We start from the raw sequence: 54,233 nt of genomic DNA, 5'->3' as shown, positions 1-54,233 counted from the left end.
GGGCGGCGGGGAAGCGGTTCAGGCAGGCGGGCGTGGAAAACACATGAGCGTTGTCAGTGGTGAACCGTAGGCTCGCCCCTGATGACCGATACATCCGCAGCCACCGACGCTGCCTCCCGCAACCGGTCCGCCGTGCGCTCGCTGCTGCGGCTGTGGCCGTACGTACGACCGGTGCGCGCGCGCCTGTTCAGCGCGGCGTTCGTCGCGATCGTCGCGTCCTGTCTCGGCCTGGTGATCCCGCTCGTCCTCAAGTGGATGGTGGACGGTCCGGTCACCGACCGGGACCCCGGGGGCGTGTGGCTGGGCGCGCTGGCGCTGCTGGCGCTCGGGATCGTGGAGGCCGTGCTCTTCGGCTTCCGGCGCTGGCTGGTGGCCAGGCCGCTGGCCGGGGTGGAGGCGGCGATGCGGGCCGATCTCTACCGCCATCTGCAACGGCTGCCGGTCGCCTTCCACGACCGGTGGCCCTCGGGCCAGCTGCTGTCGCGCGGGACGACGGATCTGATGCTGCTGCGGATGTTCCTGGCCTTCCCGCTGACCTTTCTGCTGGTCAACGCCACCACGATTCTGGTCGGCTGCGCCATCCTGCTGATACAGGAGTGGACACTGGGGCTGGTGCTGCTGGCTCCGGTGCTGCCGCTGGTCGCCCTCTGCTCGGTCTTCGAGGCGCGGTACGCGCTGGTCGCGCGGCGGGCGCAGGACCAGGTGGGCGATCTGACGACGGTGGTCGAGGAGGGGGTCCTCGGGATCCGGATCGTCAAGGGGTTCGGGCGCCACCAGAGCCAGTCCCTGGCCTTCCGCGCGCTCACCGGGCGGCTGCGCGGCACGGAGCTGGACAAGGCGCGGCTGCTGGCGGGCATCTGGGGTCTGATCATGACCATCCCGGAGCTGGCGATCGGCGCGGCGCTGGTGCTGGGCACGATCCAGGTGGCGGACGGCGGGCTCTCGGCGGGCACGCTGGTGGCGTTCTTGTCGACCGCGCTCGCGCTGCGGTGGCCGGTGGAGTCGATCGGCTTCATTCTGGCGCTGTGTCAGGAGGCGGGGACCGCGAGCGAGCGGTACTTCGAGGTGATGGACGAGCCGGAGGAGACGGAGGTGACGGCGGAGACGGCGCGGCCGGAGCGGCCGGAGCGCGTTGCGGCCCGGGACAGGGACGGGGACGAGGACGAGGGCGGGGACGAGGGCGGGCTGCGCTTCGAGGGCGTCTCGTTCCGCTATCCGAGTGGGGAGGACGGCGCGGCGTCCGTGCCCGTACTGGCCTCGATCGATCTGCACATCAGACCGGGCGAGACCATGGCCCTGGTCGGCGCCACCGGATCCGGCAAGACCACGCTGACCGCGCTCGTCCCCCGGCTGCACGAGGTGACCTCGGGGCGGATCACCCTGGACGGCGAGGACATCGCCCTGATGGAGCGGCGGCGGCTGCGCGAGCTGGTGTCGGTGGCGTTCGAGGAGCCGACGCTGTTCTCCGCGAGCGTCGGGGAGAACGTGCTGATGGGCCGCCCCGACGCCGACGCGGAAGCGCTCGACCGCGCCCTGGACGTGGCGCAGGCCGGGTTCGTCAGGGATCTGCCCGACGGGATCCGCACGGAGGTGGGCGAGCAGGGCCACAGCCTCTCCGGCGGCCAGCGCCAGCGGCTGGCGCTGGCCCGCGCGGTGGTGGGCCGGCCGCGCTTCCTGGTGCTGGACGACCCGCTCTCCGCGCTGGACGTGCACACGGAGGCGCTGGTGGAGGCGGCGCTGCGGTGCGTCCTGCGGGAGACCACGGCGCTGGTGGTGGCGCACCGGCCGTCGACCGTGCTGCTCGCGGACCGGGTGGCGCTGCTGTCGGAAGGGCGGATCGCCGCGGTGGGCACCCATCAGGAGCTTCTGCGGAGCAGCGGGGAGTACGCGTGGCTGATGGCCGGAGCCGAGGCCGACGCCGGGTTCGGGGCCCTTGAGGGGAGCGAGCGATGACGACATCGACCGGTACGGGGTCGGACGACACCACGGCGCCCGCGAGACCGCCCGCCGCCACCGCCTCCGGCACCGCGCCCGTACCCGTGGCCGCGCCCGCGCCCGTCGTGGAGCCCGCCGCGCCGGACGAGTTCGCGCGCGACGATCTGCCGACGGCCGACGGGGCGACCGGCGCGCTGCTGCGGTCGCTGCTGGCCACGCGCCGTACGAGAGTGGCCGTGGCCGCGCTGCTCCTGCTGCTCCAGCAGGCCGCCGCCCAGAGCGGGCCGCTGCTCGTCGCGTACGCCATCGACCGGGGCGTGCCCGCTTTCCGGGGCGGCGACCTCGGCCCGCTGTACGCGGTGGGCGCGGGCTATCTGATCTGCGCGCTCGGTTCCGGCGCGTTCCAGTACGCGTTCGTCCGGGCCGCCGCCCGGATCAACCAGGACGTGCTGCTGGATCTGCGCGGCCGGATCTTCCGCCACGCGCAGCTGCTCAGCGTGGACTTCCACGAGCGCTACACCTCCGGTCGGCTGATCTCCCGGTCCACCACCGATGTGGAGTCCCTGCGCGAGCTGCTGAGCGAGGGCCTGCAGGAACTCATCGGGGTGGTGATGTCGTTCGCCTACATCTCGGCGATGCTGCTCTATCTGGACCTGGGCCTCGGCGCGACGGCCATGCTCTCCTTCATCCCGCTGTATCTGCTGGTCCGGCTCTACCAGCGCCGTTCCGCGCTGGTCTTCGGTAGGCGCTCCACCGCGATCGCCGCCGTCATCGTCACGTTCGCGGAGACGATGAACGGCATCCGGCCGGTCCAGGCGTTCCGGCGCGAGCGCGCCAACGACGCGGCGTTCCTGACGCTGAACCGGAGCCATGAGCGGACCAACGGGGACGCGCTGCTGGAGATGGCCCGCTATGTGGTCGGCTCGCGGCTCGTCGCCAACGTCACCGTCGCCGGGCTGGTCCTGTGGGGCGCCTACCGGGTGGCGGGCGGCACGCTGGCGCTCGGGGTGCTGGCGGCGTCGGTGCTGTATCTGCGGCGGCTCTACGAGCCGATCGACCGCCTGGCGATGTTCCTCAACTCGTACCAGTCGGCCGGCGCCTCGCTGAAGAAGATCGCCGGTCTGCTGGCGCAGACGCCGTCCGTGCCCGAGCCCGCCGAGCCCCGGGCGCTGCCGCCGCTCGCCGGTGAACTGCCGGGACGCGAGGCCGTCTTCGAGTCGGTGGCGTTCTCGTACCGTACGGGCGGGGAGGTCCTGCCCCGGTTCGATCTGACGGTCCCGGCCGGGCAGACGGTCGCGGTGGTCGGCTCGACGGGCGCGGGAAAGTCGACGCTCGCCAAGCTGCTGGCCCGGTTCTACGATCCGACGGAGGGCCGGGTGCTGCTCGACGGGGTCGATCTGCGCGAGCTGGAGATGCCCGAACTGCGGCGCGGCGTGGTGATGGTGACGCAGGAGGCGTTCCTGTTCTCCGGGACGGTCGCCGAGAACATCGCCGTCGGCCGCCCCGACGCCTCGCGGACCGACATCGAAGGCGCGGCGAAGGCCATCGGCGCCCACGACTTCATCAGCGGCCTGCCCGACGGCTACGACACGGACGTACGCAAGCGGGGCGGCCGTATCTCGGCCGGGCAGCGCCAACTGGTCGGCTTCGCACGGGCATTGCTGGCAGATCCGGCCGTCCTCATCCTCGACGAGGCCACCAGCTCGCTCGACATACCCGGCGAGCGCGCGGTCCAGCGCGCGATGGACACCGTCCTGCACGGGCGTACGGCGGTGCTGATCGCGCACCGGCTCTCCACGGTCGAGATCGCCGACCGGGTGCTGGTCATGGAGCACGGCCGCGTCGTGGAGGACGGCGCCCCGGCCGATCTCATCGCGGGCACGGGCCGCTTCGCGGGCCTGCACCGCGCCTGGCGGGACAGTCTGGTCTGACGCCGGGCGGCGCGTGTGCGTGCCGGACGGCGCGAGCCGGGCGGGACATGTCGGGCAGGGATGTGTCGGGCGGGACGTGCCAGGCAGGACGTGCCGGGCAGGACGGGCCGGGCAGGGACCGGCGCGCGCCGCCCGTGACCGCGCGCCCCACCGCGGCCCGGTGGCCGGTCACCGGGTCACCGGGCGACCAGGTCGCCGGGCCTGCGGGGCCGTTCCGTAGGATCGGGCCGTGACGAAGGGGACCAGCACGGGGACGACGAAAACGGCGGGCGCGCGGACGGACTCCGGGAACCTCCCGTGGTCATGAACCGGCAGCCGCCCCGGGCGCTCCCCCGGCCGTTGCCCCGGCCGCGCCCGCACCACCCCGGGTACGCGGCCCCGTGGGTGCCGCCGTCCGAGACCGAGCAACTGCTGTACGAGGCGGGCGCGCGCGGCGACGTGGAGGCACAACTGCGGGTGCTGGCCGGGGCCGAGCTGTACATCGGCGCGCCGAAGGCCGAGGTCGACGCCGAGCCCGGCCTGGTCACCTGGCGTACGCACCGGGACACGACGGGGCTGGTCGGCAAGCCGGTGCTCACCCGGGGCATGCTGCCGCCGTGGCATCCGGAGTGGGTGTTCCACGGGGTCTCCCTCAAGTGGATCGCCACGTTCGAGTGGCGCGACCCGCGCCATCCGCTGATCGTCAACGGCGGCACCCCGGGCCAGATCCTGCTGCCCGCCACGCCCCGGCACCGCGAGGTGTGGCTGCGCCATGCCGCGGAACACGACCGCACCGACGGGGACCGGCTGATCGCGCTGCGACACGGCGCGCTGCACGGGCCGCTCGCCTACGGTCTGGCCTGCGGCGTGCATCTGGCCATCGCCAACGAGGTGCCGTGGAACGAGGTGGGCACGGTCTGCCGGGAGTACACCACGGAGCGCGAGCTGCTCCGTGACTTCTGGAGCATCACCGAACGCGACGGCTGGCAGAAGCAGTTGAACTTCCTGCTGGACGGGCGCAACAGCCCGGCGGAGACCGATTTCGTACTGCGCGTGCGCGAGGAGCTGCGGACCGGCCTCGGCGAGGCGCCGCCCGCCGAGCTGTGGCGCGAGACGGCGGCTGGCCACGCGCAGGACCTGGGGCTCGGGCAGGACGAGGTCCTGGGCATCGAGGAGCTGGTGCGGCGCGTCATCCGGTACGAGGCCCGGTTCCGGGCGGACGGGCTGCTGCCGCCGGACGGCAGGGTCATCACCGCCGTCGCCTACGACTACGGGCGTGCGGTGAATCTGGCGCGCTGGGGGCTGTCCGCCAGATTCTGCGATCCGCACGAGGCGGAGCAGGCGATCGTGTACGCGGGGGCGCTCAGCAAGTCGGCCTACCGCTCGTGGGAGGAGTTCTCGGCGGCGTACGCGCTGGGCCGGGTGCTGCGCTTCGACGGCGAGGAGTACGGGCCGTACTACGAGCAGACGGTCGTGGCGCACCGGCTGCTGACGGAGCACCAGGGCAGCCCGTGGCGGAACATTCCCTGGCGCTGACCGAGACACCGGCCAAGGCCAGGTCCGGGGCGCCGCCCCGGCCGCCGGGCCCGCCAGGGCTCCCCTGCCACACGTATCCCTTCATGACTTGCGCAAATAGCGATATATACGCGAATTTTGCCAAACAGAGGGAGGGTCCGGTGTGTCGCATTACCGATTCTTGGTTCTCTTGCGAATCTTTTGACCCGTCAGCACAGGTCCCGAACTCGCGACGGTCGAGTTCTGTCATCAGGGAGAGCCATGCGCTACGGCACCGCCTTGCGTGAAGCGGTCGCAACACCCCGCACCACTCCGCTCATCGGTATCTACGACATGTATTCGGCCTCCATCGCGGCCCAGCACTACAACGGCTTCTTCGTCTCGGGATTCGGATTCGCCGCGTCGCACTACGGACTTCCGGACATCGGTTACATCTCCTGGCCCGACATGGTCGCCTTCGCGAGCCGCCTCCGGATGGCCTTCCCGCACCACCACATGCTCGTGGACATCGACGACGGCTATGTGGACCCCGAGGTCGCCTGTCATGTGGTGCGGCAGCTGGAGAGCATCGGGGCGTCCGGGGTGATCCTGGAGGACCAGAAGCGTCCCCGGCGCTGCGGGCACGCGGACGGCAAGCTGATCCTGCCTCTTGAGGAGTACCTGGAGAAGCTCGATCTGGTGCTGCGCAGCCGGGAGGACCTGCTGGTGGTGGCCCGCACGGACGCCACGGAGGAGGCGGAGATCGAACGGCGCGCCGAGGCCCTGGCGCGGACCGACGCCGATGTGATCCTCGTCGACGGCGTGCGCAGCGTCGAGTGGATCCGCCGGATCCGCGCGGTGGTCGGTGACAAGCCCCTGCTGTTCAACCAGATCGCGGGCGGCAAGTCACCGCGGCTCTCGCTCTCGGAACTCTCCGAACTGGGCGTCGATGTCGCCATCTACAGCACCCCGTGTCTTTTCGCCGCGCACGGAGCGATCGACGGCGCGCTCATCGATCTGAAAATGTCCGACGGGCGGCTCCCGGATTCCCGGGAGACCGGCGCCATCGGGGTGAAGGGCTCCACGGAGCTGCTGGAGAAGAACATCAGCAGGCACCACCTCGGGCGGCAGCCGGACCCGGAATCCGTGCCGGTCCCGGTATCGGTCTGATACGGAATTGCCTCTCATGCCGACGAATCCCTTCCGGCCGGGCAGCGGCCGGCATCGCCTGACGGAGAAGGGGCCGCGGCCGGGGCGCGCGTCCACCACGGGCGCCGCCGTCGCGGCGGGCCTCCTGTGCGGCGCCGCCGGTGCCGGTGTCGCGCGGGCCGACGAGCCCGCCCCGCCGACGGCGCTGATCGCCGGCCGGAACGTCGGCCTTCTGGTGATCGACAACTCCCACGCGGACTCCTGGCTGGAGGTCGACCGGACGCTCAACTTCCTGATCGGGAGCAAGGGGACGGCGGGCAGCGACCACGACGGGGGCGGCGGCGCCATCGACGTGCGGGCCGAGGAGGGCCAGGCCCCGGCCTCCGGCGGGCCGGGCGGCTGGATCCCGCTGATCGGCCATCCGCCCTGGCAGGGGGAGAGCGGCGGCTGACCCGGCGTCACGGACCGCGGGGAAGGCGGTGCGCGCGGTCATCGCGTCCCGCCGGGCGCGCCCGTCCTCCCCGCCGTGGCCCCCGGCCGCCCCTCGGGGGCCCCGGCACGCGGCTCGGCGGTCTCCTCCCCCGTCCGCGCGTGCCGCAGCACCGTGCCGGAGAGGACCGCCGCCCCCACCATCGTCACGGCGGCGCCGACCCCGGCGTAGCCCATGCCGTGGGTGAACGCCTCACGCGCGGAGACCAGCAGGGAGTCACCGGCGGCACCGCCGAGCCGCTGGGCCACCGCGAGCGCACCGCCGAGCGTCTCGCGCGCGGCGTCCGGCGCGTCGGGAGCGGCGGAGTCCATGTCGGCGCTGTACACGGCGGCGCCGATCGATCCGAGGATCGCCATGCCCAGCGCGCCGCCCAGCTCCTGGCCGGATTCCAGGACGGCCGCCGCCGAGCCCGCGCGCTCGGGCGGGGCGGCGCCGAGGGCGAGTTCGTTGGCCAGGGTCATCGCGGTGACCAGTCCGGCCGCGTACATCGCGGAGCCGACGAGTACGGTCCACAGCGCCGAGTCCGTACGGACCTGGCTGAGCCAGCCGAACCCGGCGGCCGACAGGAGCAGCCCGCCGCACATCACACGGGCGCGGTCGAGGCGGGTGGCGAGCGCGGCGCCTGCCGGGGCGGCGACCACGATGCCGAGCGAGGGGACCAGGCTCCACAGCGCGGCCTCGAACGGGCTCTTGCCGAGCACCGACTGGAGGTACTGGGTGAGGAAGACCGCGTAGCCGACGGTCGCGGCCATCGCGAGGAGGTTGACGAGCACCGAGCCGCCGTACGCCGCGCGTCGCAGCAGCGCGGGGTCGGCCATCGGCTGGTCGAGGCGGGGCTGGCGGACCAGGAAGACGGCGCCGAACGCCAGCCCGACGACGATCGCGAGCACGGACAGCGGTTCGTAGCCGTTCTTGGCCAGCTCCTTGATGCCCTGGATGAGCGGCAGCAGCGCGGCGAGCGACAGCACCGCGCTCAGGATGTCGAACCTGCCGGTGGCCGGTGCCCGGAACTCCGGGAGCAGCAGCGGCGCGAGCACCAGCAGCAGGGCCATCGCCGGAAGGTTGATCAGGAAGACCGCGCCCCACCAGAAGTGCTCCAGCAGCGCGCCGCTGACCACGGGGCCGAAGGCGACCCCGCCGGCCATCACGGTCGTCCACAGGGTGATGGCCTTGGCGCGCTGCGCGGCGTCCAGGAAGAGACCGCGGATCAGGGCGAGTGTCGAGGGCATCAGGCAGGCGCCGCCGACGCCGAGCAGGGCCCGCGCGGCGATGAGCGCGCCGGGGGTGTGCGCGTATCCGGCGGCGACCGAGGCGACGCCGAAGACCGCCGCGCCGATGAGCAGCAGTCGGCGGCGCCCGATCCGGTCGCCGAGTGCGCCCATGGTGATCAGGAGCCCGGCGAGCACGAATCCGTAGATGTCGAGGATCCACAGCTGCTGGGTGGATCCGGGCCGCAGGTCCGCGCTGATGGCGGGGATCGCGAAGTAGAGGACGGAGACGTCCATCGAGACGAGCAGCAGCGGCAGCATCAGCACGCCCAGCGCGGTCCACTCCCGGCGTCCGGCGCGCGCGGCGCCCGGCGCTCCGGATGTCCCGTACTGCTCGTACCGCCCGTGCTGCTCGTACCGCCCGTGCTGCCCGTGCTGCCCGTGCCGCCCGTGCCGCCCGTGCTGCTCGTGCTGCTCGTGCTGCCCGTGCGATGCGTTGTCGGGTGAGTCAGGTGTCGTTCCGGTGGTCATACGGGGAGCACAGCAGTGCGAGGTGTACACCGCAAGCACCTGCCTAGTGCACCGCCGCATGCCGTGCCCAGCACCCCAGTTCACCGGTGGTTGCCCCTGTCCACCGCACTAGTACACTCGGCCGCGTGACGACCGACCCGCCGCGCCCGCCGCCCTATCTCAGGATCGCCGCCGAGATCCGCGACCGCGTCGAGTCGGGCGCGCTGCGCCCCGGCGACCGAGTGCCCTCCACCCGCGCGATCACCCAGGAGTGGGGGGTGGCGATGGCGACCGCGACGAAGGCTCTGGCGACACTGCGTCAGGAGGGCCTGGTACGGGCCGTTCCCGGCGTCGGCACGGTGGTCGTCGAGCGGGAGCGGGTCCGTTCGCCCCGCGCGCCGGGCGACCCGATGCGCGGCGAACCCGCCCTGAGCCGACGGCGGATCATCGGGACCGCGATCGAACTGGCCGACTCCGAGGGGCTGGGCGCGCTCTCGATGCGCCGGGTCGCGACCGCGCTCTCCACCTCGACCATGGCGCTCTACCGCCATGTCCCCGGCAAGGCCGAACTGGTGCGGCTGATGTCGGACGCGGTCTCGGGCGAGGAGCCGATGGGCGCCGTACCGGCCGACTGGCGCGCGGGTCTGGAGCACGCGGCGCGCTGGATGTGGCGGGCGAACGGGCGCCACCCCTGGCTGGCCACCGCGATGGCCTCCTTCACCCGCCCCGCCCCCGCGCCCGACGCCATGGCGTACACCGAATGGGTGCTCCACGCGCTGAGGCGGACCGGGCTCTCGCCGTTCGCGATGATGCACTGTCACCTGACGCTCTTCGCCTACGTCCAGGGGCTGGCCGTGGCGGCGGACCTGGAGAGCCAGGCCAGGCAGGACACCGGGCTCTCCGACGAGGAGTGGCTGGCACGGAACGAGCCACAATTCGGCGCCATCGTGGCGGGCGGCGCGTATCCGCTGCTCAACACGCTCTTCACACAGGACGAGTTCGACCTGGACCTCGATACCCTCTTCGAGTTCGGGCTGCGGCTGACTCTCGACGGCATCGCCGCGATGATCGACGAAACGTCCGCTTAACGAACAGGAAATTTCGGGCAGCGGACGATTTCCGGCCAACTTGTTGACGCGCTCCTGACAGCAAGGGCGCCCGGCTGGGACTCTTCCCCCGTTCTGCGCACCACTCCCGCACCACCTCCCGCACCACTCCCGCACCACCGCTCCGCTCGCTCTGCACGCACGGCTGATCCGAGCCGTCCCGTACTCCCCCCTCGCAGAAGGAGTTCGTGTGAGACCCGTCAGACCCCTGAGCGCAACGTCCCGCCGCCGCGCCACCGCCACCGGCGCCCTCATCGCCGCAGCGGCGCTGCTCGGCGTCGGCGTCCAGACCACGGCCGCCACCGCACAGCCCGGCAGCGCGCCCGCGACCCCCGTCGCGGGCAAGGCCGACCCCGGCGCGCTGCCGCGTTCGCTCTCCCCTGCCGCACGCACCGCGCTGATACGCGAGGCCGACGCCGCCAAGGCGGAGACCGCGCGGGACCTCGGCCTCGGGGCGCGGGAGAAGCTCGTCGTCCGCGATGTCGTGCAGGACGTCGACGGCACCACGCACACCCGGTACGAGCGCACCTACCAGGGGCTGCCCGTACTCGGCGGCGACCTCGTCGTCTCGGCCTCGAAGTCGGGCGCCACCGAGACGGTCAGCAAGGCGTCCACCGCCACGCTGAAGGACGTCTCCACCACCGCCGCCCTCACGCCCGCCAAGGCCGAGAAGCAGGCGCTGAGCATCGCCCGCGAGGCCGACTCCAAGGCGAACGGCGCGGAGAAGATCGCGACCGAGAGCGCGCCGCGCAAGGTCGTCTGGATGGCGAAGGGCACGCCGACCCTCGCGTACGAGACCGTCGTCGGCGGGTTCCAGCACGACGGCACCCCCAACGAGCTGCACGTCGTCACCGACGCCGCCACGGGCGCGAAGCTCTACGAGTGGCAGGCCGTCGAGAACGGCGTGGGCAACACCCAGTACAGCGGCCAGGTCACCCTGGGCTCCACCGCGTCGGGCTCGACGTACAACCTCACCGACGGCGGCCGGGGCAACCACCGGACGTACAACCTGAACCGCTCCACCTCCGGCACCGGCACGCTCTTCTCGAACTCCACCGACACCTGGGGCAACAGCCTCCCGGCCAACCTGGAGACAGCGGGCGCGGACGCGGCCTACGGCGCCGGGCTCACCTGGGACTACTACAAGAACGTGCACGGCCGCACCGGCATCCGCGGCGACGGCGTCGGCGCGTACTCCCGCGTGCACTACAGCAGCGGCTACGTCAACGCCTTCTGGCAGGACAGCTGCTTCTGCATGACGTACGGGGACGGCTCGGGCAACGCCCGGCCGCTGACGTCCATCGACGTCGCCGCCCACGAGATGACCCACGGCGTCACCTCCGTCACGGCCGGCCTCAACTACAGCGGTGAGTCGGGCGGTCTCAACGAGGCCACCTCCGACATCTTCGCCGCGGCCGTCGAGTTCTACGCCGACAACCCGAACGACCCGGGTGACTACCTGGTCGGCGAGAAGATCAACATCAACGGCAACGGCACCCCGCTGCGCTACATGGACAAGCCCAGCAAGGACGGCGCGTCGCGCGACTACTGGTCCTCCACGCTCGGCAACGTGGACGTCCACTACTCCTCGGGCCCGGCCAACCACTGGTTCTACCTGATCTCCGAGGGCAGCGGCGCCAAGACCGTCAACGGAGTCGCCTACGACTCGCCGACCTACGACGGTCTGCCCGTGACGGGCATCGGCCGCGACAAGGCCGCGCAGATCTGGTTCAAGGCGCTCACCACGAAGTTCACCTCCACGACCAACTACGCGGCGGCGCGCACCGGCACGCTCGCCGTGACGGCCGACCTGTACGGAGCCGACAGCGCCGAGTACAAGTCCGTCACGGACGCCTGGGCGGCCATCAACGTCGGGCCCCGGCCCGGCAGCGGCGGCAACACGGGCACGGTCTTCTCCAGCAACACCGTCGTCGCCATCCCGGACAACGGCCCGGCGGTCACCTCGCCGCTGGCGGTCTCGGGCATCACGGGCAACGCCCCGTCCGCGCTCCAGGTCGACGTGGACATCACCCACACCTGGCGCGGTGACCTGGTCGTCGACCTGGTGGGACCGAGCGGCACGTCCTACCGGCTGAAGGGTTCCAGCGGCGGCGACTCCGCGCAGAACGTGGTGGAGACGTACTTCGTGAACGCGTCGTCGGAGACGGCGAACGGCACCTGGCAGCTGAAGGTCCAGGACGTCGCGGCCCGGGACACGGGCCAGATCAACGGCTTCAAGCTCACCTTCTGAGCACCTTCTGAGCACCTTCCGAGCCTTACCGCTCGTACGAGCCGTCCGGGGTGTCACGCCCCGGGCGGCTCCGCCGCGTGGATGAGCGCGCGCAGCGCGGCGTAGTACACCTCGTGGTCCACGGTGACGGGCAGCACCGCGGCGAGGTGCCCGGTCAGGAGGGGGAACTCCGCCGGATCCAGCGCCGCCAGGGCGGTACGGGTCAGCGCGACGGCCCCCTCGGGGTCCCGGTGGTCGACGAAGGTCGCGCTGCCGAGCGTGAGCAGATACAGCTGGCGGTAGGTGACGAAGGCCGCCTCGGGCGTCATCCCCGCCGCGACGCTGTCCGCGAGCTGCGGCTCCACCAGCTTCCCCAGCAGCCGGGGCCCCAGCCACGGCCGTCCGCCGCGCAGCGCGAGCAGTCCTGGGCGGGCGGTCAGCGCCGCGTACAGCCCTCGGAAGCGCGTCTCGGTCGCCGTGGCCCAGTCGCTCCCGGGCGGGATGTCGGGCAGCTCGGCGGCGAGCTGGTCGGCGCAGAGGTCCAGCAGCCCCGCGAGATCGCCGCAGCGGCGCTGCACCGTGGCGTGCGCGACCCCGAGCCGGGCGGCGACCGTGCGGAAGCTGAGCGCGCCGGGGCCGTCCTCGGCGAGGAGCGCGAACGCGGCGGCGGCGATGCGTCCGGGAGCGGCGGCGTCGGCGGGAGCGGCGGCGTCGGCGGGAGCGGCGGCATCGGCGGGGGAAACGGCGTCGGGGGAAACGGCTGGCCCGGTCATGCGAGCCATCGTACGATACAACGTATCGGAGCGGGGGAATCGGGACCGGGGAGAGCGAGCGCGCATATGTCGGAACTGACTTACGGAGACATCAAGCGGGCGGTGGACCGCACGGCGGGCCGGGTGCGCCCGGTGACGGTGACACCGGCGGACCCGGCCGACGGCGGGAGCGGCCCGCGCGTCCACCTGGCGCTGGAGTTCCTCCAGCACACCGGCTGCTTCAAGGCGCGCGGCGCGGTGAACTTCCTGCTCGCGCACCTGGAGTCGGGCACCCTGCCGGACGCCGGGGTCACCATCGCCTCGGGCGGCAACGCCGGGCTGGCCTGCGCCTGGGCCGCGCGCGGGCAGGGCGTGCGCGCGACGGTGTTCCTGCCGGAGACGGCGCCGGAGGTGAAGGTGGCGCGACTGCGCTCGTACGGCGCCGAGGTGCGCCTCGTGGGCGCGGCGTACGCCGAAGCGCTGGCGGCGTGCCAGGAGTTCGCCGCCGCGACGGGCGCGCTCGCCTCGCACGCGTACGACCATCCGCTGATCGCCGCCGGGGCCGGCACGCTGATGGAGGAGATCCACGAGCGGCTGCCGGATCTGGACACCGTGGTGGTCGCCGTGGGGGGCGGCGGGCTGTTCGCGGGCGTCGCCGCCGCCGCGCGGCAGCACGGCGTACGGGCCGTGGCGGTCGAGCCCGAGCACTGCCGCGCGCTCGACGCCGCCGTCGAGGCGGGCGCCGTGGTGGACGTCCCGGTCGACTCGGTCGCGGCCGACTCGCTGGGCGCCCGGCGCGTCTCGGCCGCCGCCCTGGAGGCGGCCGGGCACGAGGGCGTGCGCCGCGTCCTGGTCCCGGACGCGGAGATCGTGCGCGCCCGCGGGCTCCTCTGGGAGGACCGCCGCATCGCGGTCGAACACGGCGCGGCGACCGCGCTGGCGGCGCTGGGCGGCGGGGCGTACCGGGCGGGCGCGGACGAGAAGGTGTGCGTGGTGCTGTGCGGCGCGAACACGGATCCGCGGACGCTGGCCGAGGAACGGTAGGACCGGCCTCCGAAGACCCGCGCGACCGGGCCGCTCGGCCGGGACGGGCCAGGCCGGGCCGGGTCGGCCGCTCGACCCCGGCCGGGCCAGGGCCGCCCGGCCCCGGTACTTTGCTGTTCCGGCAAGTTTAATTGCCCTGCGCGTACCTCCGAGCGGACCATCGGCCGCGAACGGAGGTACTTCGCATGGGTACGAGAGAACAAGCAGACGCACCGGGCCGCCGGAGCGCGGCGGACCGGTACGACGTCGTGGTGATCGGAGGTGGCGCGGCCGGGCTCGGCGGCGCGCTGACGCTGGCCAGGGCGCGGCGTTCGGTACTGGTGGTCGACGAGGGCCGGCCGCGTAACGCTCCCGCGTCGGGGATCCACGGCTATCTGGGGCTGGACGGCACCCCGCCCGCGGAGCTGCTGGCCGCCGGGCGCCGGGAGGTGACCGGGTACGGCGGCGAGATCGTCACCGGGACGGTGGCGACGGCGCAACGCCTCGCCGACGGGGCCGGGTTCCGGGTCGTGACGGCGGACGGCTCCTCGGTCACGGCGGCCCGGCTGCTGGTGACCACCGGGCTGACCGACGAGTTGCCGCAGGTGCCGGGGCTGGCCGCCCGGTGGGGGCGCGAGGTGCTGCACTGCCCGTACTGCCACGGGTGGGAGGTGCGCGACGAGCCGATCGGGATCCTGTCGAGCGGGCCGTTCGGCGTGGACCAGGCGCTGATGTGGCGGCAGTGGAGCAAGGACGTCACCCTCTTTCTGCACACCGGTCCCGAACCGTCGGACGAGGAGTACGAGCGGCTCGCCGCCCGGGAGATCGCCGTGGTGGACGGCGAGGTGACCGGCGTCGAGGTGACCGGGGACCGGCTCGCCGGGATCCGGCTGGCCGACGGCCGGACGCTGCCCTGCCGGGCCGTGGTGGTGGCGCCGCGCTTCACCGCCCGCGCGGCGTTCCTCGCCGGTCTGGGGCTCGACGTCACCGAGCGGGAGAGGTCGGGCCATGTCTTCGCCACGCACATCGCCGCCGGGCCCGCGGGCGCCACCGGGGTGCCGGGCGTGTGGGTGGCAGGGAACGTCACCGATCCCACCGCCCAGGTCAACGCGGCGGCCGTCGGCGGCAACCTCGCGGGCGCGGCGATCAACGCCGATCTGACGGCCGAGGAGACCGACCTGGCGGTCGCCGAGCGCCGCGCGTCGGCCACCGTCACCCCTGCGACCGGCACTCCTGCCGCCGCCACCCCTGCGACCGGCACCCGTACGGCCACCGACCTGACGACCACCGACCGGAAGGCACACCGATGACCGCCGAATCCACCGAATCCACCGAGCCCACCGGGGCCACCGAGCCCACCGGGGCCACCGAGTCCGCTGAGTCCGCCGAGTCCATCACCCACGAGCAGATGTGGGACGACCGCTACAACGAGAGCGAGCGGATCTGGAGCGGCGAGCCCAACGCCACCCTGGTCCAGGAGACCGCCGGGCTCACGCCGGGCAGAGTGCTGGAACTGGGCTGCGGCGAGGGCGGCGACGCGGTCTGGCTGGCGTCCCGCGGCTGGCGGGTCACCGCGACCGACATCTCCGGCGTGGCGCTGGGCCGTACCGCCGAGCACGCGGCGGGCGCGGGCGTCGCCGACCGGATCGTCCTGGAGCGCCACGACCTCGCGGAGTCCTTCCCCGACGGCTCCTTCGACCTGGTCTGCGCGCACTTCCTGCACTCGTACCAGGACATGCCGCGCGAGCGGATCCTGCGGACGGCCGCCGCCGCGGTCGCTCCCGGCGGGGTGCTGCTCATCGTGGGCCACTCCGGCTTCCCCAGCTGGATGGAGGAGCCGCCGGTGGATGTGCGGCTGCCGGGCGCGCGGGAGGTGCTCGACTCCCTCGCACTGCCCGTCGGGGAGTGGGAGGTCCTGGTCAGCGCGGAACACCGGGTGCCGTCGACCGGTCCCGAGGGGCAGCAGGGCTTCCACGCGAACAACACCGTCAAGGCGCGGCGCCTGGCGTAGGGCCTGTCTGCGAAGTCCCGCCCGGCCCGCGACGCCCGGCACGCACGCCCGCCGCGTTGTCGGAGTCGTCCGAGTACGTCCAGTACGAGGACGATCCTCCGCCTTGCGGGAGCGCTCGGCATCCGAAGGACGCGTCAACGCCGAGGCGGAGGGAGCGAAGCGAGCGCAGCGCACCGGACGCCGCCGGGCCCGTCCTTCGGGCGGACGGCGCTACTTTCGCGACACGCCCTGGGCGCGGCGCTCCGGGAGCCACGCCCCGGGGCGCCGCGCCGCTCCGGCGGCCCCGGTGGGGCCGCCGGACGCCACGCCGTCAGCGCATCAGGACGCCCGCGCCCTCCCCCGTCGCCTCCGTGGGCAGCACGACCAGCCCGAGGTCCGCGCTGGTGGCGAGCAGCGGGTGGGCGGGCAGGACGCGGACGGTGTAGCCGTAGGGGCCGGTACGGTCGAGGGCGAGCGGCCCCTCGTACACCCAGCGGCCCTCCAGGTCGGGGCCGCCGGACGGTTTGAGCGGGAAGGTCTGGGCGCCGTCGATCGTGTCGTCCGAGCCGACCCGGCCCGCGACGGCCTGGACCTCCACCGCCTCCGGGCGCAGTTCGCCCAGGGCGACGCGCACCCGCAGGCAGAGCGTGGAGCCCAGCTCGGCGCCGCCCTCCCCGCCGACCGCACCGCTCGCGGCGACGGCCTCCACATGGTCGACCGAGACGTGCGGCCACAGGGTGCGCGTGCGGTACTTCCAGGCCGCCAGCGCGGTGGCGGTCTCCGCGTCCAGCGCCCGGTGGGCGTCGGCCGCCGGGGCGTACAGCCGCTCCACGTACTCCCGCACCATCCGGCCGGCCAGCACCTTCGGGCCGAGCGTGACCAGGGTGGCGCGGACCATCTCGATCCAGCGGTCCGGCACTCCGGCCTCGCCCCGGTCGTAGAAGCGGGGCGCGATGCGGTCCTCCAGCAGTTCGTAGAGCGCGCCCGCCTCCAGTTCGTCGCGCCGGTCCTCGTCGGCGTTCGAGCCGTCGGCGGTGGGGATGGCCCAGCCGAAGTCCGGCTCGAACCACTCGTCCCACCAGCCGTCCAGCACGGACAGGTTGAGACAGCCGTTGAGCGCGGCCTTCATCCCGCTGGTGCCGCACGCCTCCAGCGGGCGCAGCGGGTTGTTGAGCCAGACGTCGCAGCCCGGGTAGAGCTTCTGCGCCATCCCCATGCCGTAGTCGGGCAGGAAGACGATGCGGTGGCGGACCCGGGGGTCGTCCGCGAACCGCACCAGCTCGCGCACCAGCCGCTTGCCGCCGTCGTCCGCCGGATGGGCCTTGCCCGCGACGACGATCTGGACGGGCCGCTCCGGGTGGAGCAGCAGGTTCGTCAGCCGCTCGCGGTCGCGCAGCATGAGGGTGAGGCGCTTGTACGAGGGGACGCGGCGGGCGAAGCCGATGGTGAGGACGTCGGGGTCGAGGACGCCGTCGATCCAGCCGAGTTCGGCGGCTTCGGCGCCGCGCTCGCGCCAGGAGGCGTGCAGCCGGGCGCGCACCTCGCCGACCAGCCGCTCGCGCAGCGCGCGCCGTACTTCCCAGAGACCGGCGGCGGGCACGTCCTGGGCGGGGCCCAGCCGGGTGATCTCCGACGCGGTCCAGGTGGGCGCGTGCACACCGTTGGTGATGGAGGTGATGGGCACCTCGTCGGGGTCGAAGTCCGGCCAGAGCCCGGCGAACATCTCGCGGCTGACCGCGCCGTGCAGGGTGGAGACGCCGTTGGCGCGCTGGGCGAGCCGCAGGCCCATCACGGCCATGTTGAACAGGTGGGGCTCGCCGCCGGGGTGGGTCTCCACGCCGAGGCCGAGGACGCGCTCGGCGGGCACGCCGGGCAGTTCACCGTCGTCGCCGAAGTGGCGGGCGATCAGGTCGCGGTCGAAGCGGTCGATACCGGCGGGAACGGGGGTGTGGGTGGTGAAGACCGTGCCGGCCCGCACCGCCTCCAGGGCGGCCTCGAAGCCGAGCCCCCCGGCGCCGTCCGGGGCCGCCCTGCCCGGGGCCGCGCCGTCCGGGGCCGGGCCGTCCGCCATGAGTTCGCGGATGCGCTCCAGGCCGAGGAAACCGGCGTGGCCCTCGTTGGTGTGGAAGACCTCGGGCGTGGGGTGTCCGGTGAGCCGGCAGTACGCGCGGACGGCGCGGACGCCCCCGATACCGAGCAGCATCTCTTGGAGCAGCCGGTGTTCGCTGCCGCCGCCGTAGAGCCGGTCGGTGACCTCGCGCTCGCCCGGCCCGTTCTCCTCGACGTCGGAGTCGAGGAGCAGCAGCGGGACCCGGCCGACGGCGGCCTGCCGGACGCAGGCGCGCAGCGAGCGGCGGCCCGGCAGGGCGAGGGTGATGCGGACGGGTGTGCCGTCGGCCTCGCGGAGCTGGGTGAGGGGCAGTTCGTCGGGGTCGAGGACCGGGTAGCGCTCCTGCTGCCAGCCGTCGCGGGAGAGCGACTGGCGGAAGTAGCCGTGCCGGTAGAGCAGTCCTACGCCGATCAGGGGAACGCCGAGGTCGCTGGCCGCCTTGAGGTGGTCACCGGCGAGGATGCCGAGGCCGCCCGAGTACTGGGGCAGGGCCGCCGTCACCCCGAACTCGGGCGAGAAGTAGCCGATGGCGGCGGGCAGTGCGGCGCCCTCGCCGTCGCGGTCCTGGTACCAGCGTCCGCCATGGAGATAGGTGTCGAGGTCGGCGGCGGCGGCGCGGAGCCGGTCGAGGAAGGAGCGGTCCCCGGCCAGTTCGGCGAGGCGCGCGGCGGAGACCGCGCCGAGCAGCCGTACGGGGTCGGCGCCGCAGGTCCGCCAGCCGACGGGGTCGACGGCCTCGAAGAGTTCACGGGTGCCGGTGTGCCAGGACCAGCGGAGGTTACGGGCGAGGTCGCCGAGCGGCCGGAGCGGTTCGGGCAGGACGGGGCGGACGGTGAACCGACGGATTGCCTTCACGTTGTTCCACCTTCGCAGGGGGCATACGAGCTTCGCGGGGGGCATACGAGCCGAAGAGGGGCGCACCACGCTGTGCGGCCCGCCGTCCCTCCGACGGTAGCCCCACAGCGCCCTCCACGACCACGGCGCACACGCGCACTCACCCGTGCGCCTCCGCGCCGTGCCGGAGTGCGGACGCGGACGCCGGCACGAAGGATGTCGTACGTGTTGCTCCCGGTGTCCGCGCGCCGGGGCGGGTTTCCGTACGCCCCAGTAGTTAACAATCCGCCGGATTGCCCACCCGAAAGGAGTGGGAAGGCTCCTGCGGTACGCACGACCCGTTCGCACGACCTGTGCTCATGGCACTCGCACGGCACGTACTTACCGCACACGAGCGCGTCTCCACATGATTCCAGCGCTATTCGAGTGAACGCGGACAGGAGCGGCCATGCTCGCAGCCTCCCAGTCGTCCTCCGAGCAGCTACAAAGAACTCTCAGACCATCAAAATTCGGTAAAAACACCCGAATCGCTACCGCTGTACCCGATCGGCCCGGCCGCTCCGGCCGGCCCGGTCGCCCCGCCCTGCCTGTCACGCCCGCACAGCCTCATCAGGTGATCCAGTGAAACCGCTGATTGGTCGTATCCCCGTCCTGGACGTACATCCGCTCGTCGACTGCGGCAGACGCCCCACGAAGGCGGTGAGCGGTGAGTCCTTCCAGGTCACCGCCACGGTCTTCCGCGAGGGCCATGACGCCGTCGCGGCCAATGTCGTCCTCATGGACCCCGGTGGCCGCCCCGGCCCCTGGACCCCCATGGCCGAACTCGCCCCGGGCACCGACCGGTGGGGTGCCGAGGTCACCCCCACCGAGGAGGGCCGCTGGACCTACACCGTGGAGGCGTGGAGCGATCCGGTCGCCACCTGGCGCCATGCCGCCTCCGTCAAGATCCCGGCGGGCGACGACCCGCAGGACATCGCGCTGGTCCTCGCGGAGGGCGCGGCGCTCCACGACCGGGCCGCCGCCGGGGTGCCCAAACGCGACGGCCGGGAAGCGGTGCTGGCCGCCGCCGACGCGCTGCGCGACACCTCCCTGCCGTCCCGCGCCCGGCTGGACGCGGCGCTCGCGCCCGAGGTGGACGCGGCGCTGACCCGCCATCCGCTGCGCGACCTGGTCACCGCGGCGCGTCCGGTCCCGCTGCTGGTGGAGCGCGGACGCGCGCTGTACGGCTCGTGGTACGAGCTGTTCCCGCGCTCGGAGGGCGCCGTCGTCAAGAAGGGCGAGCCGCCGGTCAGCGGCACCTTCAGAACCGCCGCGCGGCGGCTGCCCGCCGTCGCCGCGATGGGCTTCGACGTGGTGTACCTGCCGCCGATCCACCCCATCGGCACCACGCACCGCAAGGGCGCCAACAACAGCCTCACCCCCGGCCCCGAGGACGTCGGCGTGCCCTGGGCGATCGGCTCGGCCGACGGCGGCCACGACGCGATCCACCCCGACCTGGGCACGATCGAGGACTTCGACCACTTCGTGGAGACGGCCCGCACCCTGCGGATGGAGGTCGCGCTCGACTTCGCGCTCCAGTGCTCCCCCGACCACCCCTGGGTCACCAAGCACCCCGAGTGGTTCCACCACCGCGCCGACGGCTCGATCGCGTACGCGGAGAACCCGCCGAAGAAGTACCAGGACATCTTCCCGATCGCCTTCGACAGCGATCTGCGCGGTCTGGTCCGGGAGACCACCCGGGTGCTGCGCCACTGGATGGCCCACGGGGTACGGATCTTCCGCGTCGACAATCCGCACACGAAACCGGTGGTCTTCTGGGAGAAGGTGATCGCGCAGATCAACCGCACCGATCCCGATGTGATCTTCCTGGCGGAGGCATTCACCCGGCCCGCGATGATGCGCACGCTGGGAGCGGTCGGCTTCCAGCAGTCGTATACGTATTTCACCTGGCGCACCACGAAGGCGGAGCTGACGGAGTACCTGACGGAGCTGTCGGGTGAGTCGGCCGCGTCCATGCGGCCGAACTTCTTCGTGAACACGCCGGACATCCTGCACGCCTACCTCCAGGAGGGCGGCCGGCCCGCCTTCGAGGTACGGGCGGTGCTGGCGGCGACGATGGCTCCGTCGTGGGGCGTGTACGCGGGATATGAACTCTGCGAGAACTCCCCCGCGGGCCCCGGCAGCGAGGAGTACCTTGACTCCGAGAAGTACCAGCTGAGGCCACGGGACTGGGAAGCGGCCGAGCGCGAGGGCCGCACCATCGCCCCCCTGATCACCCGGCTGAACCGGATCCGGCGGCGGCATCCCGCCCTCCAGCAGCTGCGTGACCTCCACTTCCACCACGCCGACAACGACGCGGTCATCGCGTACAGCAAGAGGTCGGGCACGGACATCGTTCTGGTGGTCGTCAACCTCGACCCTCACCACACCCAGGAGGCGACGGTCTCGTTGGACATGGAGCGGCTCGGCCTCCCGTGGCACGAGACCGTTCCGGTACGCGACGAGCTGACCGGCCAGACCTATCACTGGGGCAGCTCCAACTATGTGCGTCTGGAGCCGGGCGTCACGCCCGCGCACATCGTGGTTCTGCGACCGTCCCCGCCGATCGGAGGGTCACCCACATCATGATCGTCAACGAGCCCGTCCACGACACGTTCGAGGACACACCGGTCAAGGACCGGCATCCCGACTGGTTCAAGCGAGCCGTCTTCTACGAGGTCCTGGTGCGTTCGTTCCAGGACAGCAACGGCGACGGCATCGGCGACCTGAAGGGCATCACCGCCAAACTGGACTACCTCCAGTGGCTGGGTGTCGACTGCCTCTGGCTGCCGCCCTTCTTCAAGTCGCCGCTGCGCGACGGCGGCTACGACGTGTCGGACTACACGGCCGTGCTCCCCGAGTTCGGCGATCTCGCCGACTTCGTGGAGTTCGTGGACGCCGCGCACCAGCGCGGCATGCGTGTGGTCATCGACTTCGTCATGAACCACACGAGCGATCAGCACGACTGGTTCCAGGAGTCCCGCAAGGACCCCGAGGGCCCGTACGGCGACTACTACGTCTGGGCCGACGACGACAAGCAGTACCAGGACGCCCGGATCATCTTCGTCGACACGGAGACGTCCAACTGGACCTTCGACCCGGTGCGCAAGCAGTACTACTGGCACCGTTTCTTCTCGCACCAGCCGGATCTCAACTACGAGAACCCGAAGGTGCAGGAGGAGATCGTCTCCGCGCTGCGCTTCTGGCTCGACCTGGGCATCGACGGCTTCCGGCTGGACGCCGTGCCGTACCTCTACCAGCGCGAGAACACCAACTGCGAGAACCTTCCGGCCACCCACTCCTTCCTCAAGCGGGTCCGCGCGGAGATCGACGCGCACTACCCGGACACGGTGCTGCTCGCCGAGGCGAACCAGTGGCCCGAGGACGTCGTCGACTACTTCGGCGACTACCAGAAGGGGGGCGACGAATGCCACATGGCGTTCCACTTCCCGGTGATGCCGCGCATCTTCATGGCGGTGCGGCGCGAGTCCCGCTATCCGGTCTCCGAGATCCTGGCGAAGACCCCGGCGATCCCGACCGGCTGCCAGTGGGGGATCTTCCTGCGCAACCATGACGAGCTGACCCTCGAAATGGTCACGGACGAAGAGCGCGACTACATGTACGCGGAGTACGCGAAGGATCCGCGGATGCGCGCCAACATCGGCATCCGGCGCCGGCTCGCCCCGCTGCTGGACAACGACCGCAACCAGATCGAGCTGTTCACCGCGCTGCTGCTGTCGCTGCCCGGCTCCCCGATCCTCTACTACGGGGACGAGATCGGGATGGGCGACAACATCTGGCTGGGCGACCGGGACGCGGTGCGCACCCCGATGCAGTGGACGCCCGACCGGAACGCGGGCTTCTCCTCCAGCGACCCGGGCCGGCTCTATCTGCCGACGATCATGGACCCGGTCTACGGCTACCAGGTCACCAACGTGGAGGCGGCGATGGCGTCGCCGTCCTCGCTGCTGCACTGGACGCGGCGGATGATCGAGATCCGCAAGCAGAACCCGGCCTTCGGGCTCGGTTCGTACACCGAGCTGCCGTCGTCCAACCCGGCGGTGCTGGCGTTCCTGCGCGAGGCGCCCTCGGAGCAGGGCGAAGGCGACGACCTGGTGCTGTGCGTGCACAACTTCTCGCGGTTCGCGCAGCCCACGGAGCTGGACCTGAAGACCTTCAGCGGGCGGCATCCGGTGGAGCTGATCGGCGGGGTGCGGTTCCCCGCGATCGGTGAGTGGCCCTACCTGCTGACGCTGGCGGGACACGGTTTCTACTGGTTCCGGCTCAGGAAGGACGGCGCGTCGGCGTGACAGCGCGCTGATCCGCGGCCCCGTGCGCGGCGGTTTCTTCCGCACCGCACGGGGCACCCTTCTTCACATCCCTTGAGATTCCCTATCCAGTTCGATCGATTCGATCAAACTCGTATCAGGTTCGTACGAATTCGTACGAAAAGGATCCGTACGGATCATCCTCACCCGACACGTCCCGCACAGCCGGACAGCCATTGCCGCAATCCGGGACACTCTGCGCATCCTGTGGTGTGCCCGGGGAAAGGACGCGATGCCATGTCGAAGGCTGCATCCACCCGGATCACTCCGCGCCTTCTCGACGCTTCGCCCGCCGACTTGCCCGCCGTGTCGCCCGCTCTGTCGCCCTCCGACGCCAGGGCGCTGGTCGGCTCGCTCGCGCCGCTGCTCCACGACTGGCTGCCACGCCAGCGCTGGTTCGCGGGCAAGGGCCGCCCGGTCACCGGATTCCTGCCGGTCACGGTCACGGAGCTGCTGCCGATGGCCGGGGGTGGTCCGGGGCTGTTGCATCTGCTCGTACGGGTCGAACAGCGCGGCGGGTCGGGGCCCGCGCCGTCGATCCCGCCCTCCGCCACCTCCTCGGCCCCCTCGGCCCTCGCTCCCGCGGCGGCCGGTGACTGCTACCAACTGCTGCTCGGGGTACGGAAGGCGCTGCCGCCGCGGCTGGCGTCCGCGCTGATCGGCCACGCCACGCAGGGGCCGCTGGCCGGCCGTACCGTCTACGAGGGACTGCACGATCCCCGGCTGGCCGAAGTGCTGATGGAGCGGCTGCGCTCACCCGGCGGCCCGGGGCCGCTGCGCTTCGACCGGGCGGGCCCGATCCCGGCCGGGCTGAGCGGACGGCTGCTGGACGCCGAGCAGTCGAACACCTCCTTGGTGTACGGGAACACCGCCGCCGGGGACACGGCTGCCGGGAACCCGGCTGCCGGGGACACCGCCGCGGAGGACGCGACTGCCGGAGGCACGCCCGCCGGGGACACTTCCGCCGGAGGCACGGCCGCCGGGGACGCCTACATCCTCAAGATCCTGCGTCGGGTCTATCCGGGCCCGCACCCGGATCTGGAGCTGCCGCTCGCGCTGGCCGCCGAGGGGTGCGGGCGGGTGCCCGCGCCGGTCGGCTGGTTCGAGGCGGCCGACCCGTCCGGCGGCGGGGACACCCTCACGCTCGGCGTGCTCCAGCCGTATCTGCGCGGCTCACGGGACGGCTGGCAGCTGGCGCTGGCCTCGCTGGCGGGCGGCCGGGAGTTCACCGGCGAGGCCCGCGCGCTGGGCCGGGCCACCGCCGAGGTGCACACGGCGCTGGCCGCCGCGCTGCCCACGGTGACGCTCGGCCGCCGCCGGACCGCCCAGCTCGCGGCGGGGATGGTCGAGCGGCTGGAGGCGACGGCGCGGGCGGTTCCCGCGCTGCTGCCGTACGCCCCGGGACTGCGCACCGCCTTCGACGCGTTCGCCGGGCTGGACGAGGCGGGGCGCGGGCGGCCGGCGCAGCGGGTCCACGGGGATCTGCATCTGGGCCAGACTCTGCGCACCCCGGACGGCCGCTGGTCGGTGATCGACTTCGAGGGCGAGCCCGCCAGACCGCTCGCCGAGCGCCGCCGCCCGCAGCCGCCGGTCCGCGATGTCGCGGGCATGCTCAGATCCTTCGACTACGCGGCCCGCTCGCACGAACCGTGGCGCCCGGACTGGGCGACGCGCTGCCGGGACGCGTACTGCGAGGGGTACGCGGCGGCCTCGGGCACGGATCCGCGCGCGGAGCCGGAGCTGCTGCGGGCGTACGAGACGGACAAGGCGGTCTACGAGGTGCTGTACGAGGCCAGGCACCGCCCCGGCTGGCTCCCGGTGCCGATGGCGGCGATCCGCCGACTGGCCGGCGGCGCCTGAACCCGGCCGTCCCGGACCGGGACCCCTTCGACCACCCGCGACGCCACCCCCCTGAACGGCCGCGCCGGAACGGACCGACGCCCGCCCGGCCGCGCTCCCCCGTCCCTGTGACGACCTGGTGCGCGCCAGGGAGCCCGCCGCCTGTCGCACACCAGGTCGTCAGCCCGGGTACCCCCGTACCGACCGACCCCCGTCCAGTGAAGCCCCGCGCCGAGGAGGCACCCCCGTGACCGCCCGCACGCCGTCCGACCGTCCGTCCGGCTCCCCGCCCCCGCCGGTACCGCCGGTCAACGCCCGCCAGGTCCCGGCACCCGCCGCGGCCGTGGAGAAGCCCGCGGCGAAGACCGTGAAGTCCGCCGAACCCGCGAAGCCCGCGAAACCCGCGAAGTCCCCGAAGCCCGCGGGGAAGAAGGGGACCAGGAGCCCCGGCGGAAAGAAGACCGCGCGCGCCGCGGCCGACCGGGGCCGGGCACCGGCCACCGCCGCGCCCGGCACCGCGCCCGCGCGCGCGGTTCCGCCCGCGCCCGCGGTTCCGGCCGCGCCCGCGGTTCCGGCCGCGCCCGCGGTTCCCGCCGCGCGGCCCGCGAACGGGACACCGGCCGCGCCGCCGCTCGACGGCGGCGACCGCGCGCGGCTGCTCGGCGGCGCGCACCACGATCCGCACGGGGTACTGGGGGCGCACCCGGTCGCGGGCGGGGTGCTCTTCCGGGTGCTGCGCCCGTACGCCCGCGCCGTCAGCGTGGTGACCGAGGGGGCGAGGACGGGGCTGGCCGACGACGGGGACGGCTTCTTCTCCGGGGTGCTGCCGCTGGCCGCCGTACCGGACTACACCCTGCTGGTCCGGTACGGCGACAGCGACGAGAACCCGGACGAGCTGGAGGCGGGCGACCCGTACCGTTTCCTGCCCGCCCTCGGCGAACTCGATCTGCATCTGATCGGGGAGGGCCGGCACGAGGAGCTGTGGAAGGCGCTCGGCGCGCTGCCCATGGTCCACCAGGGCGTCGCCGGCACTCGTTTCACGCTCTGGGCGCCCAACGCCCTGGGGGTGCGGATCGCCGGTGACTTCACCTACTGGGACGGTACGAGCCTGCCGATGCGGTCGCTCGGCTCCACCGGAGTGTGGGAGCTGTTCGTCCCGGGCATCGGTGACGGCGCGCTCTACAAGTTCGACATCACCCGCCCCGACGGCACGCACACCCTGCGCGCCGACCCGATGGCCCGGCGCACCGAGGTGCCGCCCGCGACCGCGTCGATCGTCACCGAGTCGCACCATGTGTGGCGCGACGAAAAGTGGCTCGCGCACCGCGCGGACCGGCCGGTGCACGAGGCGCCGTTCTCCGTGTACGAGGTCCATCTGGGCTCCTGGCGACCGGGACTGACGTACCGTCAGCTCGCCGCTCAGCTTCCCGCGTACGTGAAGGACCTCGGCTTCACGCACGTCGAGCTGATGCCGGTGGCCGAGCATCCCTTCGGCGGCTCGTGGGGGTATCAGGTCACCGGCTTCTACGCGCCGACCTCCCGCATGGGCACACCGGACGACTTCCGGTATCTCGTGGACGCGCTGCACCGGGCGGGCATCGGGGTGCTGGTGGACTGGGTACCGGCGCACTTCCCGAAGGACGAGTGGGCGCTGGCCCGCTTCGACGGCCGTCCGCTCTACGAACACGCCGACCCGCGGCGCGCCGAGCACCCCGACTGGGGCACGCTGGAGTTCGACTACGGGCGCACGGAGGTACGCAACTTCCTGGTCGCCAACGCGGTGTACTGGTGCGAGGAGTTCCACATCGACGGGCTGCGCGTCGACGCGGTCGCCTCGATGCTCTACCTCGACTACTCGCGCGAGGAGGGCCAGTGGGCGCCCAACGAGCACGGTGGCCGGGAGAACCTGGACGCCGTGGCCTTCCTCCAGGAGATGAACGCCACCGTCTACCGGCGCTGCCCCGGCGTGGTGACCGTCGCCGAGGAGTCCACCGCCTGGAACGGCGTCACGCGCGCCACCCACCACGTCGGGCCTGACGGCTTCGGCGGTCTCGGCTTCGGGCTGAAGTGGAACATGGGGTGGATGCACGACTCGCTGGAGTACGTGGCCAAGGAGCCGGTGCACCGCAAGTACCACCACGGCGAGATGACCTTCTCCATGGTGTACGCCTACAGCGAGAACTACGTCCTGCCGATCTCGCACGACGAGGTGGTGCACGGCAAGCGCGCTCTGGTCTCCAAGATGCCCGGCGACTGGTGGCAGCAGCGCGCGAACGAACGCGCCTATCTGGGCTTCATGTGGGCCCATCCCGGCAAGCAACTCCTCTTCATGGGGCAGGAGTTCGCCCAGGGCGCCGAGTGGTCGGAGAGCCACGGCCCGGACTGGTGGCTGCTGGACCCGTCCTACGAGGCGGAGCCGGACCACCGGGGCGTACGGGACCTGGTGCGCGACCTGAACACGGTGTACGGCGCGACGCCCGCGCTCTGGCAGCGCGACACGGCGCCGGAGGGGTTCGCGTGGGTGGACGGCGACGCGGGCGAGGACAACGTCTTCGCGTTCCTGCGCTTCGACGCGGCGGGCGCGCCGCTGCTGGCGGTCTCGCACTTCTCCCCGGTGGTCCGCGAGGAGTACCGGCTCGGTGTGCCGGAGGAGTTCGCGGAGTGGACGGAGGTCCTCAACACGGACGCGGCCCGTTACGGCGGCGGCGACGTGCGCAACGCGGGCCCGCTGAAGACGGAACCGGTCGGCGCGCACGGCCGCCCGGCCTCCCTGCGCCTGACGCTGCCGCCGCTGGCGACGGTCTGGCTGCGGCCCGCCTGACCTTCTGACGTACCATCACCTCCGGCGCCGAAAACGCCGGTCGAGGCCCCGCCGGATCCGCTCCGGCGGGGCCTCAGCCGCCCGCCGTCACGGCTTTCAGCTCGGCCAGAGCCTCGCGCACGAGGGGCGCCATCGCGTGCTCCTCGCCGTCGGCGATCCAGCGCTCGAAGGCGACCTTGAAGACGGCAATGCCCGCCTCGGCCGCCAGGCTCGCGGCCGGGTCCGCGACGCCGCGTCCGCGCAGCGTTCGGGTCATCGCCGATGCCAGTGACGCGAGTTTGATCAGCTCCCGCTCCCGCAGCTCCGCGTTGGCGACGATGACGGCCTGACGCTGCCGGGAGTGCTCGCGGCGGCCCTCGAAGAAGACGGCGACGGACTCCAGGCCCCCGGCTATCGCGTCGATGGGCGCGGCGCCGTCGGGCGCGCCCTCGACCCCGGCCACGAACAGGTCCTGGAACGTGCCCGAGCCCCCGAACAGCACCTCGCGCTTGTCCGCGAAGTGCCGGAAGAACGTCCGCTCCGTGAGCCCCGCCCGCCGGGCGATCTCGGCCACCGCCGTCTGCTCGAAGCCGCGCTCGCTGTACAGCTCAAGGGCCGCCTGTTCCAGCCGCCCGCGCGCGTTGGGCTCCCATCGACTCATGAGCCCGATCCTACGTGACACCTCTCGGTGATGACAGGTGCTGACATCGAGTGCTACGGTTGATGACAGCAACTGACATCGATCGGTTCCGCGTGCTGCGCCATGACGCGGCCGGTCGGCTTACCGGGAGGTCCCTCATGCGTGTCTTCGTCACCGGAGCGTCCGGCTGGATCGGTTCCGCCGTCGTTCCCGAACTGCTCGGGGAGGGCCATCAGGTCGTCGGGCTCGCCCGCTCGGACGCCTCCGCCGACGCCCTCGCCGCCGCCGGGGCCGAGGTGCGGCGCGGCTCGCTCGACGATCTCGACGCTCTGCGCGAGACCGCCGCCGCGTCGGACGGCGTGATCCATCTGGCCTTCAAGCACGACATCGCGTTCGCCGGGGACTTCCAGGGCGCCGTGGACGCGGACCGGCGTGCCGTCGACACCCTCGGCGAGGCGCTCGCGGGCTCCGGCCGGCCGCTCGTGGTCGCCTCCGGCACCATCGGGGTGACCCCGGGACGCCTGGCGACCGAGAAGGACTCCGCGGCCGATCCGTCGGGCTCGCCCCGGGCCGCCACCGCCGACGCCACGCTCGCCCTCGCCGCCCGGGGTGTCCGCTCGGCGGTCCTGCGCCTGGCGCCGACGGTCCACGGCGAGGGGGACATCGGCTTCGTCCCGGCCCTGATCTCCATAGCCCGCGCCAAGGGCGTCTCCGGCTACATCGGGGACGGCGCCAACCGCTGGCCGGCCGTGCACCGCCTCGACGCCGCGGCGCTGTTCCGGCTGGCCGTGGAGAAGGTTCCGGCGGGAACGGTGCTGCACGGGGTCGCGGAGGAGGGCGTGCCGACCCGCGCCATCGCCGAGACCATCGGCCGCCACCTCGGCCTCCCGGTGGAGCCGGTCTCCCCCGAGGACGCGGGCGCGCACTTCGGCTGGCTGGCCGACTTCCTGCGGGTCGACAGCCCCTCCTCGAACACGCTGACCCGCGAGCTGCTCGGCTGGCGGCCGACGGGCCAGGCCCTCCTCACCGATCTCGACGAGGGCCACTACTTCGACCAGCGGGGAGGGACCGGCCGGCCTACGGCATCAGCGACTTGAGCCGGGACGGGACCTGCGCGTCCCGTACCACCGCGAGTCGCTGGGTCGCCCGGGTCAGCGCCACGTACAGGTCGTTGGTGCCGCGCGGTGAGCCGTCCATGATGGCCTCCGGGTCGACCACCACGACCGTGTCGAACTCCAGCCCCTTCGCCCGGCGGGCGTCGAGCAGGACCACCGGGCGGGTGAGGTCGGGGATCGCCGCCCAGGAGGCGTCCGGGAGCGCGGCGGCGAGGGCGGGCAGCAGCGGGGTGGGGGCGATGACCGCGAGCCGGCCCTCGGCCGGGTGACCGGCGACGAGGGACGCCACCGTCTCCCGCGTCCTGCGGGCCAGCTCGGCCGGGAGCGCGGACCGTACGACCGGGCCCGCGCCCGTCGACCGCACCGAGACGGGCGGCTCGAAGAGCGGGTCCGCCGTGCGCCGTACCTCGGCCGCGACCTCCATGATCTCGGCGGGCGTGCGGTAGTTGACGCCGAGCCTGGTCAGCTCCCAGCGGTCCTGGACGTACGGCCGCAGGATCTGGTCCCAGGAGTCGCAGCCCGCCGCGTCACCGGTCTGGGCCGGGTCGCCGACCAGCGTCATGGACCGGCTCGGGCAGCGGCGCATCAGCAACCGCCAGGCCATGGCGGACAGTTCCTGTGCCTCGTCCACCACGATATGGCCGAAGGCCCAGGTGCGGTCGGCCGCGGCGCGCTCGGCGGCGGTGCGGGTGTCGGCCTCCTCGTGCCGGTCCGCGAAGCGGTCGGCGTCGATGATGTCGTGGGCGGCGAGGACCTCGGAATCCTCGTCGTCCTTGTCCTCGAACTCCTGGGTGCGGGAGCCGTACGACAGTTCCAGCACCCCGCGCGCGTAGTCGATGCGCTCCTGGCGCTCGCGGGCCGCCTCCGCGCGCGCCGCCGAGTCGTCCTCGCCGAGGAGTTCGGCCGCCTCGTCCAGCAGCGGTACGTCGGCGGGGGTCCAGTCGTCGATGCCGTCCGTACCGGTACGGGGTCCGGCCCGGCGTACGGCGGCGGCGTCGCGCGGGGCGAGCCGGTCGGGGTCGGCCAGGAAATCCGCGACGAGCCGCCGCGGGGTGAGCGTGGGCCAGAGCGCGTCGACGGCGGCCTGGACCTCGGGGCTGGTGGCGATCTCCTTGCCCAACTGGGCGATGTCGGAGGGGTCGAGGAGGTTGGGGCCGCCCAGGGGGTCGGCGCCGATCCGGTCGGTGAGCTGCTCGGTCAGCGCGTCGATGACCCGGAAGGCGAAGACCGGCCGGGCCAGGTTGTGCGGCAGACCGGTGTCCCGGGCGCGCTGCCGGGCCTCGCGGGCCGTCTCGCGGTCGAGCGTCAGCGCGCCGTAGTCCTCGTGCCGGATCTCCAGGACGGGATCGGGCAGGGTCTGCCGGTCGCGCACCTCCTCGGCGAGCACCCGCGCCATCTCGGCCCGGCCCTTGACCTCGGTGGCCTCGGGGGTGTCCGTACCGGTGGCCACCACCCCCGGGAACAGCTCGCCGACCGTGGCCAGCAGCACCCCGCTCTCCCCGAGCGAGGGCAGCACCTCACCGATGTAGCCGAGGAAGGCCGGGTTCGGCCCGACGATCAGCACCGCGCGGCGGGCGAGCTGCTCGCGGTGGGCGTAGAGCAGATACGCGGCCCGGTGCAGCGCGACGGCGGTCTTGCCGGTGCCGGGGCCGCCCTCGACCACCAGCACACCCTGGTGCGGGGCGCGGATGATGCGGTCCTGCTCGGCCTGGATGGTCTGCACGATGTCGCTCATCCGGCCCGTACGCGCGGAGTTGAGCGCGGACAGCAGCACGGCGTCGGCGTCCGGATTCTCGAATCCGGTGCGGGTGGTGTCGTCGAGATCCATGATCTCGTCGTGCAGGGCGGTGACCTCGCGCCCCTGGGTGGTGATGTGGCGCCGACGGCGCAGCCCCATCGGAGTGTGGCCGGTGGCCAGATAGAAGGGGCGCGCCACCGGGGCCCGCCAGTCGATCAGCAGCGGGGTGCGTTCGGCGTCGTCCCGGCGCATGCCGATACGGCCGATGTGCCGGGTCGCGCCGCTCTCCGTACCGTCCGTGGCCCTGTCGGCGAAGTCGAGGCGGCCGAAGCAGAGGCCGGACTCCACCGCGTTCAGCCGCGCCACCAGGCCGGACTGCTCCGCGACGCTGATGTCGCGCTCGACACGGGCCTGGCGCACCGTGGTGACCTGGCCGGTCACCGATTCCACGGCGGCCTCGGCCTGCTCCCTGAGGGCGTCGAGCCGCTCGTGGAGGAGGGAGACGAATTGCTGTTCGTTCTGCAATTCCTCGGTTGACAATTCAGCCCCTGTTCGATACGCTGTTGCTTACTGCTCGGATTGTTTCTTTTCATTTATTCCGCGCAAACATTCAATATAGCCAGAAGCGCACCCCGGCCGTCAATTCGGTTCCGGGGTTTTTTTGTGTGCGCCCGGCTCCCGGTGGGGGCGGCGCCCCCTCTCGGTATACTCGCTGTATGCAAGCCTCGGCATCCAGGGGCGGGAGCGAGTCGAGGGGGCCGTGGTGACGTCGGGCCGGGAGAAGGCGTACGCGTATCTCAAGGAGAACGTCCTCACCGACCCCGACCGGCAGGACGAGTTCCTCTCCGAGCAGGAGCTGGCCGACCGCCTCGGGCTCTCCCGTACCCCGATCCGCGAGGCGCTGCTGCTGCTCGCGGCCGAGGATCTGGTGCGGCTGGTGCCCCGGCGCGGCGCGCAGATCGTCCCGCTGTCGGGGCGCGAGATCACCGAGCTGATGGAGCTGCGCGGCATCGTCGAGCGGTACGCGGCCGAGCGGATCATCCCCGGCCGGGCCCCGCTGGCGGAGCTGACCGAACTGCTCGACCGCCAGCGCGCCCTGAGCGGCCCGGAGCATGCCAAGGAGTTCATCGCCGTGGACCATCTCTTCCACGCGACGATGGTCGCCGCCGCGGGCAACACCCTCCTCAACCGGCACTACGACGGGCTGCGCAGCCGGCAGATCCGGGCCGGGGTGGTCGCGCTGTACAACCAGCACGGCCGCCAGCAGGCGGTCCTGACGGAGCATCAGGCAATTCTGGAGGCCGTCGCCGCCGACGACCGGCAGGCCGCCCGTACGGCGATCGACGGCCATCTGGAGACGACCCTCAAGGTGCTGCTCGCCGGTTGACCCCGCTTTCCCCCGGTCAGGCCGACGGCAGCCGCCGGTTGGCCAGGACCGGGATGGCGCGGCGGACCGCGGTGACTTCGTCCAGGTCCAGGTCGGCGACGAGCATGCCCGGTCCGTCCGCCAGGCTCTGCCGTACGGTTCCGTCCGGGCCGACGAGCGCGCTGTGGCCGATGCCGGTCGGCGCGTTCGAGGTCGCCTGGATGCCGGACGCCGCCGGGTCGGCCTGGCCGACGGCGGCGAGCCAGAGCGTCGCGTCGAGGGCACGCGCGCGGGTCAGCAGCTCCCACTGCTCGCGCTTGCCGGGGCCCGCGCCCCAGGAGGCGAGCAGCAGCGAGAGCCGCGCGCCCGCGTCTGCGTGCGCCCTGAACAGCTCGGGGAAGCGGACGTCGTAGCAGGTGGCGAGGCCGATGCGGACGCCGTCGACCTCGATGGTGACGACCCGCGAGCCCGGCTCCACGGAGTCCGACTCGGCGTAGCCGAAGGCGTCGAAGAGATGGATCTTGTCGTAGGACGCCTCGGTCCCGGGACCGGTGGCGAGCAGCGTGTTGGCCACCTTTCCGTCCGGGCCCGGGGTGAACATGCCCGCCACCACGACGAGTCCGGTCTCCTGTGCGATCCGCCGGACCCCGTTGGCCCAGGGGCCGTCCAGCGGCTGCGCCACGGAGGCGAGGGGCGTGCCGAAGCAGGCCATCGCCGCCTCGGGGAAAACGACGATCCGGGCCCGCGCCTCCGCCGCCCGGTGGGCGTGTTCGGCCAGCAGGGCGAGGTTGTGCTCGGGGTCGGGGCCGGTGGTGATCTGGCTCAGGGCGATACGCATGGGCGGTCGGCCTCCTTGGGTGCGGGTGGCGGGTGCGGGTGTCGGGCGGCGGGCGGCGGGTGCCTGCGACGGGTGGCCGGTCTTCCGGATGGTCTCAGGCGGTGGTGGCCCCCTCCGAGGGGGCGGGCCGCCCGGCGGAGCGGGCCACGCCCAGGTCGTCGTCCTCGTCGCCGTCCCGGCCCAGGCACAGGCCGGTGACCGTGAGCACGGCCGTGATCGCGACGTACAGCGCCAGCGGGATCCACGAGTCGTAGGAGTCGAGCAGCGCGGTGAACAGCAGGGGCGCGATGGCGCCGCCCACCACACCGGCCAGGGTGTAGGCGAGCGACGAGCCGGTGTAGCGCAGCCTCGGGGAGAACTGCTCGGCGATGAAGGCCGCCTGCGGCCCGTACATCAGCGAATGGAGCGCCAGCGCCACGACCACCCCGAACACGAGCAGCGGCCAGCTGCCGCCGTCCGTCATGGGGAAGAACAGGAACGGCCACACACCGGCTCCCACGGCCGAAACGCCGTACAGCAGGCGCCGGTTGACGCGGTCGGAGAGCGCTCCGGCGAGCGGGATGAGGAAGACCTGGAGCGAGGAGCCGATGAGTACGGCGGCCAGGGCGGAGCTGCGGGACATGTCGAGTTCGCCCGTCGCGTAGGTCAGTACGAAGACGGTGAACAGCGCGTACAGCACGTCGGGGGCGATCCGGCTGAGGATCGCCGCCACCAGGGCGCGGGGATGCGTGGTGAAGACCTCGCGGATCGGCGCCTCGGGGCGGGCCTTCTCCGCCTCCATCGCCTGGAAGACGGGCGTCTCCTCCAGCTTCGCGCGGATCCACAGGCCGAAGAAGACCAGTACGCCGGAGAGCAGGAACGCCACGCGCCAGCCCCAGGAGGTGAACTGACTTTCCGTCAGTACCAGTCCGAGGAGCGCCAGTACGCCGTTGGCCATGAGGTTGCCGGCCGGTGGGCCGATCTGGGCGGCCGAGGCGTAGAAGCCCCGCTTGCGCGGATCGCCGAACTCGCTGGACAGCAGGACGGCGCCGCCCCACTCGCCGCCGACCCCGACGCCCTGCGCGAAGCGCAGGATCACCAGGGCGATGGGGGCCGCGACGCCGATCGTGGCGTACCCGGGCAGCAGCCCGATCAGGAGCGTGGCGACGCCGATCAGCACGAGCGTCGCGATGAGGACCTTCTTGCGGCCGATCTTGTCGCCGAGCCGGCCGAAGACGAATCCGCCGAGCGGCCGGGACACATAGCCGACGGCATAGGTGGAGAACGCCAGCAGGGTGCCGGTGGCGGGGTCCTCGGAGGGGAAGAAGACATCGCCGAAGACCAGCGCGGCGGCCACCGAGTAGATGGCGAAGTCGTACCACTCCAGGGCGGTGCCGGTGAGGCTGGCGAAGAAGGCGCGGCGGACCGCGGATCCGTCGGGCGCGGGGGTGCCGCTCCCGGGGGTGGCGGGGGTGCCGGGGGTGGAACCGCCCGCCGGATCGTCTTCCGTACACGCGCTGGTGTCGTTCACGTCTCTCGTCCTTTGTCCGGCCTCGTCAGAGGGGTGCGCTGGAGGGGATGTCCGGGGGACGCCCTCTCGACCTTCCGGCATACTTCTTGTATACAGGTCGTATGCGCAAGCCTTCCGCGCAAAGTTAACCTCGCCGATACCGCGAGCGATCGATGTGGAGAGACGATCATGGCGCAGCTGACCTTCGAACTCCCCGACGGCACCACCAGGTCCGTCGATGTCGTCCAGGTGCTCAACGCGGGCTATGCGGGACGCAGCCAGGACGATGTGGCCGCGCACGTCGCCGAGCTGGCCGAGCTGGGGGTGCCGGCGCCTTCCGTGACGCCCGCGCTCTACCCCGTGTCGCCGTACCTCGCCCAGCACACCGACCGGGTCAGCGTGCAGCACGGGCGCACCTCGGGCGAGGCGGAGTGGGCGCTGGTGGTGGACGGTGACGGGGAGCTGCTGCTGACGGCCGCCTGCGACCACACCGACCGCGAGCTGGAGGTGCACGGGGTGGCGTGGAGCAAGAACGCGGGCCCGGACGTGCTGGCCCGGCGCGCCTGGCCGCTGGCCGAGGTGGAAGGGCGGCTGGACGAGCTGACGCTGCGGGCGTGGGTGAGCCACGACGGCGAGGAGAGCCTCATCCAGGACGGCACCCTGGCGGAGCTGCTGACTCCGGCCTACTGGGCGGGGGTGCTGCGGGAGCGCGGCGACCTGGTGCCGGGGACGGTGCTGATCTCCGGGACGATCCCGATGGCCGAGGGCGTCGACCAGTTCGCCGGCCGGTGGCGGGTGGAGCTGGCCGACCCGGCCACCGGGGACACGATCGGCCTGGCCTACGACGTGGTGCGGATGCCGGTGCCGATCGGCTGAACCGTCGGGCCGGTGGCCGGTCCTGACGGCTCGTACCGGCCGCGCGCCCGGTACAGCCGCGCGTAGGCGCCGTCGGCGGCGAGGAGTTCGTGGTGCGTGCCGGATTCCACGATCCGGCCCCCGTCCAGGACGAGAATCCGGTCGGCGTCCGGGGCGAGCCCCAGATCGTGCGTGATCATGAGGGTCGTGCGGCCCGCCGTCAGCCGCCGCAGCGGGCCCATGACGCGGCGCGCGGCGAGGGCGTCCAGGCCGGTGGTGGGCTCGTCCAGGACGAGGACGGGCGCGTCGCGCAGCATGGCGCGGACGATCTCCCAGGTGCCGAGCCCCATGACGGCAGGGAGCGGGGCCGGTGGCTGTTGCCACCGGCCCCGCTCCCCTTCTCGCGCGATCCGCTCCCCTTCGCGCGCGATCCGTTCTCCTTCTCGCGCGATCCGCCCTCACAGCCCGATACGGATCGGCCCGCCCTTCGGATCGACATCGCGCAGTACGTTCCAGGGCACCCGGAAGACCCGCCCGGGAGCCGCCGGCCAGGGCACCGTCCTGCGGTTGAGCGTCCGGGACCCCTGACGTACCGTCACCTTCGGTGCGCGCACCAGCCGGTCCGTCCAGAGCAGCAGCCGGCCGCGCGGCGGCGCCGGGTCGCCGATCCGCAGCAGCCCGGGGGCCACCCAGCGGAACGGGGCGTCGGCGACGATCGGTACGGAGACCTCGTGCGCCCGGTGCCCGTCCAGCCACAGCCGGACGTGGCGCGCGGCGTGCCGCCCGTCCAGCGCGGCGATATCGGCCGTGTCCACCGCGTGCAGCAGGTTCCCGGCGGCGAAGACCCCCGGGCGGCTGGTCCGCAGCGCGGTGTCCACCAGCGGCCCCTTCGTCCCGGGGTCGAGGTCGAGTCCGCCCGTGCGGACCAGCTCGTGGTCCGGGATCCAGTCGCCGGTCAGGATCAGCGTGTCGCACTCGACGGTGTGCCGCCGCCCGGTGGCGGTCTCCTCCACCTCCACGGCCCGCAGCCTGCCGCGGCCGATGATCCGGGTGATCCTGGTCCCGGTCGCCAGCCGCCCGTCCAGCAGGGCGCGGCCCGGCAGGTGGAAGGCCGCGTACGCGTCGGGGTGTTCGTGCTCGGTGGTCATCAGCACCGTCCGGCACCCCGCCTCGCGCAGGGTGAGCACGGCCGACCAGCTGACCAGCTCCGCGCCGACGACGACGGCCCGTCGGCCGACCTCCTGGTGGTGGAGGTGGACGAGGTTCTGCAGCTGCCCCGTCGTGTACACGCCGGAGGGCCGGTCGCCGGGGATGAGCCGGGCGGAGCGGGGACGCTCCCTGGCCCCGGTGGCGAGGATCACCGCGCGGGCGTCGACGCGCAGCAGGCCGTCCGGGGTGGTGACGTCGAGCGAACGGTCGCCGGACCAGCCGGTGACGGTGGCCTCCGTACGGATGTCGGCGCCCGCCGCGAGGGCCTTGTCCACGAGCGTACGGGCGTACGCGGGGCCGGTGAGGACCCGCTTGAGGTCGCGGACCCCGTAACCGGTGTGGTCGCTGTGGCGGGGGATGCCGCCCGCCGCCGGTTCGCGGTCCAGGACGAGGACCCGTCCGGTGCCGAGCGCGGGCGCGAGTTCGGCGGCCGCGGTGAGCCCGGCGGGGCCCGCGCCGACGATCACCACGTCGGGCGCGCGCAGTTCGGGAGCGGCCGCCTCGGCGGCGGTCGCCGCCAGCTCCGCGGCGAGGGCCGCGTAGTCGGCGGCCCCGGGGGTGTGCGACGTGCTCATTCGGCCGCCTCCTGACAGGTGCCGCCCTTGGTGGCCACCAGGGCGTCGACGCGGGCTCCGCAGTAGAAGCCCTGGCAGCGCCCGTTCGTCGCCCGGGTGCGGCGGCGCAGCCCGTCGAGTCCCGCGGGCGGCAGCGGCGAGAGGTAGGCGTCGCGGATCTCGCCCTCGGTGACGCGCTCGCAGAAGCAGACGACGCGTCCGTAGGCGCTGTCCTGTGCGATCAGCGCGCCGTCCTCGTACGGCCTGAGGAACGCCTCGCCCAGGTTGGGCATGCGCGGCGGCTCCGGCAGGTCGAGGCGTACGGCCGCCTTCAGCCCCGCCTCGGCGAGGACGCCCCGTACGTGCTCGGCGATCGCGAGCGACGCGGTGAGTCCGGTGGAGCGGATGCCGCCGACCAGCAGATAGCCCTGGTCGACCGAGGGCTCGATCAGGTAGTCGCCGTGGTCGACGGCGGCGCGCAGCCCGGCGTACGAGGCGGTGACCTCCTCCTCCAGCAGCGTGGGCATCAGCCGCGCGCCCTTGTCGAGGAGGAAGGCGAAGCCGGACTCCGACGTGCCCGTGTCGCCGCGGTCGGTGAGGTCCTCGGCGGTGGGGCCGAGCATGACGTTCCCGTAGATGGTGGGGCTGATCAGCACGCCCTTGCCGCGTGAGCTGGGCACCGGCAGGACGATGCGGTCGGCGAGCGGCCTGGCGAGCTTGTCGTAGACGAGCAGTTCGCCCCGGCGCGGGGTGACGGTGAACCGCTCGTGGCCGAAGAGCCCGTCCAGTACGTCGGCGCCGAGACCGGCCGCGTTGACGACCCAGCGGGCGGTGACCCGGCCGCGCGGGGTGGCGAGGACGGTGACGTCCTCGCCGGGCCCGGCGCCCTCCTCGCCGGAGCCGCCCGCCACCCGCCGGGCGCCCGCCACCCGGTGGCCGAGCAGCAGCGTGGTCCCCCTCGCCGTGGCGTCGGTGGCCAGGGCGAGGGTGGTGGTCCAGGTGCAGATGATCGACTCGTCGGGGACGGTGAGGCCGCCGAGCGCGCCGGGTCCCAGGGCCGGGACCTGCCGGTAGACCTCGTCGGCGGTGACGGGCTCGCAGTGCTCGTACCCGTTGGCCACCGCCTTGTCGCGCAGTCCGGGGAGGGCGTCCAGCTCCTCCTGGGTCCAGGCGACGAGGAGCGCGCCGGTCCGCTCGACCGGGATGCCGGTCTCGTCGGCGTACGCGGAGAGCAGCTCGTACCCCCGGCGGACCAGCCGGGATTCGAGCGTGCCGGGCTTGGCGTCGAATCCGGTGTGCAGGATGGCGGTGTTGGCCTTGCTGGTGCCGTCCCCGACGTCGTCGCGCGCGTCGAGGAGTACCACGGACAGGTCGTGTCCCGACAGGTCCCTGGCGATCGCCGAGCCCACGACCCCGGCGCCGATCACGGCCACGTCGTACACCTTGTCGTACGCGCTCTGCGTCCGCTCGTCCGCCTGTTCGGTCACCTCCCCCCGGGCGACGGGGCCGGTGGGCGGGCTGTGTTCAGTCATGCGGCTCCTCCTGCGGGAGTGTGGCGTCCACCGCCGCCCGCCAGCGGGCGCGGTGGTCCTGGGCCCGGTCTTCGGACCAGAGCGGTTCGAAGGTGGTGCCGGGCGTCCACGCCGGGACCGCCTGCTCCAGGGTGAGTTCCGGCTCGATCGCGAGCCGGCCCAGTGCGGCGGCGCCCAGCGCGGTGGCGTGCTGCGAGGGGTAGACGTCCACGGGCAGCTGCGCCAGGTCGGCCTGGGCCTGCATCAGCACCCGGCTCCTGGTGAGGCCGCCGTCCGCGCGCAGCCGGGTGAGCGGGGCGCCGAAGTCGGCCGCGACCAGGGCGGCGAGTTCGGCGACCTGCGCGGCGATGCCCTGGAGCACCGCCAGTACCAGGTGCTCGCGGCGGGTGGACAGGGTCATCCCGGTGAGCGCGGCGGTGGCGTCAGGACGCCACCAGGGCGCCGCGAGCCCGGCCAGGGCCGGGACGAAGAGCACGCCCTGCGGGTCGCTCGCGGCGGTACGGTCCAGGTCGGCGGCGTTGTCCACGAAGCCCAGGTCCTGGAGCCAGCGCACCGCCGAGGCCGCCGTGTACACCTGGCCGTCCACGCAGTACGGGGTCGCGCCGCGCGCCCGCCACGCCACCGACGAGGTGAGCCCCGACGTCGAACGCAGCGCCTTGTCACCGGTGTTGGCGAGCAGGAACGCGCCCGTGCCGTAGGTGCACTTGGCGGTGGACGGGGTGAGGCAGCCCTCGGCGAGCAGGGCCGCCTGCTGGTCCACCACCAGCCCGGCGACCGGCAGCACCCCGCCGAACGCCGTGGTGGTGCCGACGATCTCGTCGCAGTCGACGATCCGGGGCAGCTCCTCGCCGTCCAGGCCGAACAGCGCCGTCAGCTCCGGGTCCCACGCGACGGAGTCGATGTCCAGCAGCAGCGAACGGCTGGCGGTGGCCGCGTCGGTGACGAAGGCGCCGGTCAGCTGCTGGACGAGCCAGGTGTCGGTGGTGGTGACCACGCCGTCCCGGGTGACGTGCTGCCGCAGCCAGGCCATCTTGGGCGCCGAGAAGTACGGGTCGAGGACCAGCCCCGTACGCTCCGCGACCCAGGCCTTGTCGTCGGCGAGGGCCGTACAGAGCGGCTCCGACCTGCGGTCCTGCCAGACGATCGCCTGCGAGAGCGGCCGGCCGGTGCGCCGGTCCCAGGCGAGTACGGTCTCGCCCTGGTTGGCGAGCGCCACCACCTGGACGGTCCGGCCCCCGGCCCTGGAGAGGGCCTGGCGGCCGGCCTCCAGGACGGAGGCCAGCAGCTGCTCGGGGTCCTGTTCGACCCCGCCGCCCGGCAGGTACACCGGGGTGACGGGCACCTCGGCGACGGCGACCACCCCGTCCACCGGGTCGACGACCAGGGCCTTGGTCCCGGAGGTGCCCTGGTCGATGGCGAGGACGGTCACAGCTCCTCGGCTTCCAGGCTGGGCTGGGTCAGGAGCTGCTCCCTGCGGGTGAACCAGACGACCGCGAAGAGCAGACCGCCGACGACCAGGGTGGCCAGCGCGTACTGCTGGGCGCCCCGGAAGTCCGAGGGGATCATGAAGATGCACAGCTCGGTGACGAGCCAGAGCACCGCTCCGACGACGACGGGCTTCTCCCACTTGCCGAGCTGGAAGTCGTCGGCGGCCGGGGTGTACTTGCCGCGGGTGGCGATGAACAGGGCGACCGTGCCCGCGTACAGGATGGCCGGCATCAGCGTGCCCGCGCCCAGCAGCTGGGGCAGCGCGTCCTCGTTGCCCGCGAAGACGGTGACGATCGCGATGGAGGCGAGGGCGACGGTCAGGGTGGCGAAGGTCGGGCCGCCGGTGGGGCGCGGCACCTTGCTCAGGGTCTCGGCGAACGGCACACGGCCGTCACGGGCCATGGAGTGCACGAGGCGGCTGTTGCTGACCATGATGACCAGGCCGCAGGCGAAGATGGCGATGCAGACGACGACCAGCATGGCGGTGGCGACGGCGCTGCCCACGGTCGACTCGATGATGGAGGCGACGGGGGCCGAGTCGGCGGTGAGCGCGGCGACGTTCTTGCCGGCGCCCGCCGTGATGACGATGAGGAAGAGCATCCCGATGCCGCCGCTGAGCAGGATCGCGCGGACCATGGCCTGCGGGACGACCTTCTTCGGGTTGTGCGTCTCCTCGGCGAGGTTGGCCGCCGACTCCCAGCCGACGAGGGTGAAGGCGCCGAGCAGCGCGGAGAGCATGAACGGGCCGAGGAATCCGTAGTACCCGTCCGCCGAGATGGTGCCGTACGAGCCGAGGTTGCTCCAGTCGCCCTTGCCGAAGAAGAGGACGGCGCCCGCGATCAGGACGGTCAGGCCGATCATCGCGATGACCTCGGCGCCCACCGCCAGGTTGTTGATCTTGGTGGTGAGGGGGGTGGACCAGATGATCAGCGACATCTGCAGGAGCAGCACGATGACGGTGCCGATGGCGCCGCCGGTCGCGGTGTACGTGATGTCGAGCAGCGGGAAGAGCGCGACCTGCGTGAGGCCGTAGTCGACGGCGACCACGACGATGGCGAGGAACGCGAACGAGACCCAGCCGAACCACCAGCCGAGCACGGGCGAGGCCAGCCGGCTGGCCCACTGGTAGCTGTAGCCGGAGATCGGGATCCGGCTGGCGAGCATGCCGTACACCAGGGCGACGAGGACGGTGCCGAGGGTGACCAGCGGCCAGGTCCAGATCCCGGCGGGACCGGCCGAGCCGAGGACGGTGCCGTAGGTGGTGAACAGGCCGGTGGTGATGGAGATGAACGAGAACGCGACCGCGAAGGACTCGAAGCGGCTGAGCGTACGGGCGAACTGGGGCTTGTAGCCGGTGGCGGGGGCGGCGGCGTCCGTGTCGGGGCTGCCCGCGCCCGCGTCGGTCACCGCCGTCACTCCTGCCCCCTTTCTAGCGGGTATGTCGGATTCAGATGGGGTAACCGTCGTATTTTCCGACGGTGTGGAAGACTGGGCCACGATCGACTCCTATGCGGTGAAAGGTTGGGATTTCGATCATGGTCGGGTGGCGTTGCCGCGCCACCTGACCACGGGCGCGCCGGGCGGAGTCCGCTCCGCCCGGCGCTACGCCACGACGACGATGCCGCCGGAGCGCTCCACTCCCGACTCCAGCGTCGGGGAGGGCCGGGCGTCGGTGATCAGTCCGTCGACGTCCTCCAGGCCGCACACGCGGTGCGGGGCGACCCGGCCGAACTTGCTGGCGTCCGCGAGGATGTACGAGCGGACGGTGTTGGCGAGGATCAGCCGCCGGGTGGCCACCTCGTCCAGATGGAAATCGGTCAGTCCGGCCGAGGCGTCCACTCCCCCGGAGCCGAGGAACGCCACGTCGGCGCGGAGATCCGCGAAGAAGGCCAGGGTCTGCGCGTTCGAGCAGACCAGGTCCCCGGCGCGCAACCGCCCGCCGCTGACCAGGACTTCGACGCCTCGACGGCCCGCCAGCTCGGCGGCGACCAGCAGCGAGCAGGTGGCGACGGTGCCCCGGTAGTCCGACGGAAGGGCCCGCGCCACCTCCACCGCCGTCGTACCGACGTCGATCACCACGGTCTGACCGGGGCGCACCAGTGCCGCGGCCGCGACCCCGATGGCCGCCTTCGCGCCCCGGTCCATCCCGGAACGCTCGTCGAACGGTGCCTCCTCGCCGAAGCCGCCCGCGTTGTTGGTCGCGCCACCGTGCACCCGTACCAGCAGCCCGCGCCGCTCCAGGGTCACCAGGTCACGGCGGACGGTCTCGGCGGAGACATCGAGCATGCGGGAGAAGTCCTCGGTCGATATGATCCGCTGCGCGCGCAACGCCTCGCAGATACGGCGATGGCGTTCAGCGGGGAGCATCGGCGCCCGGATCTGTGGATTGTTGACCGTTCATGAGGAGGAGTGTGGATGTTCGCTCCAGCAGCGTCAAGAGTCCCGCGGGCGGCGCGAAACGTCGTAACCATGAATTAATCTCACGGGCCGCCGCCCCGCGCGGAACCGGCCGCCGGATGGCCATTGACGAGTAGGGCGGGCCGCCGCTACAAGATTGATGAGAGCGCTCTCAGCCAGCAGCGCTCCCGGTCCTCCCTCGGCACCATCCGCTCCGCACCGGAGGTGTTTCCTTGAGAACGAACCGCACCGGACCCCCGCGCACCACCCGCCGCACCGCCCGCACCCCCCTGCTCGCCGCCGCCCTCCCCCTGACCCTGGCTCTCGCCGGGTTCGTGGGCCTCACCGGGACGGGCACCGCGCAGGGCGCCGTGCCGCCCGCGCCCGGCTGGACCCTCCAGTGGAGCGACGACTTCGACGGGGCGGACCGCGCCCTGCCCAGCTCGGCCAACTGGCAGACGGACACCGGCCACGGCTACCCCGGCGGGCCGGGCAACTGGGGCACGGGCGAGATCCAGAACTACACCGCGAGCCCCGACAACCTCAGCCTCGACGGCAACGGCAATCTCCGCATCACCCCGCTCAGGGACGGCGCGGGCAACTGGACGTCGGGCCGGATCGAGACCCGGCGCTCCGACTTCAAGGCTCCGGCGGGCGGCACCCTGCGCATCGAGAGCCGTATCCAGATGCCGAACGTGACCGGCGCCGCCGCGTCCGGCTACTGGCCCGCCTTCTGGGCGCTGGGCTCCCCCTACCGGGGCAACTACTGGAACTGGCCGGGCATCGGCGAGTTCGACATCATGGAGAACGTCAACGGCCTCAACTCCGTGTGGGGCGTGCTGCACTGCGGCGTCAACCCGGGCGGCCCGTGCAACGAGACCACGGGCATCGGCGCCAGCCGCGCCTGCCCCGGGGCGAGCTGCCAGTCGGCCTTCCACACCTACCGGTTCGAGTGGGACCGCTCCCTCACCCCCAACGAGCTGCGCTGGTACGTGGACGACCAGCTCTTCCACACCGTCCGGCAGAACCAGATGGACGCCGCCTCGTGGTCCAACATGACCGACCACGCGGGGTACTTCATCCTGCTGAACGTGGCGATCGGCGGCGCGTTCCCGGACGCGCTGGGCGGCCCGACCCCGACGGCCGCGACCGTCCCCGGCCGCCCGATGCTGGTCGACTACGTGGCGGTGTGGACGCGCGGCGGCGGCTCCAACCCGACGGACCCGCCCCCGACGGGATCCTCGACCCTGTACGCCAGGCCGGGCGCCGGGCTCGGCGACTCCACCGGCTCGGCGGCGAGCGTCACACTCGCCTCGGCGGGCGGCGCCAACTACGACGGGACGCCGAACAATCCGCAGGTCTTCACGTCGAGCGGGATCACCCGGACGTACAACGGCGGCTCCACCCAGTTCGACCTGTTCGTGGACGCGGGCACGAACATCGGCAACGGGCCGCAGGTCAGGGTGAGTTACGACCGTACGGGCGACGGCGTCTGGGACCGGACGGAGACCTACCAGTACTTCGCCACCGACCCGCTGCCGGGCTACGAGCACTACACGCAGGCCAAGGGGCTGAAGTCCTCGACCGGTTCGCACGGCAACCTGGTCAACGGCAAGGTGCGGATCGAGGTCTGGAACGCCATCGGAGGCGGCGCCGGCACCCTGGGCGTCGGCAACCAGTCGGTGGTGCGCATCCCGTTCAACTGACCGCGCGCGTCCGGCCCGAGGCCCCCCGGGGCCTCGGGCTCGGGGCCGGGCCCGCTACTCCCCCGCCCGCATCGCCTCCAGGGGCCGGGCCCGCAGCAGCCCGCGCGCCGGGACGCGGACCGACAGCACCGCCGTCGCCGCCGCCGCCGCGACGACGGCCGCGAAGACCCACGGCGGCCCCGAAGGCAGCGGGGTGCCGGTGAGGGACAGCGCCAGCACCGCCAGCGGTACGCCGGCCAGCAGCGTGCCGAGCGCCACCGCGATGCCCGACAGGAGCGCCGTCTCGATGGCCAGCATGCGGGCCACCTGGCGGCGGGTGCCGCCCACCAGGCGCAGCAGCGCCAGTTCGCGGGCCCGGCCGGTGGTGACGGTGACGAGAGTGGTGGCCACCGACAGCGCCACGTACCCCAGCAGCACGCCGAGCAGGAGCCGGTTCAGCCAGGCGTCGGCGCGCGCCTCGTGGTCCTGCGCGACGAGCAGCGAGGCGCGGTCGCCGACGGCCAGCCCCGGGTGGCGCGCTTCCAGCGCGCGCAGGGCGGCGGCGACGGCCGCGCGGTCCGCGCCGGGTGCCAGGGCGACGAGCACGACGTCGGCGAGCCGGTCGGTGGTGTGCGGCAGCACGGTGGCGGCGGGCAGCAGCACATCGCCGAAGCCCAGGTTGGGGCGGTACACGGCGACGACGCGGGGCTTCGCGCGGGTCCCGTCGCCGAGGACGAGCGCGACGCGGTCCCCGACCCGTTTGCCGAGGTAGCGCGCCTCGGTCTCGCTGAGCGCGACGGTGTCACCGCGCAGGTCGCCCAGCCGGCCGACGGCGACGGGGAGGTCGAGCGTTCCGTCGAGTCCGGTGGCGTCGATGCCGTGGGCGGTGGACCGGGAGAGCGGTTCGTCGAGGAGGGTCCGGCCGACGGCGACGACCTCGGTGGCGACCAGCGGGGTCGTCGCGGAGACACCGGGCACCTCGCGGGCGGCCTCGGCGACCGAGGGCGCGACGCCGCCGCCCGCCCCGGTGACCACGAGCCCGGCGACCGTGGCCGCGCGGGCCTGGTGACGCGTCGCCTCCTCCAGGGTGGTCTGGCTGTAGAACTGGCTGGTCGCGAAGCCGATCGTCAGTACGAGCGGGGTGACGGCCGCCGCCAGCCGCCGCGCACCGGCCCGGCTGTTGGCCGCCGCGAGGAACCCGGCCGCGCCGCGCGGCAGCAGCGCGGCGCCGAGCCGGGTGAGCGCGGCCATCAGCCGGGGGCCGAGCATCGCGACCCCGATGAGGGCGAGCATCGAGGAGAGCCCGGCGGGCACCACCGCGAGGTTCGGCGGCAGGACCGGTACGGCCGCCACGGCGATCAGCGCCAGGCCCAGCATCGCGTATCCGCCGGCGATCCGGACCCGCCCCAGCTCCGGCGTCTCGACGGCGGACGCCCGCAGCGCCTCGACGGGCCGCACCCGCACCTGGCGCCTGGCCGCCGCCCACACCGCGAGCCGCGCCGCGCCGAGGCACAGCAGCACCGCGACCAGGCCGGGCACCGGGCCGGTGGACAGCGCGAAGCCCTCCTCGATCACCCCGATGCGGGCGAAGGCGTCCCGCAGCAGCCGCGCGGCGAGATAGCCGGGCCCGACGCCCAGCAGCGCCGCCGCGCCCGACACCAGCAGTGTCTCGGTGGCGAGCATCCCGCCCACCTGGCGCGGGGTGGCCGCCACGGCGCGCAACAGGGCTGTCTCACGCCGCCTCTGATGCACCATCAGCGACAGGGTGCCCGCCACCACCAGCGCGACGATCATCAGCACGAACCCGGAGAACGACCCCGCCACCACCGACAGCACGGTGCGCGAGCGGGCGGCGCCGAGGAACTCGACCTCGCCGCGCGCGTCACCGGCCCGTACCACCGCGCGCTCCCCGTACCCCTGGTCCGCGAGGGTGTCCGCGACCCGGTCGGCGGCCGTGTCGGAACCGGTCAGCGCGCGCACGAGTCCGATCAGCCCGTCCGCGCCGCCGGTGGTCACACCGGGGTCGGTGAAGACGCCGACGGCGGCGACCGCGCCGGGGTGCCCGGACAGTTCGCGGGCCCGCGCGTCGGTGAAGAACAGCGCGCTCTGGCGCGGCAGTCCGGCCCCGTCCGGCGGGGTCGCCACCCCGACGACCCGGTACGGTACGGCGCCCTCGGCCGTCGCGATCCGGATCCGCGCCCCGACGTCCGCGCCCGCCCGCGCGGCGGTCTCCGCGTCGAGCACCACCTCGCCGGGGAGGCGCGGGGCCCGGCCGGAGCGCAGCGCGAACGGCGTCAGCGGCGCCGAGCCCCAGCCGTGGCCCAGCGTCTGCCCGTCGCCGGGCGCGCTCACCACCGCGCCGTCGGCCGTCACGACCGTCGCCGGGAAGCTGACCTCGCCGACGGCGTTCCGGACGCCGGGGGTGGCGGCGATCTTCCCGACCAGCCCGGCGGGCAGCATCGCCCGCTCGGGCAGCGGCTCGACGGTGTCGGGTCCCTCCTCCTGCGGTGCGACGACGGCTTGCCGGGCGCCGACGACGACGGGGACGGCCGCGTAGCGCTGCGGCGCGATCCCGGCGAAGAGGCCCGACTCCAGCAGCACCCCGCAGGCGGTCACCAGGACGGCGCCGCCGAGCACCGCGAGGAACGACGCGACGAACTCGGCGCGGCGGGCCAGGACCGACCGCGCCGCGAAGGACAGGCCGCTCATCGCTCCCCCAGCCCGGCCATCCGCGCGGCCACCGACCGCGCCGTCGGCGCGTAGAGCTGGTCGACGATCCGGCCGTCGGCGAGGAACATCACGAAGTGCGCGTAGGCCGCGGCGACCGGGTCGTGGGTGACCATCACGACGGTCTGGCCGAGCGAGTCGACCAGCTCCCGCAGCAGCCCCAGCACCTGGGCGCCGGTCCCGGTGTCGAGCGCGCCCGTCGGCTCGTCGGCGAAGACCACGTCGGGCCTGGTCACCAGGGCGCGGGCGATCGCCACCCGCTGCTGCTGGCCGCCGGACAGCTCACCGGGGCGCCGCCCCATAAGCCCGTCGATCCCGACCGCGTCCGTGATCCGCGCCAGCCACGCCGGGTCGACGGGGCGCCGCGCGAAGCGCAGCGGCAGGGTGATGTTGTCGAGGACGCCGAGTGCGGGGATCAGGTTGTACGCCTGGAAGACGAAGCCGATCCGGGTCCGCCGCAGCTCGGTCAGGGCGGTCTCCGACAGCCCGCTCAGATCGGTCTCCCCGAGCAGCACCCGGCCGGAGGCGGGCCGGTCGAGACCGGCCGCGAGGTGCAGGAAGGTGCTCTTGCCCGAGCCGGAGGGCCCCATCATGGCGGTGAACGCGCCGCGCGGGACGCCCGCGCTCACCTCGTGCAGGGCGGTGACGGCGGCGGCGCCCGTTCCGTAGACCGCGGTGGCGGCCTCCAACCGGACGGCGAAGCCGTCGGCCGTGCCGATGTCCGCCACCGCCCGCCGCGCCGCCCCTGCCGGCCCTGCCCTCATGGTCCGCTCCTTCGCCACTGGTTCCCGATGGATTCCGATGGATTCCGATGGAGCGAAGGTAGGCCGGACGCGTCGGCCCGGACCATCCCGTACATGCCATGATCGGTGGTGGAGCCCACTCCACCACCGGGCTCCCTCAGAGGCCCGGGGGCAGCGCGCAGTGACAGACCACGCGGTACGCGGGCCGCGGCTGCCCCGGCTCGCCGAACTGAAGTTCCTCGCGGTCGGCGCGTGCACCGGCACGGCCGCGTGGTTCCTGCTCACCGGGCTGATGCTGAGCGTCGCGCCGATCGTCACACTGCCGCTGCTGCCGCGCACCGCGCTGGCCGCCCGCGGGCTGGCGGCGTACGAACGCCGCCGCACCGGCCGCTATCTGGGGACGGCCGTGCCGGCTCCGCCGCCGCCCGAGGGCGACGACATCGGCGCCGTACTGACAAGCCCCGGCACCCGCCGGGACGTCGGCTGGCTGGCGCTCCACGCCACGCTCGGTCTGCTGACCGGGGTGCTGGCGGTGGCGTCGCCCGCCGGAGTCGTACAGAACGTGCTGACCGCCGCGCTCTGGCCGGTCCTCCCCTCGGCCACCACGACGCTGGACCAGCCGGTGCGGTCGTGGGGCGACGCGGGCCTCGCGCTGGCGACCGCCGCCGGATACGGCCTGGCCGGGGCGTTCCTCGTACCGCCGATGGCCCGGTGGTACGCGCGGCTCTCGGCGGCGCGGCTCGCCCCGCGGAGGGCGACCCTGGTCGAGCGCCTCGCCGAGGTCACCGCCACCCGGGCGGCCGCGCTCGAAGCGCACGGCACCGAGCTGCGCCGGATCGAGCGCAGCCTCCACGACGGCACACAGAACCGTATCGTCGCCGTCGTCATGCACCTGGGCATGGTGGAACGCGCGCTGCTGCGCGACCCGCAGTCGGCACTGCCGATGATCCGCACCGCGCAGGACGCGGCAGGCGACGCGCTCAGCGAACTGCGCGAGGTGGTACGGCAGATCTACCCGCCCGTGCTCACCGACCGGGGGCTGCGCGGCGCGGTCGCGGCGCTGGCGGCGCACTGCGCGATCCCCTGCGCCCTGGAGGCGGCCGAGGAGCTGCCCCGGGCACCGGCCGCCGTGGAGGCGGCGGCCTACTTCGTGGTGGCCGAGGCGCTCACCAACGCCGTCAAGCACAGCGGGGCCCGGCAGATCACCGTGTCCCTGCGCACCGAGGGCGACCGGCTCACCGTCGAGGTCACCGACGACGGTCACGGCGGCGCCGACGGGACGAGCGGCTCGGGAGTGGTCGGGATCCAGCGCCGCGTCGCCGCTTTCGACGGCACGACCCGGCTCCACAGCCCACCCGGCGGACCCACGGTCCTACGGGCCGACATCCCTCTAGGAGTATGAGCCGTGCGTATCGTCATCGCCGAGGACGACGCCCTGTTGCGAGCGGGCCTCACCCACCTGCTGCGCGCCGAGGGCATGGAGGTCACCTCCGCCGTCGACAACCCCACCGACCTGCTGGCCGCCATCGAGGCCGACCTTCCGGACGTCGCGGTGGTGGACGTACGGATGCCGCCCACCTTCCGGGACGAGGGGCTGCGCGCCGCCGTCGAGGCGCGCGGGCGCCGCCCGGGGCTGGCGGTGCTCGTCCTGTCGGCGCACGTCGAGGACAGTTACGCCACCGAGCTGCTGGCCGACGGCGCGGGCGGGGTCGGCTACCTCCTGAAGGAACGGGTCGGGAAGGTCACCGACTTCCTCGACGCGCTGCACCGGGTGGCCGACGGCGGCACCGCGATGGACCCGGAGGTCGTCGCCCAACTGCTGCTGCGGCGGCGGGCGGACGACCCGTTGCGCAGCCTGACGCCGAGGGAGCGCGAGGTGCTGGGGCTGATGGCGGAGGGGCACTCCAACGCGACGATCGCCGCTCTGCTCACGGTCAGCGGCGGCGCCGTGCACAAACACATCGGCAACATCTTCACCAAGTTGGGGCTGCCCACCACGGACGCGGGCCATCGCAGGGTGCTGGCGGTGCTGGCGTATCTGAAGGCGTGAGGGGGTGGGGCCAGCACCCCCCTCATACGGCAGCTGACGGGATTACGGCGCCGTACGCGTCTCGAACATGCTGAGGACCGGCCGGTGAACGAGCGTCCGGCCCGTCCTCAAGGAGTGCTCCCATGTCCGACCGCACCACCCCCGCCCGCCGTCGCAGGGCCGCCACACTGACCGCCCTCACACTGATCGCCGGTGTGGCGATGCCCGCCACCTACGCCACGGCGACGACCACGCGGACCGATCACCACACGGACTCCGGCGACAGGACGATGCGGAAGGTCGTCGACGGGCTCGTGCAGGGGGGCAAGCGCCCGGCCGCACTGGCCGGGACCCGGGAGGGCGACGGCCGTACGGGCGCCTTCACCGCCGGGTACGGGGACCTGGCGGCGAAGTCCCCGGTGCCCGCCGACGGACAGGTACGGATCGCCAGCAACACCAAGACGTTCACCGCGGTCGCGGTGCTGCAACTGGTCGGGGAGGGCACGATCGGTCTCGACGAGCCGATCGAGACGTATCTGCCGGACCTGATCAGGGGCGAGGGCATCGACGGCCGGAACATCACCGTACGGCAGCTGCTCCAGCACACCAGCGGGCTGCCCGAGTACACCCAGCACATCGTCGGGGACTTCGCGTCGTTCCGGCACCGCTACGTCGAGCCGCGCGAACTGCTCGACCTGGCCCTCCAGGACAAGGCGTCGTTCCCGCCCGGCGCCAAGTGGGAGTACAGCAACACCAATTACGTCGTGGCCGGGCTCCTGCTCCAGAAGGTCACGGGGCGGCCCGTCGCCGAGGTGATCAATGAGCGTGTGGTCGCGCGGGCCGGTCTGAAGCACACCTACTTCCCGCAGGTCGGCGAGATGACGATCCGTGAGAAGCACCCGAAGGGCTACCACGCCGACGAGCCGGGCGCGCCGCTGCTCGACGTCTCGACGCAGGAACCGTCGTGGGGCTGGGCGGCGGGCGCGATGGTCTCCACCAACAGCGACATGAACCGGTTCTTCACGGCGCTGCTCGGCGGCAAGCTGCTGGGAGCCGCCCAGCTCGCCGAGATGAAGACAACCGTACCGGCCGAGGACCCGACGCCCGGTGCGCGTTACGGCCTCGGCCTGATGCGCAAGCCGCTGTCCTGCGGCGGCTTCTACTGGGGGCACGGCGGCGACATCTTCGGCTACGAGACCCGGGGCGGGGTCACGGAGAAGGGCGCCCGCTCCGTGAACATCGCGGTCACCGTCCTGCCGACCGACCTGGCCGAGGTGGAGGAGATGGAGCAGGCGGTGGACACGGCGCTCTGCCGCTGAGGCCCGGGTCAGCGGGCGAAGCCCCGCACGTACCGCCGCTGCCAGGGCGTCTCCACGGCGCGGCGATCGTAGTGCCGGCGTACGAAGGCGACCGCCTCGTCCGCCGGCACCCCGTCGAGGACGGCGACGCAGGCCAGCGCCGTCCCCGTACGCCCCCGCCCGCCGCCGCAGGCAACCTCCACGCGCTCGACGGCCGCCCGCCGCCACGCCTCGCCGAGCATCTCGCGCGCGTCCGCGGGGCTGCTGGGCAGCCGGAAGTCCGGCCAGCGCAGCCAGCGCGCCTCCCATTCGACCTCGGGCGGCGGCTTGCCCAGCAGATACAGCCCGTACGTGGGCAACTCCCCGCCCGGCGGCGGGCGTCGCAGGCCGCGTCCTCGGACCAGGCGCCCGGAGGGCAGCTCCAGAACGCCGTCGGCCGGTGTCCAGCTCTCGGTCATGGCGTCAGCCTATGCCGGGCACGCAGCGTCGCCTCCTGATCGCGCGCCGGCAGGGCGGGCGGGTCAACCCGCGAGCACCGACGGCTCGCCGCGCGGCGCGCCCGCACGGCGCGGGAGCAGCAGCGGCGTCGCCAGGAGGAGGACTCCGGCGATCGCGATCGCGGTACGGGTGCCGGTGACGGCGGCCAGCAGTCCCCACCCCGCGGTCATGGCCGCGATGGCGAGGCTGCTGCTGATCGACCAGGCGGACAGCGTACGGGCGACCCGGTCGGTGTCGGTGTGGTCGAGCCGGTAGGTGGCCAGGACCGGGTTGAACACGCCGCAGCACGTCACCAGGCCGAACTGGACGGCCATGATGAGGACCATCCCGGCCGCACCGGGCTGGACGAACGCCAGCCCGAGGGGCCAGCAGGCGCGCAGCGCGCCGGAGGTGAGCATCACCCGGTGCTGCCCGAACCGCGCCACGAGCCGGGGCGCCAGGCGCGAGCCGACGAGACCGCCGACGCACGGCAGCGCGAAGACGAGCCCGTACTGCCAGGGCGCGTACCCGAGACCGTCGAGCAGGAGTACCGCGAGCAGCGGCCCCGAGGCCATGATCAGGCCGTTGACGACGATGGCGTTGAAGAACAGCGGGCGCAGCACGGGGTGGGCGAGCACGCCGCGCCACCCCTCCACCAGCTCGCCCGCCCGCGGCCCTGACGCGCCGGTCCGCACCGGGCGCGGCTCGCCACCGCCGATGGCGCGGAGGCCCAGCGCCGACAGCAGATGGCTGACGGCGTCGGCGACCACGGTCACCACCGGCCCGAACAGCCCGATCGCGGCCCCGCCGAGCGGCGGTCCGACCATGGTCGCGGTCCAGGTCGTGGCCTCGAACCTGCCGTTGGCGACCAGCAGGTCCCGCGGCGCGACGAGAGCCTTCAGATACGCGCCGGAGGCCGCCCTGAAGCCGATGTCGGCCGCCGCGACGACCACCGAGACGACGAGGAGCTGGGCGAAGCCGAGCCGCCCGAGCAGGAAGGCCAGCGGGACGGTCATCAGCGCCCCGAACCGGGCCAGATCCATCGCGATCATGACCGGCCGCTTACGGCGGAACTCCACCCACGGCCCGAGCGGCACCGCCACCAGAGCCCCCACCACCCGCCCGGTGGCGGCCAGCGCCGCCACCTGGGCCGGCCCGGAGTGCAGTACGAGGACCGCGATCAGGGGGAACGCCCCGAACCCCAGCCCGGTGCCGTACGAACTGACGGCGAACGCCGCCCACAACCACCCGAACCGCCTGCCCAGCGCCCGCCTGCCCGCCATGCCCGAGGCACCTCTCGCCGATCACGACCATCCGCCGACCACCGGTATCAAAGCGAGCGACGGGCGTCCGGATCAAACAACCGCCCCGCGCCGAAGCACAACCACCAGTTGTGCGGGCCGCTCCCGCACCCTCCTGCGGGCGTGAGCGAAACCCAATTCAAGTACCGGTACAGTATGGCCGGTATAGTTATTGGTTGCGAGAAGGACGCCGCATGATCGAGATCTTGAACCCCACGCTACTGGCCCGAGCGAAAGACTCCGGCGCCCTGGTGGCCGACATCCTGCAGACGCTCAAGAGCCGCAGCACGGTCGGCACGAACCTCATGGACATCGACCGGTGGGCCAAGGCCATGATCATCGAGGCGGGCGCGGTCTCCTGTTACGTCGACTACGCGCCGTCCTTCGGGCGCGGTCCGTTCGGCCACTACATCTGCACGGCGGTGAACGACGCCGTACTCCACGGGCGGCCGTACGACTACCCGCTCGCCAACGGCGACCTCCTCACGCTCGACCTGGCCGTCACCAAAGGCGGTGTCGCCGCGGACGCGGCCATCAGCTTCATCGTGGGCGACGCGAGGCCCCCGGAGAGCGTGGCGATGATCGAGACGACCGAGCGCGCGCTGGCCGCGGGAATCGCCGCCGCCGGGCCCGGCGCCCGCGTCGGTGACCTCTCCCACGCGATCGGTACGGTCCTCGGCAAGGCGGGCTACCCGATCAACACCGAGTTCGGCGGCCACGGCATCGGCTCCACGATGCACCAGGACCCGCACATCTCGAACACGGGCCGGCCCGGCCGGGGATACACACTGCGCCCCGGGCTGCTGCTGGCACTGGAGCCGTGGGTGATGGCGGACACCGCTCAACTCGTCACGGACACCGACGGATGGACCCTCCGAAGCGCGACAGGCTGCCGGACGGCGCACAGCGAGCACACGATCGCCATCACCGACAACGGAGCCGAAATCCTCACCGTCCCCACGCAAGCACACCCGTAAAACCAAGCCCCCACCCCCTCCCGTGCCC

General features: G+C 73.0%; 38 protein-coding genes and 1 pseudogene. 22 read left to right on the top strand and 17 right to left on the bottom strand.

Translation table 11 applies throughout. The annotated features are described in order from the left end of the window. Positions 1 to 81: 81 nt before the first annotated feature. The 5 genes from DVH02_RS14370 to DVH02_RS35580 all read left to right on the top strand — a co-directional run bounded on the left by DVH02_RS14370 (position 82) and on the right by DVH02_RS35580 (position 6,939). Entirely contained in the window at positions 82 to 1,953 is a 1,872-nt protein-coding gene (locus DVH02_RS14370) for an ABC transporter ATP-binding protein (RefSeq protein WP_114624194.1), read from the top strand. Then, complete coding sequence (locus DVH02_RS14365; protein ID WP_114624193.1) at positions 1,950 to 3,866, top strand: ABC transporter ATP-binding protein; 1,917 nt, start codon at positions 1,950 to 1,952, stop codon at positions 3,864 to 3,866. The genes DVH02_RS14370 and DVH02_RS14365 overlap by 4 nt, the downstream gene beginning before the upstream one ends. A gap of 303 nt (positions 3,867 to 4,169) precedes the next feature. Beyond that, positions 4,170 to 5,381: a DUF1266 domain-containing protein gene (locus tag DVH02_RS14360; protein WP_114624205.1), complete on the top strand. Its 1,212-nt coding sequence runs from the start codon at positions 4,170 to 4,172 to the stop codon at positions 5,379 to 5,381. A 240-nt stretch (positions 5,382 to 5,621) separates the two neighbouring features. Next, positions 5,622 to 6,509: an isocitrate lyase/PEP mutase family protein gene (locus DVH02_RS14355; RefSeq protein WP_114624192.1), complete on the top strand. Its 888-nt coding sequence runs from the start codon at positions 5,622 to 5,624 to the stop codon at positions 6,507 to 6,509. Positions 6,510 to 6,525: 16 nt separating this feature from the next. Next, complete coding sequence (locus DVH02_RS35580) at positions 6,526 to 6,939, top strand: hypothetical protein (RefSeq protein WP_199566280.1); 414 nt, start codon at positions 6,526 to 6,528, stop codon at positions 6,937 to 6,939. Positions 6,940 to 6,977: 38 nt separating this feature from the next. Here the strand turns inward: DVH02_RS35580 and DVH02_RS14345 are convergent, their stop codons facing one another. Next, on the bottom strand, positions 6,978 to 8,507 hold the full coding sequence (locus DVH02_RS14345; protein ID WP_114624203.1) for an MFS transporter: 1,530 nt from the start codon (positions 8,505 to 8,507) through the stop codon (positions 6,978 to 6,980). A gap of 335 nt (positions 8,508 to 8,842) precedes the next feature. Here DVH02_RS14345 and DVH02_RS14335 point away from each other — a divergent pair, with 335 nt between their 5' ends. Together DVH02_RS14335 and DVH02_RS14330 are read left to right on the top strand one after the other, a co-directional pair. Beyond that, on the top strand, positions 8,843 to 9,784 hold the full coding sequence (locus DVH02_RS14335; RefSeq protein ID WP_114624191.1) for a TetR/AcrR family transcriptional regulator C-terminal domain-containing protein: 942 nt from the start codon (positions 8,843 to 8,845) through the stop codon (positions 9,782 to 9,784). 226 nt (positions 9,785 to 10,010) lie between these two features. After that, a complete protein-coding gene (locus DVH02_RS14330) occupies positions 10,011 to 12,053 on the top strand; it encodes a M4 family metallopeptidase (RefSeq protein WP_114624202.1) in 2,043 nt (680 codons plus the stop codon). Positions 12,054 to 12,106: 53 nt separating this feature from the next. Here DVH02_RS14330 and DVH02_RS14325 read toward each other — a convergent pair whose 3' ends face one another. Next, positions 12,107 to 12,805 carry a TetR/AcrR family transcriptional regulator C-terminal domain-containing protein gene (locus DVH02_RS14325; protein WP_233518221.1) on the bottom strand — a complete coding sequence of 233 codons (699 nt, stop codon included), beginning with the start codon at positions 12,803 to 12,805 and terminating at the stop codon, positions 12,107 to 12,109. A gap of 66 nt (positions 12,806 to 12,871) precedes the next feature. Here DVH02_RS14325 and DVH02_RS14320 point away from each other — a divergent pair, with 66 nt between their 5' ends. The 3 genes from DVH02_RS14320 (at position 12,872) to DVH02_RS14310 (ending at position 15,818) form a co-directional block, all read left to right on the top strand. Continuing rightward, the gene (locus DVH02_RS14320; protein WP_114624190.1) at positions 12,872 to 13,828 is read left to right on the top strand and encodes a serine/threonine dehydratase; all 957 of its coding nucleotides are present in this window, start codon (positions 12,872 to 12,874) and stop codon (positions 13,826 to 13,828) included. Positions 13,829 to 14,013: 185 nt separating this feature from the next. Further along, positions 14,014 to 15,117 (top strand): NAD(P)/FAD-dependent oxidoreductase, encoded by a 1,104-nt coding sequence (locus DVH02_RS14315; RefSeq protein WP_114624189.1) that lies wholly within the window; start codon positions 14,014 to 14,016, stop codon positions 15,115 to 15,117. A gap of 98 nt (positions 15,118 to 15,215) precedes the next feature. After that, entirely contained in the window at positions 15,216 to 15,818 is a 603-nt protein-coding gene (locus tag DVH02_RS14310) for an SAM-dependent methyltransferase (RefSeq protein WP_233518224.1), read from the top strand. Positions 15,819 to 16,128: 310 nt separating this feature from the next. Here DVH02_RS14310 and glgP read toward each other — a convergent pair whose 3' ends face one another. Then, positions 16,129 to 18,762 (bottom strand): alpha-glucan family phosphorylase, encoded by a 2,634-nt coding sequence (gene glgP, locus DVH02_RS14305; RefSeq protein WP_114624187.1) that lies wholly within the window; start codon positions 18,760 to 18,762, stop codon positions 16,129 to 16,131. Positions 18,763 to 19,371: 609 nt separating this feature from the next. Here glgP and DVH02_RS14300 point away from each other — a divergent pair. The 4 genes from DVH02_RS14300 to glgB all read left to right on the top strand — a co-directional run bounded on the left by DVH02_RS14300 (position 19,372) and on the right by glgB (position 27,768). Next, complete coding sequence (locus DVH02_RS14300) at positions 19,372 to 21,369, top strand: alpha-1,4-glucan--maltose-1-phosphate maltosyltransferase (RefSeq protein WP_114624200.1); 1,998 nt, start codon at positions 19,372 to 19,374, stop codon at positions 21,367 to 21,369. Beyond that, the gene (gene treS / locus DVH02_RS14295) at positions 21,366 to 23,090 is read left to right on the top strand and encodes a maltose alpha-D-glucosyltransferase (protein WP_114624186.1); all 1,725 of its coding nucleotides are present in this window, start codon (positions 21,366 to 21,368) and stop codon (positions 23,088 to 23,090) included. Before DVH02_RS14300 ends, treS begins: the two co-directional genes overlap by 4 nt. Positions 23,091 to 23,345: 255 nt before the next feature. Beyond that, positions 23,346 to 24,968: a maltokinase N-terminal cap-like domain-containing protein gene (locus DVH02_RS14290; protein WP_158575886.1), complete on the top strand. Its 1,623-nt coding sequence runs from the start codon at positions 23,346 to 23,348 to the stop codon at positions 24,966 to 24,968. 226 nt (positions 24,969 to 25,194) lie between these two features. Beyond that, positions 25,195 to 27,768, top strand: coding sequence for a 1,4-alpha-glucan branching enzyme (gene glgB / locus DVH02_RS14285; RefSeq protein WP_199566279.1), 2,574 nt, complete (start codon positions 25,195 to 25,197; stop codon positions 27,766 to 27,768). Positions 27,769 to 27,841: 73 nt separating this feature from the next. Here the strand turns inward: glgB and DVH02_RS14280 are convergent, their stop codons facing one another. Then, on the bottom strand, positions 27,842 to 28,408 hold the full coding sequence (locus tag DVH02_RS14280; RefSeq protein ID WP_114624185.1) for a TetR family transcriptional regulator: 567 nt from the start codon (positions 28,406 to 28,408) through the stop codon (positions 27,842 to 27,844). Between the two features lie 137 nt (positions 28,409 to 28,545). Between DVH02_RS14280 and DVH02_RS14275 the strand changes: the two genes are divergently transcribed. Continuing rightward, positions 28,546 to 29,484, top strand: coding sequence for an SDR family oxidoreductase (locus DVH02_RS14275; RefSeq protein ID WP_114624184.1), 939 nt, complete (start codon positions 28,546 to 28,548; stop codon positions 29,482 to 29,484). On the opposite strand, the gene DVH02_RS14270 is transcribed toward DVH02_RS14275, so the two are convergent. Next, positions 29,465 to 31,765 (bottom strand): HelD family protein, encoded by a 2,301-nt coding sequence (locus tag DVH02_RS14270; RefSeq protein ID WP_114624183.1) that lies wholly within the window; start codon positions 31,763 to 31,765, stop codon positions 29,465 to 29,467. The two genes, DVH02_RS14275 and DVH02_RS14270, sit on opposite strands and share 20 nt — an antisense overlap. Before the next feature lie 238 nt (positions 31,766 to 32,003). Here DVH02_RS14270 and DVH02_RS14265 point away from each other — a divergent pair, with 238 nt between their 5' ends. Further along, on the top strand, positions 32,004 to 32,627 hold the full coding sequence (locus DVH02_RS14265; RefSeq protein WP_114624197.1) for a GntR family transcriptional regulator: 624 nt from the start codon (positions 32,004 to 32,006) through the stop codon (positions 32,625 to 32,627). A gap of 16 nt (positions 32,628 to 32,643) precedes the next feature. Here DVH02_RS14265 and DVH02_RS14260 read toward each other — a convergent pair whose 3' ends face one another. Both DVH02_RS14260 and DVH02_RS14255 read right to left on the bottom strand, forming a co-directional pair. Further along, a complete protein-coding gene (locus DVH02_RS14260) occupies positions 32,644 to 33,444 on the bottom strand; it encodes a carbon-nitrogen hydrolase family protein (RefSeq protein WP_114624182.1) in 801 nt (266 codons plus the stop codon). 94 nt (positions 33,445 to 33,538) lie between these two features. After that, complete coding sequence (locus DVH02_RS14255; protein WP_233518223.1) at positions 33,539 to 34,810, bottom strand: MFS transporter; 1,272 nt, start codon at positions 34,808 to 34,810, stop codon at positions 33,539 to 33,541. A gap of 312 nt (positions 34,811 to 35,122) precedes the next feature. Here DVH02_RS14255 and DVH02_RS14250 point away from each other — a divergent pair, with 312 nt between their 5' ends. Then, on the top strand, positions 35,123 to 35,809 hold the full coding sequence (locus DVH02_RS14250) for a DUF2848 domain-containing protein (protein ID WP_114624180.1): 687 nt from the start codon (positions 35,123 to 35,125) through the stop codon (positions 35,807 to 35,809). Here DVH02_RS14250 and DVH02_RS14245 read toward each other — a convergent pair. From DVH02_RS14245 to DVH02_RS14220, 6 genes and pseudogenes are all read right to left on the bottom strand, one after another. Further along, a pseudogene (locus DVH02_RS14245) lies at positions 35,773 to 36,117 on the bottom strand (ABC transporter ATP-binding protein); the annotation flags it as partial. The gene DVH02_RS14250 and the pseudogene DVH02_RS14245 sit on opposite strands and share 37 nt — an antisense overlap. 129 nt (positions 36,118 to 36,246) lie before the next feature. Next, a complete protein-coding gene (locus tag DVH02_RS14240; RefSeq protein ID WP_114624179.1) occupies positions 36,247 to 37,572 on the bottom strand; it encodes an NAD(P)/FAD-dependent oxidoreductase in 1,326 nt (441 codons plus the stop codon). Further along, complete coding sequence (locus tag DVH02_RS14235) at positions 37,569 to 39,083, bottom strand: NAD(P)/FAD-dependent oxidoreductase (protein WP_114624178.1); 1,515 nt, start codon at positions 39,081 to 39,083, stop codon at positions 37,569 to 37,571. Before DVH02_RS14235 ends, DVH02_RS14240 begins: the two co-directional genes overlap by 4 nt. Next, a complete protein-coding gene (locus tag DVH02_RS14230) occupies positions 39,076 to 40,512 on the bottom strand; it encodes an FGGY family carbohydrate kinase (RefSeq protein WP_114624177.1) in 1,437 nt (478 codons plus the stop codon). Before DVH02_RS14230 ends, DVH02_RS14235 begins: the two co-directional genes overlap by 8 nt. Next, the gene (locus tag DVH02_RS14225; protein ID WP_114624176.1) at positions 40,509 to 41,987 is read right to left on the bottom strand and encodes an amino acid permease; all 1,479 of its coding nucleotides are present in this window, start codon (positions 41,985 to 41,987) and stop codon (positions 40,509 to 40,511) included. Before DVH02_RS14225 ends, DVH02_RS14230 begins: the two co-directional genes overlap by 4 nt. A 186-nt stretch (positions 41,988 to 42,173) precedes the next feature. Beyond that, positions 42,174 to 42,938: a DeoR/GlpR family DNA-binding transcription regulator gene (locus DVH02_RS14220; protein WP_114624175.1), complete on the bottom strand. Its 765-nt coding sequence runs from the start codon at positions 42,936 to 42,938 to the stop codon at positions 42,174 to 42,176. A 263-nt stretch (positions 42,939 to 43,201) separates the two neighbouring features. Here DVH02_RS14220 and DVH02_RS14215 point away from each other — a divergent pair, with 263 nt between their 5' ends. Next, the gene (locus tag DVH02_RS14215; protein ID WP_199566278.1) at positions 43,202 to 44,674 is read left to right on the top strand and encodes a glycoside hydrolase family 16 protein; all 1,473 of its coding nucleotides are present in this window, start codon (positions 43,202 to 43,204) and stop codon (positions 44,672 to 44,674) included. A gap of 54 nt (positions 44,675 to 44,728) precedes the next feature. Here the strand turns inward: DVH02_RS14215 and DVH02_RS14210 are convergent, their stop codons facing one another. After that, positions 44,729 to 47,362 (bottom strand): ABC transporter permease, encoded by a 2,634-nt coding sequence (locus DVH02_RS14210; RefSeq protein ID WP_114624174.1) that lies wholly within the window; start codon positions 47,360 to 47,362, stop codon positions 44,729 to 44,731. After that, a complete protein-coding gene (locus DVH02_RS14205; RefSeq protein WP_114624195.1) occupies positions 47,359 to 48,144 on the bottom strand; it encodes an ABC transporter ATP-binding protein in 786 nt (261 codons plus the stop codon). The genes DVH02_RS14210 and DVH02_RS14205 overlap by 4 nt, the downstream gene beginning before the upstream one ends. Before the next feature lie 160 nt (positions 48,145 to 48,304). Here DVH02_RS14205 and DVH02_RS14200 point away from each other — a divergent pair, with 160 nt between their 5' ends. From DVH02_RS14200 to DVH02_RS14190, 3 genes are all read left to right on the top strand, one after another. Then, entirely contained in the window at positions 48,305 to 49,525 is a 1,221-nt protein-coding gene (locus tag DVH02_RS14200) for a sensor histidine kinase (RefSeq protein WP_158575885.1), read from the top strand. Positions 49,526 to 49,528: 3 nt separating this feature from the next. After that, positions 49,529 to 50,173, top strand: coding sequence for a response regulator transcription factor (locus tag DVH02_RS14195; RefSeq protein WP_114624172.1), 645 nt, complete (start codon positions 49,529 to 49,531; stop codon positions 50,171 to 50,173). 122 nt (positions 50,174 to 50,295) lie between these two features. Beyond that, positions 50,296 to 51,471 carry a serine hydrolase domain-containing protein gene (locus DVH02_RS14190; RefSeq protein WP_114624171.1) on the top strand — a complete coding sequence of 392 codons (1,176 nt, stop codon included), beginning with the start codon at positions 50,296 to 50,298 and terminating at the stop codon, positions 51,469 to 51,471. A gap of 8 nt (positions 51,472 to 51,479) precedes the next feature. Here DVH02_RS14190 and DVH02_RS14185 read toward each other — a convergent pair whose 3' ends face one another. Beyond that, the gene (locus DVH02_RS14185) at positions 51,480 to 51,908 is read right to left on the bottom strand and encodes a protein-tyrosine phosphatase family protein (RefSeq protein WP_114624170.1); all 429 of its coding nucleotides are present in this window, start codon (positions 51,906 to 51,908) and stop codon (positions 51,480 to 51,482) included. A 63-nt stretch (positions 51,909 to 51,971) separates the two neighbouring features. Continuing rightward, entirely contained in the window at positions 51,972 to 53,210 is a 1,239-nt protein-coding gene (locus DVH02_RS14180; protein ID WP_114624169.1) for an MFS transporter, read from the bottom strand. Positions 53,211 to 53,422: 212 nt separating this feature from the next. Between DVH02_RS14180 and map the strand changes: the two genes are divergently transcribed. Continuing rightward, positions 53,423 to 54,205 (top strand): type I methionyl aminopeptidase, encoded by a 783-nt coding sequence (map, locus tag DVH02_RS14175; protein ID WP_114624168.1) that lies wholly within the window; start codon positions 53,423 to 53,425, stop codon positions 54,203 to 54,205. Positions 54,206 to 54,233: the final 28 nt, after the last annotated feature.

The organism is Streptomyces corynorhini, assembly GCF_003346515.1.
Lineage (GTDB): Bacteria > Actinomycetota > Actinomycetes > Streptomycetales > Streptomycetaceae > Streptomyces > Streptomyces corynorhini.
This window is presented reverse-complemented; position numbering and strand designations above follow the sequence as displayed.

Bases quoted from the DNA above. Each gene is read 5' to 3' on its own strand.
- DVH02_RS14370 (WP_114624194.1), top strand. From the start codon at position 82: ATGACCGATACATCCGCAGCCACCGACGCTGCCTCCCGCAACCGGTCC.
- DVH02_RS14365 (WP_114624193.1), top strand. From the start codon at position 1,950: ATGACGACATCGACCGGTACGGGGTCGGACGACACCACGGCGCCCGCG.
- DVH02_RS14360 (WP_114624205.1), top strand. From the start codon at position 4,170: ATGAACCGGCAGCCGCCCCGGGCGCTCCCCCGGCCGTTGCCCCGGCCG.
- DVH02_RS14355 (WP_114624192.1), top strand. From the start codon at position 5,622: ATGCGCTACGGCACCGCCTTGCGTGAAGCGGTCGCAACACCCCGCACC.
- DVH02_RS35580 (WP_199566280.1), top strand. From the start codon at position 6,526: ATGCCGACGAATCCCTTCCGGCCGGGCAGCGGCCGGCATCGCCTGACG.
- DVH02_RS14345 (WP_114624203.1), bottom strand. From the start codon at position 8,507: ATGCTGCCGCTGCTGCTCGTCTCGATGGACGTCTCCGTCCTCTACTTC.
- DVH02_RS14325 (WP_233518221.1), bottom strand. From the start codon at position 12,805: ATGACCGGGCCAGCCGTTTCCCCCGACGCCGTTTCCCCCGCCGATGCC.
- DVH02_RS14320 (WP_114624190.1), top strand. From the start codon at position 12,872: ATGTCGGAACTGACTTACGGAGACATCAAGCGGGCGGTGGACCGCACG.
- DVH02_RS14315 (WP_114624189.1), top strand. From the start codon at position 14,014: ATGGGTACGAGAGAACAAGCAGACGCACCGGGCCGCCGGAGCGCGGCG.
- DVH02_RS14310 (WP_233518224.1), top strand. From the start codon at position 15,216: ATGTGGGACGACCGCTACAACGAGAGCGAGCGGATCTGGAGCGGCGAG.
- treS (WP_114624186.1), top strand. From the start codon at position 21,366: ATGATCGTCAACGAGCCCGTCCACGACACGTTCGAGGACACACCGGTC.
- DVH02_RS14290 (WP_158575886.1), top strand. From the start codon at position 23,346: ATGTCGAAGGCTGCATCCACCCGGATCACTCCGCGCCTTCTCGACGCT.
- DVH02_RS14280 (WP_114624185.1), bottom strand. From the start codon at position 28,408: ATGAGTCGATGGGAGCCCAACGCGCGCGGGCGGCTGGAACAGGCGGCC.
- DVH02_RS14275 (WP_114624184.1), top strand. From the start codon at position 28,546: ATGCGTGTCTTCGTCACCGGAGCGTCCGGCTGGATCGGTTCCGCCGTC.
- DVH02_RS14260 (WP_114624182.1), bottom strand. From the start codon at position 33,444: ATGCGTATCGCCCTGAGCCAGATCACCACCGGCCCCGACCCCGAGCAC.
- DVH02_RS14250 (WP_114624180.1), top strand. From the start codon at position 35,123: ATGGCGCAGCTGACCTTCGAACTCCCCGACGGCACCACCAGGTCCGTC.
- DVH02_RS14240 (WP_114624179.1), bottom strand. From the start codon at position 37,572: ATGAGCACGTCGCACACCCCCGGGGCCGCCGACTACGCGGCCCTCGCC.
- DVH02_RS14235 (WP_114624178.1), bottom strand. From the start codon at position 39,083: ATGACTGAACACAGCCCGCCCACCGGCCCCGTCGCCCGGGGGGAGGTG.
- DVH02_RS14220 (WP_114624175.1), bottom strand. From the start codon at position 42,938: ATGCTCCCCGCTGAACGCCATCGCCGTATCTGCGAGGCGTTGCGCGCG.
- DVH02_RS14210 (WP_114624174.1), bottom strand. From the start codon at position 47,362: ATGAGCGGCCTGTCCTTCGCGGCGCGGTCGGTCCTGGCCCGCCGCGCC.
- DVH02_RS14205 (WP_114624195.1), bottom strand. From the start codon at position 48,144: ATGAGGGCAGGGCCGGCAGGGGCGGCGCGGCGGGCGGTGGCGGACATC.
- DVH02_RS14190 (WP_114624171.1), top strand. From the start codon at position 50,296: ATGTCCGACCGCACCACCCCCGCCCGCCGTCGCAGGGCCGCCACACTG.
- DVH02_RS14185 (WP_114624170.1), bottom strand. From the start codon at position 51,908: ATGACCGAGAGCTGGACACCGGCCGACGGCGTTCTGGAGCTGCCCTCC.
- DVH02_RS14180 (WP_114624169.1), bottom strand. From the start codon at position 53,210: ATGGCGGGCAGGCGGGCGCTGGGCAGGCGGTTCGGGTGGTTGTGGGCG.
- map (WP_114624168.1), top strand. From the start codon at position 53,423: ATGATCGAGATCTTGAACCCCACGCTACTGGCCCGAGCGAAAGACTCC.